This is a genomic window from Rhodopseudomonas palustris (assembly GCF_003591005.1).
GTDB lineage: Bacteria > Pseudomonadota > Alphaproteobacteria > Rhizobiales > Xanthobacteraceae > Rhodopseudomonas > Rhodopseudomonas palustris_K.
Genome location: NZ_QYYD01000009.1, coordinates 1 through 56,922, shown reverse-complemented (window position 1 = coordinate 56,922; position 56,922 = coordinate 1). Strand labels below are relative to the sequence as shown.

48 protein-coding genes, 1 other RNA gene and 1 riboswitch (1 of these 50 only partly in view) are annotated in these 56,922 nt (G+C 66.7%); of the genes, 31 read left to right on the top strand and 18 right to left on the bottom strand.

The features are described from left to right. The 7 genes from D4Q52_RS10370 to D4Q52_RS10340 form a co-directional block, all read right to left on the bottom strand. Positions 1–162, bottom strand: partial view of a thiazole synthase gene (locus D4Q52_RS10370; protein ID WP_119856483.1) — the start only. Its footprint begins 621 nt before the window's first position; the window shows 162 of its 783 coding nt (coding positions 1–162); its start codon is at positions 160–162; the stop codon falls past the left edge of the window. A 178-nt stretch (positions 163–340) separates the two neighbouring features. After that, entirely contained in the window at positions 341–538 is a 198-nt protein-coding gene (thiS, locus tag D4Q52_RS10365) for a sulfur carrier protein ThiS (RefSeq protein WP_119856482.1), read from the bottom strand. After that, the gene (locus D4Q52_RS10360) at positions 529–1,665 is read right to left on the bottom strand and encodes an FAD-dependent oxidoreductase (protein WP_119856481.1); all 1,137 of its coding nucleotides are present in this window, start codon (positions 1,663–1,665) and stop codon (positions 529–531) included. The genes thiS and D4Q52_RS10360 overlap by 10 nt, the downstream gene beginning before the upstream one ends. Continuing rightward, positions 1,654–1,800: riboswitch (TPP riboswitch) on the bottom strand. It overlaps the preceding gene by 12 nt. A 175-nt stretch (positions 1,801–1,975) precedes the next feature. Next, positions 1,976–2,911, bottom strand: a complete 936-nt coding sequence (locus D4Q52_RS10355; protein ID WP_182915282.1) for an ABC transporter substrate-binding protein — start codon at positions 2,909–2,911, stop codon at positions 1,976–1,978. Between the two features lie 17 nt (positions 2,912–2,928). After that, positions 2,929–3,684 (bottom strand): ABC transporter permease, encoded by a 756-nt coding sequence (locus D4Q52_RS10350; RefSeq protein ID WP_119856479.1) that lies wholly within the window; start codon positions 3,682–3,684, stop codon positions 2,929–2,931. Next, on the bottom strand, positions 3,681–4,457 hold the full coding sequence (locus D4Q52_RS10345; RefSeq protein ID WP_234831141.1) for an ABC transporter permease: 777 nt from the start codon (positions 4,455–4,457) through the stop codon (positions 3,681–3,683). Before D4Q52_RS10345 ends, D4Q52_RS10350 begins: the two co-directional genes overlap by 4 nt. Next, positions 4,454–5,290: an ABC transporter ATP-binding protein gene (locus tag D4Q52_RS10340; RefSeq protein WP_119856478.1), complete on the bottom strand. Its 837-nt coding sequence runs from the start codon at positions 5,288–5,290 to the stop codon at positions 4,454–4,456. The genes D4Q52_RS10345 and D4Q52_RS10340 overlap by 4 nt, the downstream gene beginning before the upstream one ends. Before the next feature lie 232 nt (positions 5,291–5,522). Here D4Q52_RS10340 and D4Q52_RS10335 point away from each other — a divergent pair, with 232 nt between their 5' ends. The 4 genes from D4Q52_RS10335 to D4Q52_RS10320 all read left to right on the top strand — a co-directional run bounded on the left by D4Q52_RS10335 (position 5,523) and on the right by D4Q52_RS10320 (position 9,788). Further along, on the top strand, positions 5,523–6,578 hold the full coding sequence (locus tag D4Q52_RS10335) for a carbon-nitrogen hydrolase family protein (protein WP_119856477.1): 1,056 nt from the start codon (positions 5,523–5,525) through the stop codon (positions 6,576–6,578). Positions 6,579–6,594: 16 nt separating this feature from the next. Next, complete coding sequence (locus tag D4Q52_RS10330) at positions 6,595–7,371, top strand: GntR family transcriptional regulator (protein WP_119856476.1); 777 nt, start codon at positions 6,595–6,597, stop codon at positions 7,369–7,371. 72 nt (positions 7,372–7,443) lie between these two features. Then, complete coding sequence (locus D4Q52_RS10325; protein WP_119856475.1) at positions 7,444–8,928, top strand: hypothetical protein; 1,485 nt, start codon at positions 7,444–7,446, stop codon at positions 8,926–8,928. Between the two features lie 296 nt (positions 8,929–9,224). Next, on the top strand, positions 9,225–9,788 hold the full coding sequence (locus D4Q52_RS10320) for a PRC-barrel domain-containing protein (protein WP_119856474.1): 564 nt from the start codon (positions 9,225–9,227) through the stop codon (positions 9,786–9,788). 133 nt (positions 9,789–9,921) lie between these two features. On the opposite strand, the gene D4Q52_RS26220 is transcribed toward D4Q52_RS10320, so the two are convergent. The 3 genes from D4Q52_RS26220 to D4Q52_RS10310 form a co-directional block, all read right to left on the bottom strand. Beyond that, positions 9,922–10,113 carry a hypothetical protein gene (locus tag D4Q52_RS26220; protein WP_147407780.1) on the bottom strand — a complete coding sequence of 64 codons (192 nt, stop codon included), beginning with the start codon at positions 10,111–10,113 and terminating at the stop codon, positions 9,922–9,924. A 166-nt stretch (positions 10,114–10,279) separates the two neighbouring features. Continuing rightward, the gene (locus tag D4Q52_RS10315; RefSeq protein ID WP_119856473.1) at positions 10,280–11,818 is read right to left on the bottom strand and encodes a DUF4403 family protein; all 1,539 of its coding nucleotides are present in this window, start codon (positions 11,816–11,818) and stop codon (positions 10,280–10,282) included. Positions 11,819–12,024: 206 nt separating this feature from the next. Continuing rightward, on the bottom strand, positions 12,025–12,741 hold the full coding sequence (locus tag D4Q52_RS10310; protein WP_119856472.1) for a L,D-transpeptidase: 717 nt from the start codon (positions 12,739–12,741) through the stop codon (positions 12,025–12,027). A gap of 273 nt (positions 12,742–13,014) precedes the next feature. Here D4Q52_RS10310 and D4Q52_RS10305 point away from each other — a divergent pair, with 273 nt between their 5' ends. Both D4Q52_RS10305 and D4Q52_RS10300 read left to right on the top strand, forming a co-directional pair. Next, entirely contained in the window at positions 13,015–14,463 is a 1,449-nt protein-coding gene (locus tag D4Q52_RS10305) for a tryptophanase (protein WP_119856471.1), read from the top strand. Between the two features lie 204 nt (positions 14,464–14,667). Beyond that, positions 14,668–14,871 (top strand): DUF3606 domain-containing protein, encoded by a 204-nt coding sequence (locus tag D4Q52_RS10300; protein ID WP_119856609.1) that lies wholly within the window; start codon positions 14,668–14,670, stop codon positions 14,869–14,871. Positions 14,872–14,895: 24 nt separating this feature from the next. Here D4Q52_RS10300 and D4Q52_RS10295 read toward each other — a convergent pair whose 3' ends face one another. Then, positions 14,896–15,528, bottom strand: a complete 633-nt coding sequence (locus D4Q52_RS10295; RefSeq protein WP_119856470.1) for an HAD-IA family hydrolase — start codon at positions 15,526–15,528, stop codon at positions 14,896–14,898. Positions 15,529–15,621: 93 nt separating this feature from the next. Then, entirely contained in the window at positions 15,622–15,858 is a 237-nt protein-coding gene (locus D4Q52_RS10290; protein WP_119856469.1) for a hypothetical protein, read from the bottom strand. 205 nt (positions 15,859–16,063) lie between these two features. Between D4Q52_RS10290 and D4Q52_RS10285 the strand changes: the two genes are divergently transcribed. Both D4Q52_RS10285 and D4Q52_RS10280 read left to right on the top strand, forming a co-directional pair. Beyond that, entirely contained in the window at positions 16,064–18,019 is a 1,956-nt protein-coding gene (locus D4Q52_RS10285; protein WP_119856468.1) for a methyl-accepting chemotaxis protein, read from the top strand. A 242-nt stretch (positions 18,020–18,261) separates the two neighbouring features. Next, positions 18,262–19,452: an extensin family protein gene (locus D4Q52_RS10280; RefSeq protein WP_119856467.1), complete on the top strand. Its 1,191-nt coding sequence runs from the start codon at positions 18,262–18,264 to the stop codon at positions 19,450–19,452. 268 nt (positions 19,453–19,720) lie between these two features. On the opposite strand, the gene D4Q52_RS10270 is transcribed toward D4Q52_RS10280, so the two are convergent. Continuing rightward, the gene (locus D4Q52_RS10270; protein WP_119856465.1) at positions 19,721–20,359 is read right to left on the bottom strand and encodes a TetR/AcrR family transcriptional regulator; all 639 of its coding nucleotides are present in this window, start codon (positions 20,357–20,359) and stop codon (positions 19,721–19,723) included. 184 nt (positions 20,360–20,543) lie between these two features. Here D4Q52_RS10270 and D4Q52_RS10265 point away from each other — a divergent pair, with 184 nt between their 5' ends. Next, complete coding sequence (locus D4Q52_RS10265) at positions 20,544–21,785, top strand: HlyD family secretion protein (RefSeq protein WP_119856464.1); 1,242 nt, start codon at positions 20,544–20,546, stop codon at positions 21,783–21,785. A gap of 164 nt (positions 21,786–21,949) precedes the next feature. Continuing rightward, positions 21,950–23,533 carry a DHA2 family efflux MFS transporter permease subunit gene (locus D4Q52_RS10260; RefSeq protein ID WP_119856463.1) on the top strand — a complete coding sequence of 528 codons (1,584 nt, stop codon included), beginning with the start codon at positions 21,950–21,952 and terminating at the stop codon, positions 23,531–23,533. A 459-nt stretch (positions 23,534–23,992) separates the two neighbouring features. Here D4Q52_RS10260 and rnpB read toward each other — a convergent pair. Both rnpB and D4Q52_RS10250 read right to left on the bottom strand, forming a co-directional pair. Continuing rightward, positions 23,993–24,479: RNase P RNA component class A (gene rnpB / locus D4Q52_RS10255), an RNA gene on the bottom strand. A gap of 56 nt (positions 24,480–24,535) precedes the next feature. Next, on the bottom strand, positions 24,536–25,399 hold the full coding sequence (locus D4Q52_RS10250; RefSeq protein WP_425328471.1) for an N-acetylmuramoyl-L-alanine amidase: 864 nt from the start codon (positions 25,397–25,399) through the stop codon (positions 24,536–24,538). 478 nt (positions 25,400–25,877) lie between these two features. On the opposite strand from D4Q52_RS10250, the gene rsmH reads away from it, so the two are divergent. The 11 genes from rsmH (at position 25,878) to murC (ending at position 39,838) form a co-directional block, all read left to right on the top strand. Continuing rightward, positions 25,878–26,885 (top strand): 16S rRNA (cytosine(1402)-N(4))-methyltransferase RsmH, encoded by a 1,008-nt coding sequence (gene rsmH / locus D4Q52_RS10245; protein WP_119856607.1) that lies wholly within the window; start codon positions 25,878–25,880, stop codon positions 26,883–26,885. Then, entirely contained in the window at positions 26,885–27,265 is a 381-nt protein-coding gene (ftsL, locus tag D4Q52_RS10240) for a cell division protein FtsL (RefSeq protein ID WP_182915285.1), read from the top strand. Before rsmH ends, ftsL begins: the two co-directional genes overlap by 1 nt. 50 nt (positions 27,266–27,315) lie before the next feature. Continuing rightward, positions 27,316–29,028, top strand: a complete 1,713-nt coding sequence (locus D4Q52_RS10235; RefSeq protein WP_234831146.1) for a peptidoglycan D,D-transpeptidase FtsI family protein — start codon at positions 27,316–27,318, stop codon at positions 29,026–29,028. A gap of 221 nt (positions 29,029–29,249) precedes the next feature. Beyond that, a complete protein-coding gene (locus D4Q52_RS10230) occupies positions 29,250–30,713 on the top strand; it encodes a UDP-N-acetylmuramoyl-L-alanyl-D-glutamate--2,6-diaminopimelate ligase (protein ID WP_119856606.1) in 1,464 nt (487 codons plus the stop codon). Beyond that, complete coding sequence (locus tag D4Q52_RS10225; protein WP_119856460.1) at positions 30,710–32,149, top strand: UDP-N-acetylmuramoylalanyl-D-glutamyl-2,6-diaminopimelate--D-alanyl-D-alanine ligase; 1,440 nt, start codon at positions 30,710–30,712, stop codon at positions 32,147–32,149. Before D4Q52_RS10230 ends, D4Q52_RS10225 begins: the two co-directional genes overlap by 4 nt. Positions 32,150–32,159: 10 nt before the next feature. After that, entirely contained in the window at positions 32,160–33,245 is a 1,086-nt protein-coding gene (gene mraY, locus D4Q52_RS10220; protein WP_119856459.1) for a phospho-N-acetylmuramoyl-pentapeptide-transferase, read from the top strand. A gap of 118 nt (positions 33,246–33,363) precedes the next feature. Continuing rightward, positions 33,364–34,770 (top strand): UDP-N-acetylmuramoyl-L-alanine--D-glutamate ligase, encoded by a 1,407-nt coding sequence (gene murD, locus D4Q52_RS10215; protein WP_119856458.1) that lies wholly within the window; start codon positions 33,364–33,366, stop codon positions 34,768–34,770. A gap of 8 nt (positions 34,771–34,778) precedes the next feature. Further along, complete coding sequence (locus D4Q52_RS10210) at positions 34,779–35,879, top strand: acyltransferase family protein (protein ID WP_119856457.1); 1,101 nt, start codon at positions 34,779–34,781, stop codon at positions 35,877–35,879. A 182-nt stretch (positions 35,880–36,061) separates the two neighbouring features. After that, positions 36,062–37,204: a putative lipid II flippase FtsW gene (gene ftsW / locus D4Q52_RS10205; RefSeq protein WP_119856456.1), complete on the top strand. Its 1,143-nt coding sequence runs from the start codon at positions 36,062–36,064 to the stop codon at positions 37,202–37,204. A 4-nt stretch (positions 37,205–37,208) separates the two neighbouring features. Beyond that, the gene (murG, locus tag D4Q52_RS10200; protein WP_119856455.1) at positions 37,209–38,309 is read left to right on the top strand and encodes an undecaprenyldiphospho-muramoylpentapeptide beta-N-acetylglucosaminyltransferase; all 1,101 of its coding nucleotides are present in this window, start codon (positions 37,209–37,211) and stop codon (positions 38,307–38,309) included. Positions 38,310–38,434: 125 nt separating this feature from the next. Further along, positions 38,435–39,838, top strand: coding sequence for a UDP-N-acetylmuramate--L-alanine ligase (gene murC, locus D4Q52_RS10195; RefSeq protein ID WP_119856454.1), 1,404 nt, complete (start codon positions 38,435–38,437; stop codon positions 39,836–39,838). 158 nt (positions 39,839–39,996) lie between these two features. Here the strand turns inward: murC and D4Q52_RS10190 are convergent, their stop codons facing one another. Beyond that, positions 39,997–40,332, bottom strand: a complete 336-nt coding sequence (locus D4Q52_RS10190) for a GIY-YIG nuclease family protein (RefSeq protein WP_119856453.1) — start codon at positions 40,330–40,332, stop codon at positions 39,997–39,999. A gap of 122 nt (positions 40,333–40,454) precedes the next feature. On the opposite strand from D4Q52_RS10190, the gene murB reads away from it, so the two are divergent. Continuing rightward, positions 40,455–41,381, top strand: a complete 927-nt coding sequence (gene murB / locus D4Q52_RS10185) for a UDP-N-acetylmuramate dehydrogenase (RefSeq protein WP_119856605.1) — start codon at positions 40,455–40,457, stop codon at positions 41,379–41,381. Between the two features lie 7 nt (positions 41,382–41,388). Here the strand turns inward: murB and D4Q52_RS10180 are convergent, their stop codons facing one another. After that, the gene (locus D4Q52_RS10180; RefSeq protein WP_119856452.1) at positions 41,389–42,222 is read right to left on the bottom strand and encodes a DUF4239 domain-containing protein; all 834 of its coding nucleotides are present in this window, start codon (positions 42,220–42,222) and stop codon (positions 41,389–41,391) included. A gap of 296 nt (positions 42,223–42,518) precedes the next feature. On the opposite strand from D4Q52_RS10180, the gene D4Q52_RS10175 reads away from it, so the two are divergent. The 8 genes from D4Q52_RS10175 (at position 42,519) to recN (ending at position 53,781) form a co-directional block, all read left to right on the top strand. Then, entirely contained in the window at positions 42,519–43,835 is a 1,317-nt protein-coding gene (locus D4Q52_RS10175) for a glycosyltransferase family 87 protein (protein ID WP_119856451.1), read from the top strand. A 138-nt stretch (positions 43,836–43,973) separates the two neighbouring features. Further along, complete coding sequence (locus tag D4Q52_RS10170; RefSeq protein ID WP_119856450.1) at positions 43,974–44,963, top strand: D-alanine--D-alanine ligase family protein; 990 nt, start codon at positions 43,974–43,976, stop codon at positions 44,961–44,963. 273 nt (positions 44,964–45,236) lie between these two features. After that, a complete protein-coding gene (locus D4Q52_RS10165; protein ID WP_119856449.1) occupies positions 45,237–46,238 on the top strand; it encodes a cell division protein FtsQ/DivIB in 1,002 nt (333 codons plus the stop codon). Further along, the gene (gene ftsA / locus D4Q52_RS10160; RefSeq protein WP_119856448.1) at positions 46,235–47,560 is read left to right on the top strand and encodes a cell division protein FtsA; all 1,326 of its coding nucleotides are present in this window, start codon (positions 46,235–46,237) and stop codon (positions 47,558–47,560) included. The genes D4Q52_RS10165 and ftsA overlap by 4 nt, the downstream gene beginning before the upstream one ends. 93 nt (positions 47,561–47,653) lie before the next feature. Further along, positions 47,654–49,426, top strand: coding sequence for a cell division protein FtsZ (ftsZ, locus tag D4Q52_RS10155; RefSeq protein ID WP_119856447.1), 1,773 nt, complete (start codon positions 47,654–47,656; stop codon positions 49,424–49,426). Between the two features lie 363 nt (positions 49,427–49,789). After that, complete coding sequence (gene lpxC, locus D4Q52_RS10150) at positions 49,790–50,752, top strand: UDP-3-O-acyl-N-acetylglucosamine deacetylase (RefSeq protein WP_119856446.1); 963 nt, start codon at positions 49,790–49,792, stop codon at positions 50,750–50,752. Positions 50,753–51,177: 425 nt separating this feature from the next. Further along, the gene (locus D4Q52_RS10145; RefSeq protein ID WP_119856604.1) at positions 51,178–52,083 is read left to right on the top strand and encodes an outer membrane protein assembly factor BamD; all 906 of its coding nucleotides are present in this window, start codon (positions 51,178–51,180) and stop codon (positions 52,081–52,083) included. A 12-nt stretch (positions 52,084–52,095) separates the two neighbouring features. After that, positions 52,096–53,781 carry a DNA repair protein RecN gene (recN, locus tag D4Q52_RS10140; protein ID WP_119856445.1) on the top strand — a complete coding sequence of 562 codons (1,686 nt, stop codon included), beginning with the start codon at positions 52,096–52,098 and terminating at the stop codon, positions 53,779–53,781. 264 nt (positions 53,782–54,045) lie between these two features. Here recN and D4Q52_RS10135 read toward each other — a convergent pair whose 3' ends face one another. Next, positions 54,046–54,333 (bottom strand): GIY-YIG nuclease family protein, encoded by a 288-nt coding sequence (locus tag D4Q52_RS10135; RefSeq protein ID WP_119856444.1) that lies wholly within the window; start codon positions 54,331–54,333, stop codon positions 54,046–54,048. Positions 54,334–54,531: 198 nt separating this feature from the next. On the opposite strand from D4Q52_RS10135, the gene ligA reads away from it, so the two are divergent. After that, a complete protein-coding gene (gene ligA, locus D4Q52_RS10130; protein WP_119856443.1) occupies positions 54,532–56,682 on the top strand; it encodes an NAD-dependent DNA ligase LigA in 2,151 nt (716 codons plus the stop codon). Positions 56,683–56,922: the final 240 nt, after the last annotated feature.

The window sequence follows — 56,922 nt, the reverse complement described above, 5'->3', positions numbered from 1 at the left end:
CTGATCGCCCGCCTTGCCGCCGGCGGCCTCACGGCGCAGCGACACGGTGACGATCTCCGCGCCGGACTCGCGAATGGCGTCCTGCATGATGGCGGGCGACGGATACAGGGCGCTGCCGATGAGGAGGCGCGAGGAGATCTCGCGATCGTAGAATTTCACCATGCGTGTTGCTCCGCATCTTGATTAGTCCGCTGCGCCTCGCTCCCTCTCCCGCTTGCGGAAGAGGGCTGGGGTGAGGGCGACGCGGGCGCTGTGCCTGGGGACCCCCACCCCCGACCCCTCCCCGCAAGGGGGAGGGGAGCAGGGGCGCTGCGGTGTGTGGCGGTCATAGGGGCCATCCTCATCCTCCCTGCCGCGGCGTCAGGATTTCGATTTCGTCGCCGGCGGCGAGCGTGGTTTCGTCCCATTTGCCGCGCGGCACGACGTCGTAGTTGATCGCGACCGCGTAGTGGCCGGCGGTGCAGTCCAGTTCCTGCATCAGCGCCGCGACGCTGGTGGACGAAACCTCGCGTTGTTCGCCGTTCACCGTCACAAGCATCGCATCACCTGGTTGTCGATCTCGCCGCGTTCGACGTAGTTGAGCATCTTCTCGGCCAGCGCCGGCGCCAGCAGGAAGCCGTGGCGGTAGAGGCCGTTGGTGGCGATGCGGCGGTTGCCGATGGCGATGCGCGGCAGATTGTCGGGGAAGGCGGGGCGCAGGCCGGCGCCGATCTCGACGATATGCGCTTCGCCGAACGCCGGATGCACCGCGTAGGCCGCGCTGAGCAGCTCCAGCGCCGAGCGCACCATCACCAGCTCGTCCTCGCTCTCGACCGTGGTGGCGCCGAGCATGAAGTGATTGTTTTCGCGCGGGATGACGTAGAGCGGCCAGCGCGGGTGCATCAGCCGCACCGGGCGCGACAGCGTCACCTCGGCGGTCTTGATCACCACCATCTCGCCCTTGACGCCGCGCAGCTCCGGCGCCTTGTCACGCGCCGCCATGCCGCGGCAGTCGATCACCAGGCCGTCCAGATCCTCGGGCGTCATCTCCGACTCGAAATGGATCGTGCCGCCGGCTTCGACCAGCCGCTTGTGCAGTTGCGCCAGCACCAGGCGCGGTTCGACATGGCCTTCGTCGGGGAAGTACAAGCCCTCGCGGAACCGGCCGGCGAGCGCCGGCTCGAGCTCGGCGACGCCGTCGGCGTCGAGCCGCCGGTGGCCGGTGGTCATCCTGGCGAAGCGCTCGAAATCGGCGCGGTCGCGCGGATGCGCCACCACCAGCGAACCGTTGAACGCGGTCTCGGGGAACTCCTTGCGCCACATCTCCAGCGAGCGCAGGCCCATCTCGCCGACCATCGGCTCGGCGCCCTCGGCCTCGCAATACGGCGCCAGCATGCCGCCGGCCCAATGGCTGGTGGCCTGCGTCATCGCACTGTCGCCGCGCTCGTACAGAGTGACCTTGCGGCCGGCGCGGGCCAGCAGCAGCGCCTGCCACGCGCCGGAGATGCCGGCGCCGATCACCGAGGCCGGCGCGTCCTTGCGCAGATCGGGCTTTTCGCTGCGCTGCGCCGCGGCAGCCGTCTCGGCGGCCGAGCGGGCCGGTGCGGGCGCGCTCGCCGGTGCAGATGCGTAGATGGGTGAATGAGCGGATTCGGCCCCGCGACGGCCTTCAAGTCTCTGATGCATCCCTGTCCCTTCGCCGGCATGACCCGGATCAGGTTCAAAGGGTCACTGCGGTCCCGCTCATTCAATCCGACAAAAGATCGAAACGGCGAGCTTGCAGTATCTCAGCTCCTCGTCGGAGCCCCCCTCGGAACGAATCCAATGTAGGCCGATGGCCCTTGGTGTCAACGTGGCATTCGGCGGGATCTTTTTCGCCGCGGTTGCAACCTTGCGGCTCGGCCCGCCTCGCGCGGGCGTCTGCCGCGCGGCAGCGTCCCGGCGCCTGCCGGAACCGCATCCGCGCGGCCGATCGCTGCGGCGATGAAGGACGCGGTTACTTGAACACGACGTCGGACGCCGTGATCTTGCTGGTGAGGACGTCCTGCTTCTGCAGCACGTTGAACCACCATTCGAGATTGCCCGGTTCGAGCTTGGTGGCCAGATTCGGCATTCCGACCAGGGCCAGCGCCGCGGCCGGCAGCTTGGTGTATTTCGCCAGCACGTCCATCGCTAGCTTGTTATCGCTCTTGGCCAGCGCCTCGCCGTCGGCCAGCGCCGCACGGAACGACGCCAATTCCTGCGGGTGCTTGTCGGCCCAGCTCCGCGTGGCGATGTAGAGGCCGAGCGTCACGCCGGCGGGCGCCTTGTCGTAGACCTTGCCGGCCGGATAGCCGATGCCCTGATTGACCGTGGTGGTGAAGAACGGGTCGGTCATCACCGCGGCGTCGAACTGCCCGGCTTTCATCAGATCCTGCTGCTGGGCGAACAACACTTCGACCCATTGGATTTTCTTATAGTCCACGCCGTTCTCGGCCAGCCAGTTTTGCGCGGCGAAATGCAGGATGTTGTTCAGCCCGGCGATCGCCACCTTCTTGCCGACCAGATCCGCCGGCTTGGCGATGTTGCTGCCGGTCCTGGCCACGATCCCGAGATTGCCGAAGGTCGGCAGCACCGATCCGTTGGCGATGCCGACCAGCGGCAATCCGGCGTCGGCGGATTGGATCAGGCCGGGACCTGAGGCGGCGAGCACGTCGAACGAGCCGGCGACCAGCGCCGCGATCTGGTTCGATCCCGCTGAACCGGCCATCGACACCGGGGTGACCTTAAGCCCGTGCTTCTCGAACAGGCCCTGATCGAGCGCCATGTAGGCGGCGAGAAAATCCGAGGTGACGCCGATGCCGAGCTTGAGGCTTTGCTGGGCCTGCGCGGGTGACATCGCGGTGATCGCGAGAATTGCGGCGAAGACGGCTGCGAACGCGTGACGAACCATGTCGTGTCCTTTGCTGGTTAAGTCTGTTTCCATCTCAGCATGTAGCGCTCCGCGCCGACGATCAGGTTGGTACTGATCAGGCCGAGCAGACCGAGCACGAAGATGCCGGCGAACAAATTGTCGGCGCGGAAGGTGCGGCCGGCGTTGAGGATCCATTGGCCGAGGCCGCCGACTCCGGCGATCATTTCGCAGACGATGGTCAGGATCAGCGCGATGGTGACGCTCACCCGCATCCCCGCCAGAATGTCGGGCAGCGCGCTCGGCAGCGCGATCTTGCGCACGATATCGAACCTCGACATGCCGAGCGCTGCGGCGACCTCGTAGTGTCGTTCATCGACGGACTCGAAGCCGTAGATCGTCGACAGCAGCGTCGGCCACACCGCGCCGAAGGCGATCACGCTGAGCACCAGGCCGTCATTGAGGCCGAGCGCGAGGGTGAAGATCGGAATCGTGGCGGACGCCGGCAGCGGCCGCATCAGTTCGAGCGAAGGTTGCAGATAGGCGCGGATCGTCGGCGACATGCCGATGATCGATCCGAGCGCGATCGCCGCACAGGACGCCGCGAACCAGCCCCAGAACATGTGGACCACGGTCTGCAGCGTGTAGTTGGTGAGCGCGCCGGTTTGGATGCCGCGTTGCAGAGCGCTCCACACCCGCTGCGGGCTCGGCACGAACACCGGCGAGACCAGGCCCGCCGCCGTCACGAGCTGCCAGCCATAGACGGCCGCCGCGACCACGCCGAGGCTCGCCAGCCACCAGCCGGCGCGTTTCATCGGCGCACCGCCGATCCAGCGCCCGGAAACGCCAGGCGTTCGAGCTCGACCAGCGCCCTGCTGAGCAGCCAGCCGATCAAGCCGATCCACACCAGCACGGCCAGCGTCAGCGCCGGATTCAGCGCATTCTGCGCCACCACCATGGCGTTGCCGAGACCGAGCGGGTTGGTGGTGATCTCAACCGTCACGGCGATGATCAGCGCGAAGCCGACGGCGAGCCGGAATGCCAGGAAGACGCGCGGCGCGATCGACGGCAGGACGAATTTCTGAATGCGGCGCGGCCATGAAAATCCCAGCGCCTGCGCGACCTCGAACAGCCGCGGCTCGACCCCGAGAATCGCCCCGCGCGAAATGATCAGCACCGGCCACATCGTGCCGAAGGCGACGATCACGATCTCGGTGACGTAGCCGAGGCCGGCGATGAGGATGACGAGGGGAATCAGCGCCACCGTCGGGATCGGTCGCAGCAGTTCGATCAGCACGGCGAGCAGGCGGTCGAGCGGCCGGCTCAGCCCCAGCGCGAGGCCGAGGATGAGACCGAGCGCGGTTCCGATCGTGACGCCGCTCAGCACGCTCCACAGCGTTTCGGCGGTCGCCTGCAGCAACGTGCCGTCGGCGAGCGCGGCGGCCAGCGCGACCACGATCTGCGACGGCAGAGCCAGCGTCAGGCTGTCGAGCGCCGCCAGCCGGCCGCCGAGTTCGGCGGCCACGATCAGCACGACGGGGACGACCAGCCCCCGCATTGTGCCAAACGGCTTCGAGGCTGCGGTCATTGTTCGGCGCTCTTGACGTAGTTGAAGAGCTGACGCCGCAGCTTCAGGAAGGTCGGGTGCTCGCGCGTCGAGATCTGGTCTCTGGGGTAGGGCAGGTCGACGTCGAAGATCTGTCCGATCCGACCCGGATTGGGCAGCAGCGCCACCACCCGGTCGGCCAGATAGATCGCCTCGTCGAGATCGTGGGTGACGAAGAATACGGTGGTGTTCATCGACTGGACGAGCTTCAGCACCTCGTCCTGCAGCGTCTGCCGGGTCATCGCGTCGAGCGCGCCGAACGGCTCGTCCATCAGGATCACCGCCGGCGTCTGTGCGAGACAGCGGGCGATCTGCAAGCGCTGCTGCATGCCGCCGGACATCTGGCCCGGATATTTGTCCGCGTGGGCCGCAAGCCCCATCAACGACAACAGGCGCTGAATCTCGGCGGCGCGGCCGGCGCGCGGCGTGTTGCCGGCCTCCATCGCCAGTTCGACGTTCCTGGCGGCATTGCGCCATGGCAGCAGCGCGCGGCCGTAATCCTGGAACACGATGGCGATGTCCTGGCGCGGCTTGCGGATGTCCTGGCCGTCGAACAGCACGCGTCCGCTGGTCGGCGGCGTGAAGCCGCTGAGTGTCCGCAACATCGTCGTCTTGCCGCTGCCCGACGGCCCGACCACGCAGACGATCTCGCCTTTGCCGATCGACAGGTCGACGTCGCGTAGAATCGGCTTGCCCTGAAGCTCGACGTCGACGCGCCAGAACTGCAGCAGGCTGGCATCGCCCGCCTGCGGCCGGCCATCCGCCCCGGGCGCATCCTGAACCGCTTGCGCCGATCGTATCGCCCGACTCGCCATTGGCCCGGCTCCATTATTGTATCCAATGCACTTCCTGATTTATACAAGACCGAGCTTCTCCCGTCGGCTCGAAAAATGAGCAGGACGCCTGCGTTCCTGTCGAAATAGCGCGCAACTGCGGTGATTTTTGCAGCAATGCCGGGGTCGGCGCAATCCGCGGCTTGATCTGGGACAGCGAGACGTGACTGAATGAGGCTTGGTCTAATGGATACAATCATCGTCTGGAGACGTCATGAGTAGCTACCCCGTGTTCAAGGCCGCCGCGGTTCAGGCCGGTCCGGTGTTCCTGGATTTGAGCGGATCGATCGACAAGGCCTGCGCGCTGATCCGCGAGGCGGGGGAAGCCGGCGCCCGTTTGATCGGCTTTCCGGAGTCGTATGTGCCGGGCTATCCGGCCTGGATCTTCAAGGCCGGGCCGATGGGACACAGCGCCACGCTGTATGGGCGGCTGTATCAGAACGCGGTCGAGATCCCCGGCGCAGCGGTGGCCCGCCTCAGCAAAGCGGCGCGGGACGCCAGGATCTATGTGTGTATCAGCGTCACCGAGCGCGAACGCGGCTCGCTGTATCTGTCACAGCTCTGGTTCGACCCGAACGGCGACCTGATCGCACGCCATCGCAAGCTCAAGCCGACGGGACCCGAGCGTTACATCTGGGGCGAGGGTGACGGCAGCATGCTGCCGGTGATCGCGTCTCCGATCGGCAATCTCGGCGGATTGCTGTGCTGGGAGCATCTCGTGCCGCTGACCTCGGCGGCGATGAGTTTCAAGAACGAGCAGGTGCATGTCGCGTCGTGGCCGGTCGGCGGCTACGTCCGCGGCGGTCCGTTCGAGGCGATGCTCGACATCCGCGACGCCCATATCGGGCCGATCAGCCCTGACCAGAATCCGCTCAGCCCGATCGAGGTGATCAGCCGTAACTACGCCATGGCGACGCAGACCTTCGTGTTGTTGTGCGCTCACGTGATGCTGCAGGATGCCGTCGATGCGCTCGCACCCGGCGCGCCGCCGGACACTTACCGGATCGGAGGCGGCGGATCCCGGATCATCGCGCCCGACGGCAGTTCGATCGGACGCAATCTTCCGGCAGGCGAGGAGGGGCTGGTGTATGCGGACATTCCGCTGGAGATGGTGATCTACGCGAAATATATGTGCGATCCCGGCGGCCACTACGCCGTCCCCCACGTTCTCAGCCTGAACATGAATACCAATCCGGCTCCGGCGGCCCAGATCGGTGCGGCGCAAGACCTCTTGCCGATGCGGTTCACGGACATTCAGGACAACGCCTGATGTCGGCGGATGCGACATGACCAAAGTCAACGCCCACGTCACGACCCGCGGCCAGGCGGTGCATGAAGCCTTGCGCGACCTGGTTCTGTCAGGGCAATTGGCTCCGGGAACGCGGCTGAACGAGATCGAGTTGTCCCAGCGTCTCGGCGTATCGCGGACGCCGGTCCGCGCCGCGCTGACGGCGCTCGCGACGCAGGATCTGATCGACTACACGCCCAACAGCGGCTATGCGATCCGCACCTACTCGGCGCGCGACCTCGAGAATGTTTTCGAAGTACGAGCCGTGCTCGAGGGACTGGCGAACCGCCAGGCAGCCGAAGCCGGCTTTTCACCTGAGGGCGAGGCCAGGGTCGGCGACATCCTCGATCGCACCGCCGCTTTGGTGAGCGGCGGCGAATGGTCTGCGCAGGTTTGCGATCGTTGGATCGAGCTCAACATCGCATTTCACCAGGCGATCAACCGGACCGCCGGCAATCAGCGGCTGCTGACGATCCTGGAACGCTCGCCGCTGCCGTTCATCTATGCGCTTCGCTATCATTGGTTCACCCTGGACATCGTCAGCAAGGCCCATGACGACCATGTCGAGATGGTCGCGGTCATCAAGAACCGTCAGATCGGACGTGCCGAGGCCATCGGGCGCGAACATATCTATCGCACCACCAAGCCGCTGATCGACAAATGGCGCGATCTGGAGCGGCTGCAGCAGCAGGACGGCCGCCAGATCGCCGACCTGCTGCAGCCGCTGTGCACCACCGACCAATCGAGTGATGCTGGCCGAGACTGCCTCGTTTAGGCCCCGGCCGGTTTACCGCAAATTATCCGGCGGCGTGTTTGATCCGGGAACCTGATCAACCGGACCGCGCCGATGACGATCCTCACTGCCGAGACGACGAGCCTGGCCGGCACGCGGCGCAGCCTGCTGCCGCTGTGGGTCGGGCTGGTGGTCTATGCGGTGCTGATCAGCGTCGGCGACCGGCTGCTTAACGATCCCGACACGCTGTGGCAGATCACGATCGGGCAGTGGATCATCGATCACCGCGCGGTGCCCCACGTCGATCTGTACTCGTTCACGATGGCGGGCCAGCCGTGGATCTCGACGCAGTGGCTGGCGCAGGTGCTGTTGGCGATCAGCTATACGCTGGGCGGCTGGGCCGGGCCGGTGGTGATCGCGGCCGGCTCGCTGGGGCTGACGCTGGCGCTGCTGGCGCGCGCGCTCGGCTGCACGCTGCGCGACAGCACCACGCTGGTGTTCGTGATCGCCGCATTGATCCTGATGGCGCCGCACATGGTGGCGCGGCCGCACGTGATGGCGATGCCGGTGATGGTCGCCTGGGTCGCGGCGCTGATGCAGGCAGCCGATCGGCGCGCGGCGCCGTCGCTATGGCTGCTGCCGCTGATGGCGCTGTGGGCCAATCTGCACGGCGGCTTCGTGCTCGGCCTCGCGCTGATCGCGCCGATCGGGCTGGATGCGGCGCTCGGCGCGCCGCAGCGGCGCTGGTCGCTGCTGCTGCGCTGGTCGGGCTTCGGCGTGCTGGCCCTGCTCGCGAGTTGTGCCAATCCGTACGGCTGGGACGCAATCCTGGCGTCGCGGCGCATCCTGGATCTCGGCGCGGCGCTGCGAACCATCGGGGAGTGGGCGCCGACCGATTTCTCGCGGATCGGCCCGCTTGAAATCACGCTGCTGGTCGGCCTCGGACTCGCGCTGTGGCGCGGCGTGACGCTGCCGCCGCTGCGCATCCTGATGCTGCTCGGCCTGCTGCACATGGCGCTGAGTGCCAACCGCAACCTCGAAGTGCTGGCGCTGCTGACGCCGCTGATCATCGCGGCGCCGCTGGCGCGGCAGATCGGCGGCGCCGAAACTGGCGAGGGTTCGGCAACGCAGCCGGCGGGCGGCGCCATCGCGGCGGCGCTCAGTCTGGCGATCGGCGGCACGCTGGCGTTCGTCACGCTTCACGCGTTCGCGCCGCCGCAGACGCATACGCCGGCCGCGGCGGTGGCGACGCTGAAGCGCCTCGGCGTGCAGCGCGTGTTCAACGATTATGATTTCGGCGGCTATCTGATCGCCTCCGGTGTCGCGCCGTTCATCGACGGCCGCACCGAACTCTATGGCGAGCGCTTCGTCGTCGAGCAGTACGCGGCGGTGCGGCTGCGGCCACCCGCCAAGCTGTTCGAGCTGCTCGACCGCTATCGTATCGACGCCACGCTGCTCGGCACCGCAGACCCCGCCACCAAGCTGCTCGATCAGGTCGACGGCTGGCAAAAGGTTTTCAGCGACGAGATCGCCACCATTCATCTGCGCAGGCCCGGCGCAGTTCACAGCATCGAGCCCAAGATCGATCCCACCCGCTGACAGATCGAGCCGTTCGAACTTTCGGAGTTCCGCGGGAACAACTATCAGATCTGTCCGTTCGTGGTTGGTGATGTATTAACCGACGAGTGACGCCGTTGGAACCAGGATCCCCGCCACGGTCATCGTGGTGGGGATTTTGTTATGCGGCGTGCGCGTCATAGCGGCCGATCGTTTGAGGTGACGCCGGTGTGACGATTTGGTGCTTAGTTCGACACAATAATGCGGTCCAATACCGGAACTGCTCGCCCCCTTGCCCGTTTGTTGGGGACCGTCACCAACATGGAGGGCACTACACAATGAAGAAGACCAACACCGTTATCGCTGGCCTGCTCGGCTCGACGCTGATCGCCACCGCCGCGTTCGCGCAGTCGCCGGCCACCACCGACAGCTCGATGTCGAAGACCACCGCGGCGCCTGCCGCCAGCAGCATGGCTTCCGGCGCGGAATGGCGCGCTTCGAAGATGGTCGGTCTGAACGTCTACAACCAGGCCAACGAGAAGCTCGGCGACATCTCCGAAGTGCTGCTCGACAAGTCCGGCAAGGTCCATGCGGTCGTGATCGGCGTGGGTGGCTTCCTGGGCGTCGGCCAGCGTGACGTCGCCGTTCCGTTCGACAAGATCAAGTTCGTCGACACCCCGGTTCAGTCGAACACCGCTTCGACGACCGCTCCGGCTGGCGGCACCGCCACCACCACTGCGCCGGCGACCGGCACGACCACGGGTGCGGCGACCACCACCACGACGACCACTTCGGCGAACACCAACAGCACCGCCGAGCGGATGTATCCGGACCACGCGGTGTTCAACGCCACCAAGGACGAACTGAAGTCGATGCCGGAATTCAAGTACGGCCGCTCGTAAGAGTGACTTTCTGATCGAACCCGGCCGGCGCTTGTCGCCAGCCGGATGATCGGAGCGAACCAGCCGGGTGGCGTCTGCCGCCCGGCTTTTTCGTGCGCCTGGCAGATTGAGACGTTTTATTACTTTGCCCGCTTCATGATGAAGCTTCGTCGATAATTTCTGCGTCAAACGCGGCCTTGAACGCCGTCATTGCGAGGAGCGAAGCGACGAAGCAATCCAGCAAAAGCCTCCTGGATTGCTTCGCTGCGCTCGCAATGACGCAGGCGCGCATGCCTTCCATCTGATGATCAACTCCGTCATGGCCGGGCTTGTCCCGGCCATCCACGCCTTTACTGCATCAGCTTCAGTAAGGCGTGGATGCCCGGCACAAGGCCGGGCATGACGCGTGGAGAGGATAGTACGTCTGATAGCGGACGGCAGATCCCCTGCTAGGCTCTCAGCCTAAGGACGCATGGCCTCGGGCGAGGTCGGCGCGCAACAAGCGCTTCCGGCTACGGAGCCTTCAGCTTGGTAATCGTCACTTCGAGGATGCCGTTGGCTTCCGCTGTGACCCGCAGCATCGACGAGTCGAAGGCGACATCGGTCAGCCGCAGGCTGGAGATCTCGGAGGATATTCGCAGTCCGTCTTCGTTGCGCTGATAGGCGGCGATCACGGCGCCGATGCGGCGCTGGACGTTGCTGGATTCCGGCTTGAGATCGAATACCGCGCGCTCGGTGATGGCCTTCTGGAGATAAGGCACGGCTGCGCGGGCGGCCTCGCCGAGCAGGCCGAACGCCGCTTCGGATTCGACCGCAAGCCGGACGTCGGCGAGCCGCAGCGTCTGGTCTTCCTGATTGAGCACCGGGCGGCCCCAGATGTGCAGCGTGGCTTCGCCGCCGAAACCGAACCAGCCCTTCGACCCCTTCGCATCGACCAGCATCGACACCAGCAGGCGATCGCCGCTGGCGGCGACGTTGACGCTCTTCACCGTAACGGCGGCGGCGCCGTTGCCGCTTTCCGGGAAGGTGCGGCCGACGAATTGCGGCTCGATCACCCGGCTGAGCTGTTGAAACGGAATGTCGATCGGCACTGCGACTTTCACGCCGGTGCTGTTCGGCGCCACCATCTCCAGCGCCGCCGGGAACGGGCACTCCGGCTTGGTCGGCGCGGTGGTGATGCGGCTGTCGGCGACGATGCCGAGCGTCAGCGCCACGGTGGCGGCGTCGATCTGCGGCTGGGCCGCGAGCGCGCGGGTCGGCCGCAGCTCGAGCCAGAAGCCGTTCGGCACGCCGGCGCCCTGCAGCGGGATCGAGCGGCAGATCCGCGCCCATTCTCGCCGGGCGCTGCGCTCCAGCGCGCCGTCGCTCCGGATCGTCTGCTGCAGCTGCGCGACCTGTTCGTTGACCGCCTTGTCGATCACCGGCTTGACCTGCGCCGGAATGTTGATGCGCGCGCCGGCGACGCCGATATTGGAATCGGCGAGCAGCACCTGGGCGCTCAGATTGGGATCGACATGCCAGTCGGGCAGCACCTTCGGGCGCGCCGTGATGGCGATCGTGCCCTTGATCTCGCCGCTGGCGCTGAGCGACTTGATGTTGACGCCGACCTGCTTGGCGACCTTGTCGCCGAAGATTCGCCCGAGCGTATCGCCGACCTTGCTCTGCGTGCTGGCCGACAGCGAGCCTTTCGCCGACAGCGTGCCGGTCAGCGGCGCCGTCACGGTCACCTGTTCGGGCGCCCCTTTGACCGCGACCGCGCCGCGCGCCACCGTCCAGTTGATATCGGCGTTCTGCACCAGCTGCGGCAGCGGGTTGTCGGCCTTACCGGCGAAGTTGCGCGGGGCAGTGCGGTCGACCAGATCGCGGATCGCCGTCAGCGGCACCGAAACCGGTACGACGACCGACGACTGACGGATCGGCGGCAGCGGCGGCAACGCCTGAAGGGTCGGCGGGACTACTCCCGGCGGCGATAGCCACTGGAAGCCCACCAGCGTGATACCGAATGACAGCGCGACAATCGCGAGCGCAATCAGGACAGTTTTGAAACTCATCAATTCCCCGGGCTGAAACGGCCCGGACCATACAGCCCTGCGCCGTTTGGCGCCAGCCGGGGCGCCCGCTCCGCGGTGGTCCACGGGTTAAATCGCCGCAATGTCGCACCGGCTGCGATGCCGATGTGTCGCAGCGGACACGTTGGGGCCGGCTCAACGCCAAGACGGCGCGGTCGCCCGCGCCGCCTGATCTTGCTGTAGGCAGGCTAACCGCGGCGACCGCTGGTGTTATCGGCGCGGCGGTTGTCGGGCAGCACAATGACCTTGGCGCCGACGCTGACCCGTGCATACAGATCGGTGACGTCGTCGTTGGTGAGCCGGATACACCCGGACGACACGTGGGTGCCGATGGTCGATGGCGCGTTCGTGCCGTGGATGCGGTAGATCGTTCCACCGAGATACATCGCGCGCGCCCCCAGAGGATTACCGGGCCCGCCCGCCATGTGCCGCGGCAGATACGGCTGCCGGGCGATCATCTCCGGCGGCGGCGTCCAGTCCGGCCACTCGGCCTTCTTGCTAATCGACTGCGTGCCCGACCAGGTGAAGCCGTCGCGGCCGACGCCGACGCCGTAGCGCACGGCGCGGCCGCCGCCGAGCACGTAGTACAGATAGGTGTTCGGCGTATCGATGATGATGGTGCCGGGCGCTTCGCGGGTCGCGTAGGTGACGATCTGGCGCTTCAGCCGTGCCGGCAACTCGGCGGAGCCGTCATCGTCCTGCGGCGCGGACTGGACCGCGGGGAAGCTCGGCTCGGTCGGCGCATAGGCCATCGGCTGCGTCTCGGCCGGCTGCGGCAGCAGCAGGAACGGGAAGGGCAGCGGCTGAGCGGCGCTGGCCGGGCTGGCCGCGAGCGCGACAATCGCAACGCCGGCCAGCGCGGCGGCGCCGCCGAGAAGCGCGAAATGGTTGATCTTACGAGACATGACTTGCTCCCTGCCGTGAACGCCTGTTTTGTCCGCCAGCGCCGTTTTCGGCGACTTGTTGGCGCTATCAGTAGCGCGGCGCCGGTTTCCGGAGGTTTTCGTCGACCTCCCAATTTGGTTTCGTCGCGGTAGGGATTTGTTTCGTCTGCGGTGGCCGAGCACCGGCCCCGCAGCGCGTGACGGCGGCCGTTTGATCGGGCGCATTTCGAACCGGCCGGCCTGCCGGTAAGCCCGGGGCCGCCGCGTGGTGCGGGTTGGCTGGGGGAGTTAGCAATGGCGACGGTGAAATTCTACGGCAACGAAACGGTGCCGCTCGAGATGCACAAGGTGCGGATCGTGCAGAAGCTGAGCCTGCCGCCGGTCGAGCGCCGGCTCGAGAAAATCACCGAGGCCGGCAACAACACCTTCCTGCTCAAGAACGACGACGTCTTTCTCGACATGCTGACCGACTCGGGCGTCAACGCCATGAGCGACCGCCAGCAGGCGGCGATGCTGGTCGCCGACGACAGCTACGCCGGCAGCGCCACCTACACCCGGCTCGAGACCAAGCTGCGCGAGATCTTCGGCATGAACTACTTCCTGCCGACGCATCAGGGCCGCGCCTGCGAGCACATCCTCGCCAAGGTGTTCGTGTCAACCGGCAAGGTGGTGCCAATGAACTATCACTTCACCACCACCAAGGCGCACATCACGCTGCTGGGCGGCACGGTGGAGGAACTGGTGACCGACGCCGGACTGGAAGTCGTCAGCGCCAACCCGTTCAAGGGCAACATGGACATCGCCAGGCTGCGCGCCGTGATCGCCCAGCACGGCGCCGACAACATCGGCTTCGTCCGCATGGAGAGCGGCACCAATCTGATCGGCGGCCAGCCGGTGTCGCTGCAGAACCTCGCCGACGTCAGCAACGTCTGCAAGGAGCACGGCATCCCGCTGGTGCTCGACGCCAGCCTGCTGGCCGACAATCTGTACTTCAACAAGACCCGCGAGGATCACTGCAAGGCGTTGTCGATCCGCGAGATCACCCGCCGCACCGCGGACCTCTGCGACATCATCTATTTCTCGGCGCGCAAGCTCGGCTGTGCGCGCGGCGGCGGCATCTGCATCCGCGACCGCGCGCTGTACGAGAAGATGCGGCCGCTGGTGCCGCTGTACGAGGGCTTCCTCACCTATGGCGGCATGTCGGTGCGCGAGATGGAAGCGCTCACGGTCGGCCTCGACGAGACCATGGACGAGGAGATGATCAACCAGGGGCCGATGTTCATCGGCTTCATGGTCGAGCAGCTGCAGGAACGCGGCGTGCCGGTGATCACGCCGGCTGGCGGGCTCGGCTGCCACATCGACGCCAAGCGCTTCGTCGACCACATCCCGCAGTCGCAATATCCGGCGGGCGCGCTGGCGAGCGCGCTGTACATCGCCTCCGGCATCCGCGGCATGGAGCGCGGCACGCTGTCGGAGCAGCGCGAGCCGGACGGCAGCGAGATCTTCGCCAATATGGAACTGGTCCGCCTCGCGATGCCGCGCCGCGTGTTCACGCTGTCGCAGGTCAAATACGCCGTCGACCGCATCGCCTGGCTGTACGCCAACCGCCAGCTGATCGGCGGCCTCACCTTCGTCGAGGAGCCGCAGGTGCTGCGGTTCTTCTACGGCCTGCTGAAGCCGGTGTCGGACTGGCAGAACCATCTGGTCGCCAAATTCCGCGAGGATTTTGGGGATAGTTTGTAGAGGTCATCGCATCCCCATGCGTCATTGCGAGCGAAGCGAAGCAATCCAGCGCCGAGCACGAAGCTGGATTGCTTCGTCGCTTCGCTCCTCGCAATGACGGATGGAAGCGCTGTGCTCGGCCCGCTTGCGCTCGAACTCCCAGCACACTTACGGAACCTGCGATTCCTCAAAGCGTTGCTCAATCTGCAACATCAGGAGGTCAGCATGGCTGCGAAGAAGACCACCAAGAAAACCACCACTGCACGCGGGCGCAAGCAGGATCGGGCCCGCGTCGCCGGCGGGCAGGACTACGAAGTCGCCTATGAGGCCAAGAAGACCGGCCGCTCGGCGCCCGCGGTGAAAAAGGCCGTCAAGAAGGTCGGCAACGTCCGCAAGACAGTCGAGAAGAAGTTGGCCAAGAAGGGCTGACCTGAGTTCAGCACAGCGCTCGCTCTAACGCAGCTTCAGCCCGGTCGCGGCTTCGAGGTCGGTCAGGGCCTGCTCGGCGGTGACCACCTTGATGGTGGTCATGCCCATGTCGCGCGCCGGCTTCAGGTTGACGCCGAGGTCGTCGAGATAGACGCAGTGCTTCGGATCGACGCCGAGCGTGTCGGTCATCATCCGGTAGATCTTCGGATCGGGCTTGCGCAGCCCGATCTTGGCGGACTCGATGACGTGATCGAACAGCGCCATCACCTCGGCGACGTATAGCGTGCGGCCGGAGGCCGAGCCGATCGCGTTGGCGGGCAGGTTGTTGGTGATGCAGCCGGTCTTGTGGTTCTGTTTGATGCGGCGCAGCGCCTCGACCATCTCGGGCCGCAGCTCGCCGGACAACAGCGGCAGCACCTCCCGGCCGCGGACTTCGGCGCCGAACGCACGCGACTCCGCGGCGAACAGCTCGTCGAAGGTGTCGAGATCGATCTCGGCGCGTTCGAACTTGGCCCAGGCGTTCTCGAAATGATTGGCCGCGTTGGTGTTGCGGATGATGTCCGCCGGCAGCCCGCGCGCGATTTCAAACCGCGCGAACGCCTCGAACGGCGAGGTCGTCAGCACCCCGCCGAAATCCCAGATCACCGCCTCGACCATCGCGTTCCGTCTCCCCGCTGTTGTTTGGCGGACCGCTAGCATGGGTCGGCGGCGAGGACCAGCCCGGAGCGTGGAGCTCGGAGCCGGGTGTCCTCAATGCATCGTCTTGCTGCTCTTGAGGAACGGCCGGCGGGCGGATTCGTGTTTTTCGTAGAGCTCGAGCCAGCGGCGGTCCTCGGGCCTGTACCATTCCTCCGCGTTCGAGGGTGGCGGCCCGCTCTTGCTGATGATCTCGTCCAGCCGGAAGAACTCGGCGGTCTCGTCTGCAGTGAGGCCGATCAGCACCCTGTTGCCGGAGGAGTCGAGTACGTAGTCGTCGTCCTTTATCATGCGGACAGATGATCACCCCGTCCGCCCCCGTCAACGCAATTGCCGCCTTAACCTAACTGATCAACCTTACCGCGGCGGGGTTGCATGACTAGCGCCGGTTCCCTCCGTTAAGACTCTGTTGTTCCCTCTGCCAATACACGTTTACCGCGAGTGGGCGAATGCTGGCGCGCATCGATCGATGCGTGGAAACATGGGGACTGGACGGATGCTGAAATCGATTTCGGCGCGCATGATCGTGGCGATCATGCTGGTGGCGATTGGATCCTGCGCCATGTTGGCGGGCTTCAGCTTCTGGCGCCAGCAGGCGACCATCGAGGTCGCGCTGCAACGCGAGCTGCGCTCCGACTACGCCAACCTGACCGGCGCGATCGAGGCGGAGTCTCGCACCGTGCTGACCGTCAGCGAAGCCTTGGCGGCGGTGCGTCCGGTGAAGGACGCGATCCGCGCCGGCAATCGCGACGCCGCGCTGACGCTGCTCAAGGAAGCGCACGGCAAGACTGCTGCGCGCGGACTCGACCTGATCACGATCCAGGTTCCGCCGTCCACCACCTTCCTGCGCATTCACAAGCCGGACACGTTCGGCGACGACGTCTCGGGCCGCCGCAGGATGGTGACCGACACGCTGTCGCTGTCCAAGTCCCATGGCGGCATCGAGCCGGGTCGCGACAATCTCACCGTGTTCGGGACTGCGCCGATTATCGACGACAAGGGTCTGATCGGATCGATGGATGTCGGCGCGCCGTTCGGCGAGTCGTTCGTGACGCGGATGAAATCGCGGTTCGGCGTCGACGTCGCGATCCTGCAGCCCTCCGCTGAAGGCGCCAAGATCATCGCGTCGTCGATCCCCGGGTTGAAGCCGGATGACGCGGCCGTGCGCCGTGCGATGGGCGGCGAGCTGGTGATCAGCCGAGGCGAACTCGACGGCAAGGCCGCCGGCATCAGCTTCGGCCAGATCAAGAACTTCTCCGGTGCCCCGGTGGCCGTGCTGCAGATCGTCCGCGATGCCAGTGCCTACCAGGCACTGACCACCAGTGCGATGCAGTGGCTGGCACTGGCGACGCTGGCGGCGGCGCTGGCCGCCGCGGCGGTCGCGGTCTGGCTCGGCCGCGGCATGGCCAGGCCGATCGTGGCGCTGGACGGCGCGATGCGCGAGATCAGCCAGGGCCGCCATGCCATCGAGGTGCCGGGCTGCGATCGGCGCGACGAAGTCGGCTCGATGGCGCGTACCGTCGAACTGTTCAAGGAGAGCCTGATCGAGACCGAGCGGCTGCGCGCCGCGCAGGACGAGCAGCGCGTCGCCCACGAGAACGAGCGCCGCGCCACCATGCTCGAACTGGCGGCCCGGTTCGAGTCGAGCGTCGGCAGCGTGGTCGATCTGGTCGGCTCGGCTGCCACCGAACTGCGCGGGACCGCGGATTCGATGGCCGGCACCGCGACCGAATCCGAGCGGCGCATCAGCGCCGCCACCACGGCCTCGGCCGAAGCGACGTCGAACGCGCAGGCGGTCGCGGCCGCGGTCGAAGAGCTCGATGCCTCGATCGCCGAAATCGGAAAGCATGTCGATCAGTCCGCGCAGGTCGCCGGGCAAGCGGCCGGGCAGGCCAGCCGCACCAACGACGAGGTCAAGGGGCTGGCGGACGCCGCGCAGAAGATCGGCGAAGTGGTGACGCTGATCAGCGATATCGCGTCACAGACCAATCTGCTGGCGCTCAACGCCACGATCGAGGCGGCGCGCGCCGGCGAGGCTGGCCGCGGCTTCGCGGTGGTGGCGGCCGAGGTCAAGGCGCTGGCCGAGCAGACCTCGAAGGCGACCGAGGAAATCTCCTCGCAGGTCGGCGCGATCCAGCTGGCGACGCAGAGCTCGGTGACGGCGATCGAAGGCATCACCATGATCATCGGCCGCGTCAATGAAATCGCCACGGCGATTGCCAGCGCGGTGCGCGAGCAGGGCACCGCGACGCGCGAGATCGCCCACAACGTCGCCGAGGCGGCGCGGTCGACCGGCGAGGTGTCCAGCAACATCGTGCACGTCAGCGACGCCGCGCGCGAGACCGGTGTCGCCGCCAGCCAGGTGGTCGACGCCGCGACCGAGCTGTCGCACACCGGCGAGGCGCTGAAGGCTCAGGTGCAGGCGTTCCTGCGCGAGGTGCGGTCGGCGTAGGACACCTAGCGTTCGAGCAATACACACAGCACTCGTCATGCCCGGGCTTGTCCCGGGCATCCACGCCTTCGGGCCGAAGTTTTAGACACAGGCGTGGATGGCCGGGACAAGCCCGGCCATGACGCCGAAATTGAGCGCGAACGTCGGCCAACTAACAAGTTCCGCCGCACCGACTTATAGTTAACACCGACTAACGCGATACCATTCAATTCTCATTAATCAGATTGAGCGAATGTGCGCGCATGACGCGCGGAGTTCGTTTGTATCTCGTCGGCTCCTTCGTCCTCGTCTCGCTTGCTGGCTGCGGGCGCGGTCTGTTTCAGACCGCCGAACGCGAACCGTGGCGCACCGAGGCCGAAGTCGCATGTCTCAAATCGGGCGCCGTCAAGGAGACGCCCGAACTGGTCCGGATCGATCCGATCTCAGGACCGGGCGTGTGTGGCGCCGAATTTCCCCTCAAGGTCGCGGCGCTCGGAGAGAGCAGCGCGCTCGGCTTTGCCAACGACCTCCGGCCGCCGGCCGCGATCGGCGGCGCAAGCCAGCCGCGTTGGCCGGGCGCGCAGCAGACTTACGCGCAGCCGCGCAGCTATCCGCCGCAACAGCCGTCCTACGGCGCCGCGCCGACCGGCTATGGCGCGAATGCCGCCTATGACAATGGCCGCGGCGGACCGGTGTCGCTGAACGCGCCCGGCACCGTGCCGGCCACGGAGGACATCGAGTTGCCGCCGGAGGCCGCGGAGCGTCCGCCGGCCGAGAGCGTCACTGGCTATTCGCGCGCTCCGAACGTCCAGCCGCGCTATCCCGAAGAGCAGCAGCCGCTGCCGCGGCTTGGCCCGTCGCAGGGCAACGTCACCGGCTCGGTCGGCCCGGTCGCCGTCAAGCCGGCCGCGACGCTGGCGTGTCCGATCGTGTCGGCGCTCGATCGCTGGCTGGCGGAATCGGTGCAGCCCTCGGCGATGCGCTGGTTCGGCGTCCGCGTGGTCGAGATCAAGCAGATCTCGGCATATTCCTGCCGCGGCATGAACGGCAATCCGAATGCGCATATTTCGGAGCATGCGTTCGGCAATGCGCTGGACATCGCCGCCTTCGTGCTCGCGGACGGCCGGCGCATCACCGTCAAGGGCGGTTGGAAGGGGCTGCCGGAGGAGCAGGCGTTCCTGCACGACGTGCAGAACTCGGCCTGCGGCATGTTCACCACGGTGCTGGCGCCGGGATCGAACATTTATCACTACGACCACATCCACGTCGACCTGATGCGCCGCAAGAGCGCGCGCAGCATCTGCAAGCCGGCCGCTATCCCGGGCGAAGTCGTCGCGGCGCGGCTGCAGCAGCGTAACGGCTACGCGTCGGGCGGCTTCAACGGCCCGACCGGCTCGATCGGCCGCCCCTCGGCCCGCAAGGTCGTCAGTCGCGACGAGGCGGAAGACGATTAGCCTGAGGGCTGAGCCGAACTCTAGCCGAGATTTCAACCGCGCTTGAGCTCGGTTCAATCGCTCACTAACTCCGTCATGGCCGGGCTTGTCCCGCCTGCGCGGCCGAAGCCGCTTCGGCGCGGCGAAGGCCCGGGCATCCACGCCTTTCCTGCATCTCCGGCCGCAAGGCGTGGATGCCCGGCACAAGAGCCTGTGCTCGGGCCGGCGAAGCCGGACCCGAGTGCCGGGCATGACGTGTGGTTAGGATTGTACCTGAGATCTTACGTAATCAGTTGACGCCCGGCTTCGCCCGATAGGTCGCCAAAAACATCCGGGTCGCGCTGTCGACTACTTCGGCGATGCGTTCGGGGGAGGGGGCGTCGCTCATCTGGAAGATGAAGGGCAGAAACAGCGTCGCCTGGCACAGCTTGGTGAATTGCGCCGCGGCGAGATGGCAGTCGTCGATCTGCAGCGTGCCGGCCTGCACCTGCTGTTCGAGATAGCGCGTGAACTTGCCGAGCGAATTGGCGATCACCCGCTCGTAGTAACGCTGGCCGACCTCCGGCATCCGTTCGGCGATCGCCATCACGGTGCGGATCGCCGAGGCGCCGCGCGGGTCGCAGAGCAGCTTGATGTAGGCGGCACCGAATACTTTCAGCGAGGTCTCGACGTCGCGGGTCGGCACGAACTCGAACGCCGACATGCCCTGCGCCAGGCTCTCCTGCTCCATGATCGCGCAAAACAGCGAGGTCTTGTCGGCGAAATAGACGTACAGGGTGCCCTTCGACACGCCGGCTGCACGCGCGATCTCGCCCATGCTGGCGCCGTCGAAGCCGTGCTCGAGAAACACGGTACGGGCGCCCTTGACGATCTGGCGCCGCTTGGCGCTGTCGTCGTCGGAGCCGGGGAGGGTGGCAGGCGCAACCATAGGTTCAGCTTGTCCGAAAAAGTGATCAGCGCTACGGCCTGTGAGCACAAAGCTTGGGCAGCGCTGCTAGGGTTTGCACAGTAGGCTACCTTGACCGAACCGTTCGGTCAATTTAAATGAGAGTAGCTGTCGGGGCGAAATCCCGCCAGGTGCTCAGGTGTGAGCCAGTCAGGGAGACGCATTCATGTCCGGTCGCGACCAAGCTGCTGCCCGCGTGATCAGGCCAGAGCCTCAACCGGATGCAGTCGTTCCCCCGTCCGAACGCGACGCGGCGGCTCTCGAGCCTCGCAAGCTGCCGCATGAAGAGTCTTCGTTGAAGCTCGCCGGGCTGCCGCAGGATGATGCCGACGAGCCGATCGCCGCAGCCGCGCCGGCGGCGGCGGTGAAGAAGCCGAAGCGCAAGCGGATGGTGCTGCTCGGCGTCGCGCTCGCGGTGCTGGCCGCGGCCGCTTACTTCGGCACGCAATACATGCTGGTCGGCCGCTTCATGGTGTCGACCGACGACGCTTACGTCCGTGCCAATAACACCACGCTCGGCGCCCGCGTCGCCGGCCATATCGCCGCGATCCTGCCGGGCGACAACACGCTGGTGAAGGCCGGCGACGTCGTGTTCAAGATCGACGACGGCGACTACAAGATTGCGGTCGACAGCGCGCGCGCCAAGATCGCCACCCAGCAGGCGACCATCGAGCGCATCGGCCGCCAGGTGATCGCGCAGCAAAGCGCCGTCGAGCAGGCCGAAGCGCAACGCAACTCCGCCGAAGCCGCCGCCAAGCGCGCGACGCTCGATTTCGACCGGCAGCAGGCGCTGAGCACCAAGGGCTTCGCCTCGCGCGCCGTGTTCGAGACCTCGCAGGCCAGCCGCGACCAGGGCGTCGCCTCGGTCGCCGCCGCCAAGGCGGCCTACGACGCCGCGCGCGACAATGTCGAAGTCACCAAGGCGCAGCAGAACGAGGCCCGCGCCCAGCTCGCCGAGCTGCAGAGCGCGCTGGCCAAGGCCGAGCGCGACCTCGAATTCACCAATGTGCGCGCCCCCGTCACCGGCACGTTCTCCAACCGCATGGTCAACACCGGCGACTACATCAATGCCGGCCAGCGGCTCGCCAACATCGTCCCGCTCGACGGTGTCTATGTCGACGCCAACTTCAAGGAAACCCAGCTTGCGCGGCTGAAGCCCGGCCAGACCGTCGACGTCTCGGTCGACGCTTACTCCGGCCGCAAGATCGAGGGCACGGTGGAAAGCCTGGCGCCGGCCGCCGGGCAGGTGTTCACGCTGCTGCCGCCCGACAACGCCACCGGCAACTTCACCAAGATCGTGCAGCGCGTCCCGGTCCGCATCCGCGTCCCCGCCGACGTCGCCCGCGAAGGCCTGCTGCGCGCCGGCATGTCGGTGTATGTCAAGGTCGATACGCGGACCGGGAAGTAGGCGCCGGCTGGCATTAGCCACCGACTAGCACGAAGCATACACCACGCGTCATTGCGAGGAGCGAAGCGACGAAGCAATCCAGTCTCTGCACTGCGGCTCTGGATTGCTTCGCTTCGCTCGCAATGACGGATAGGGCTTTCCAGGTCGCTTTTTAAGGACGTCCGATGTCGGCATCGACCACCGCAACTGCCGGAGCTGTGCCGCAGGCGCCGTCGGAGCATGTGCCGGCGAGCCGGCTGATCGCCTTCATGATCATGGTGTTCGGCATGTTCATGTCGATCCTGGACATCCAGATCGTCTCGGCATCGCTGTCCGAAATCCAGGCCGGCCTGTCGGCGTCGTCGTCCGAAGTCTCCTGGGTCCAGACCTCGTATCTGATCGCAGAAGTGATCGCGATCCCGCTGTCCGGCTTCCTGTCGCGCGCCCTCGGCACGCGCAACCTGTTCGCGATCTCCGCCGCCGGCTTCACCTTCGCCAGCCTGATGTGCGGCTTCACCTCGTCGATCGCCGAGATGATCGTGTGGCGCGCGATCCAGGGCTTCCTCGGCGCCGGCATGATCCCGACCGTGTTCGCTTCGGCCTACACGGTGTTTCCGCGCTCTAAGTTCAACCTGGTCGGGCCGATCATCGGCCTTGTCGCGACGCTGGCGCCGACCATTGGTCCGACGGTCGGCGGCTACATCACCGATCTGATGTCGTGGCACTGGCTGTTCTTCATCAACGTCGTACCCGGCATCGGCATCACGCTCGGCGTGCTGGCGCTGGTCGATTTCGACGAGCCGCATTACGAATTGCTCGATCATTTCGACTGGTGGGGGCTCGGCTTCATGGCCGGCTTCCTCGGCTCGCTCGAATACGTGCTGGAAGAGGGCCCGCGCAACGACTGGTTCGGCGACGAGTCGATCTTCATCTTCGCCATCGTCTGCGTGGTCTGCGGCGTCGGGTTTTTTGCGCGGGTGTTGACCGCGCGCGAGCCGATCGTCGACATCCGCGCCTTCACCAACCGCAATTTCGCGTTCGGCTGCCTGTTCTCGTTCTGCGTCGGCATCGGCCTGTACGGCCTGACCTACATCTATCCGCGCTACCTCGCCGAAGTGCGCGGCTACAGCGCGCTGATGATCGGCGAGACGATGTTCGTCTCCGGCATCGCGATGTTCCTGTCGGCGCCGCTGGTCGGCCGGCTGATGACGCTGATCGACATGCGCATCCTGATCGCGGTCGGCCTCCTGCTGTTCGCCGGCGGCACCTGGCAGATGACATGGATCACGCGCGACTTCGATTTCTACGAATTGTTGTGGCCGCAGATCTTCCGCGGCGTCGGCATGATGATGGCGATGGTGCCGGTCAACAACATCGCGCTCGGCACGCTACCGCCGGACCGCGTCAAGAACGCCTCCGGCCTGTTCAACCTGACCCGCAACCTCGGCGGCGCGCTCGGCCTCGCCCTGATCAACACCATCCTCGACGGCCGCACCGACTTCCACATCTCGCGGCTGCACGACAAGGTGAATTGGGGCAACGCGCAGGCGGTCGACTTCCTTAACACGCTGACCCAGCGCTTCCAGGGCATGGGCGACGCCTCGATGATGGCGCTGAAGCAATTCAACCAGATCGTCCACCGCCAGGCCGTGACGATGAGCTTCGGCGACGCGTTCTTCCTGCTGACGTTCTTTTATATCGGGCTGAGCACGCTGGTGGTGTTGGTGGCCAAGCCGGGAAACCCAGCGGCGGCGGGGGGCGGGCATTGAGCCGTTTCAGGTTAGCCCCCCCCTCGGGCCTTGCTAATTTGCGGCGGGGGCACACCGTTCGTCATTGCGAGGAGCGAAGCGACGAAGCAATCCATGCTACCTGCGCTGCGCTGGATTGCTTCGCTTCGCTCGCAATGACGGCGGCCCAAATTCAGAGCCGATTATCAACCACTTCGATATGGCTTAGTTAACTCTGAGATCCGTCATGGCCGGGCTTGTCCCGGCCATCCACGCCTTTTCGGCGTTTCCGTCAGCAAGGCGTGGATGCCCGGCACAAGGCCGGGCATGACTCGTGGAAACGAAATTGCCTGGATCTCGAGGCCACATTTCCGGTCAGGCATTCAGGATAACGCCGGTCGTCGGAGTGGCTGCACTGACTCCGTGTAGGTGAGAGTCGTATCAGCTCTCGCGCAGCGAATAGGCGAAGGGCCCGGCGTCTCCGCCGAGCCCTTCATGATGAGTATCAGCCGGCCTGTAAGCCGGGTTCTGGAGGGCAGCGCTCGCGGTGAAGCGGGGCGCTGCGCGACGGCCATTCCTCTGGGACGCTGTTTGCACAGCGCCTCGAGCAACCTACCCGGACGGCGGGTTTGACATCACCCTGCGGAGTTATTGCTGCGAGCAGCAAACTATCCGCGATGCCGTCCCTATTCGGTTTTGCTCCCGGTGGGGTTTACCATGCCGTCTCCGTTGCCGGCGACGCGGTGCGCTCTTACCGCACCTTTTCACCCTTACCCGCCGTCGCAGCTTGCGCTGCTATGGCGCGGCAGGCTCGTGAGCTTGTCGCGCCGAAGCCCCGAAGGGGCGTAGGCGGGCGGTTCGTTCTCTGTGGCACTTTCCCTGGGGTCGCCCCCGCCGGACGTTATCCGGCACCGTATGTCGATGGAGCCCGGACTTTCCTCCCCGGCGGCCTTTCGGCGCTTGCCGGAGCGGCCGTCCGGCCGACTGACGCGGCAAGCCATGCGGGCTGCGCGTGTCGCCGTCAAGGGCGATGGTGGCGCTAGGTCAGCCCAGCGCAGCGGCGGTGCGGACATCTTCCGGCAGTGCGGCCCGCAGCGCCTGTAGCGTCGCCAGCGTCGAGGCGTCGGCAATGCCGTCGACTTTGGCGGGGCGGAAGTGGCGCTGGAAGGCGGTGACCACTTCGGCGGTGGCGTTGTCGTATTTGCCGTTGACGGCAATGCCGTAGCCATAGCCGGCCAGCGCCTGCTGCAGCGCGCGGACGTCGTCGCCGTTGGATCCTGGCCGCAGGGCTTCGCCGGGTTCGATCGGTGCCGGTTCGACGTAATGGCCGACGCCGGAGGCGGCGAGCGAGCGCCACGGAAATTTCTCGCCGGGATCCTTCTTGCGTGCCGGGGCGACGTCGGAATGGCCGAGCACGCGGTGCGGGGCGATGCCGCGGCGGATGATGATGCCGCGGCACAGCGCGATCACCGCGGCGATCTGGCGAAGCGGGAAGTCCGGGTAGCCCCAATCATGACCGCGATTGATAATCTCGATGCCGATCGAGCAGGAATTGATATCCTCTTCGCCGGCCCATTTGGCGATGCCGGCGTGCCAGGCGCGCTTGGATTCCGGCACGCATTGCAGGATGCGGCCGTCCTCGAGCACGACGTAGTGCGCCGACACTTCAGTGCCGGGCTTGCACAGCCGGGTCAGCGCGCCTTCGACATCCGGCATGCCGGTGTAGTGCAGCACGATCATGTCGGGCTGCCGGCCCTTGTTGCGCTCGCCGAAATTCGGCGACGGGATGATGTCGGAGACCACCGACGAATCGGGCAGGAAGCTCTGCATGGCCACGATGCCCTTGGGCAGTGGGATGGCACGTCGTTGTTTCGACTCTGGACCGGCAGACGCGGACGAAGCTGGCATCACACTATCCAAACGGCAAGAGAGCGGCGAGGGCGCCGGCGCGAACACGGCGCAGCGCCGCATTCACTATCCCGGCCATAATCCCGGGCCGCAACGCGTCGCTGTCACGATTTCGACGTTTTCTGTGGAGTGTTGAGGATCAGCATCAGCTAGTTACCGGCGGGGCAAGCGGTTGAAATAGCCCGGCAGACCTGACCATGAGGCGTCGGCGTCAACGGTTTCTTAAGCCTAAGAGACGTTACTGAGGGGTGAAGAGCCACGTCGCCGGGAACGGCCGAGCCCCCTCTGGACAGCCCATAAGCCGATGGCAATCCATCAGATTTCCGCCGGAGCCGCGGGCCAGCCAAGGTCGATGGCCGGACGTCTGGCGCAAATCCGCGTCGAACCGGGAGTTTCGAACCACGATGCACCGGTCGCTTCCGATGTCGCTGCCTTGTTGTACGGCCGCCGCCTGCCGGCGCTGCGAGGCCGGGCGCGCATGACCGGGCAGCGGCCGCATATTCCGGTGCTCGGACCAGAAGCCGTGGACCTGCTGGCGCCGCGGGACGGCGGCGTCTATGTCGACGGTACCTTCGGCGCCGGTGGTTACACGCGGCTGATTCTCGATGCGGCCGACACCAGGGTCATCGCGATCGACCGAGACCGCACGGCGATCGCCGGCGGCTTCGATCTGGTGCAGAGCGCCGGCGGCCGGCTGACGCTGGTCGAAGACCGCTTTTCCAATCTGGCCGAGGTCTGCGCCGCTCAGGGACATGAAACGGTCGACGGCGTGGTGATGGATATCGGCGTGTCGTCGATGCAGGTCGACCAGGCCGAGCGCGGCTTCTCGTTCCGGCTCGACGGGCCGCTCGACATGCGGATGGGCGGCAGCGGACCGAGCGCGGCCGACGTGGTGGCGCGGGCGTCGGAAACCGATCTCGCCAACATCATCTACATCTTTGGCGAGGAGCGCTATTCGCGTCACGTCGCCAAGGCGATCGTCGCGGCCCGCGCCGAGGCGCCGATCACCACCACAAGGGCGCTCGCCGACATCGTCGGGAAGGTGGTGCGCAGCAAGCCCGGCGAGATCCATCCGGCGACGCGGACGTTTCAGGCGCTGCGGATCTTCGTCAACGAAGAGCTCGACGAATTGTATCAGGCGCTGGCCGCGGCCGAGCGCGTGCTGAGGCCCGGCGGCCGGCTTGCCGTGGTGTCGTTCCATTCGCTGGAAGACCGCATCGTCAAGACGTTCTTCGCCGAGCGCGGCCGGGTCGGCGGCGGCTCGCGGCATCTCCCGGAGATGGCGCTGGCGAAGCCGAGCTTCACGGTGCTGACCAAGCGCCCGATCGTCGCCAGCGATGCCGAGATCGCCGCCAATCCGCGCGCGCGCTCCGCCAAGCTGCGCGGCGGCGAACGCACCGCTGCGCCGGCGCATGCGCCGGACGATCTGCCGGGCTGGCCGACGCTGGCGCGTGTCTTGGCGCCGGGCGCGAGGGCCGGCCGATGATGCGCATCATTCATGTGGCGGTGATCTGCATGCTGGTATTCGCAGCCGCCTATGTCTACCGCATCAAGATGGAGTCGACGGTGCGCACCGAGAAGGTGCTGCAGCTGCATTCCGAAGTTCGCAAGGAGCGCGAGGCGATCGCGCAACTGCGCGCCGAATGGGCCAGGCTCGACGCACCCGGGCGGCTGCAGGGCCTCGCCGAGCGCCACCTCAAGCTGAAGCCGATCAACGCCCGGCAGTTCGACCAGCTCAAGAACCTGCCGGAGCGGCCGCCGAGCATCGTCAATCCGGGCGACCCCGATCCGATCGCCTCGATGATCGAGAAGATCGATCCCGACATCATCACCGGATCGTTGCCGGTGCCGGAGCCAGCGCATTGACCGAACCCTCGCTCCCTCTTGTCGGCCATCACGTCAACTGGCGCCGGCGCATGATCCGCAGCCTGATCTACGGCCGCGATGTCGATCGCGACGCCAAGGCGCGCGCGCGCGTCGGGCTGGCGATGATCGCCTTCGCCGGCGTCTACGGCATCATCATGTTCAAGCTGACGATGATCGCCGCGTTCGGCGACAGCCACGGCGCGCGGCGCAGCGGCGGCTCCGACGCGATCGCCACCGCGCGGCCGGACATCGTCGATCGCAACGGCACCATCCTGGCCACCGACGTCAAATCGCCGTCGCTGTTCGGCGAACCGCGCCGCATCATCGATCAGGACGAAGCGGTCGAATTGCTGACGGCGACGCTGCCCGATCTCGAAACGCCGGAAGTGCGCGAGCGGCTGGCGTCGAAGAAGGGCTTCGTCTGGCTGAAGCGCGATATCACGCCGCGGCAGCAGGCCGATATCAAGAAGCTCGGCATTCCGGGCATCGGCTTCTTGCGCGAGAACAAGCGCGTCTATCCGACCGGCCCCGAGGTCTCGCATCTGATCGGCCTCGTCAACATCGACAACCAGGGCATCGCCGGCATCGAGAAATGGCTCGACAATAACGGCCTCGCCGATCTGCATCGCGCCGGCTTCGCCTCGGACCGGCTGCAGAAGCCGGTCGAGCTCGCGGTCGATATCCGTGTCGAGCACGCGCTGCGCGACGAACTGCTCAAGGCCAAGGAGAAGTTCAGCGCCAAGGCGGCGTCGGGTCTGGTCTCCAACGTCAGGACCGGCGAGATCGTCGCGATGGTGTCGCTGCCGGACTTCGATCCGAACAATCCGAAAGAGGCCAACGATCCCGATCGCATCAACCGGCTCACCACCGGCGTGTACGAGATGGGCTCGACCTTCAAGACACTGACGCTGGCGATGGCGCTCGATGCCGGCAAGGCGACGCTGAACTCGATGTACGACGCGCGCGGCCCGCTGCACTACGGCCGGTTCAAGATCCACGACACCCACAATATGGGCCGCGCGATCTCGCTGTCGGAAGTCTTCACCTATTCGTCGAATGTCGGCGCGGCGCGGGTCGCGCTGTCGATGGGCGTCGACGCGCATAAGGCGTTCTTGAAAAAGGTCGGCCAGCTCGACCGGCTGCGCACCGAGCTGCCGGAGAGCGCGTCGCCGATCGTGCCGAAGCGCTGGGGCGAACTCAACACCATCACCATCTCGTTCGGCCACGGCGTCGCGGTGGCGCCGCTGCAGGCGGTGATGGGTATCAACGCCATGGTCAATGGCGGCTATCTGATCCCGCCGACCTTCCTGCGCCGCACCGAAGAAGACGCGCTGAAGATGGCCAAGCGCGTCGTCAAGAAAGAGACCAGCGACAAGATCCGCTATCTGATGCGGCTGAACGCGGAGACCGGTACCGCCAAGACCGCCGACCAGATCGCCAAGGGCTATTATCTCGGCGGCAAGACCGGCACCTCCGAAAAGGTCATCAACGGCCGTTATGCCAAGAAGCAGGTGCTGAACTCGTTCACCGCGGTCTTGCCGATGGACAATCCGCAATATCAGGTGCTGGTGATGCTGGACGAGCCGAAGGCGCTGCCGGAAACCCACGGCTTCATCACCTCGGGCTGGAACGCTGTGCCGACGGGGGGCAACGTCATCGCCCGAATCGCGCCGCTGCTCGGGATCGAGCCACGTTTCGACCTGCCGCCGCCGGACCGCCTCATTCTTGCGGCATCGCGGACGGCCCAGGCGGAACCGCGCTGATTGTTGCGTGGGACGGCGGATACGCCTAAAGGCGCGGTCTGCGCCGTACGTTTTTGCATCGCCGGCTGTCACCGGCGTCCCGAGGGAATTGATGACTCGCCCCGTCATTGCGAGCGAAGCGAAGCAATCCAGGAGCGCCGTGCACGGAAGTGGATTGCTTCGCTGCGCTCGCAATGACGGATGGGGCGAATGGCTACGCGATCCATCAGGCTCCGAGGATGATGAAGCTCAGTAACCTCTTCAGCGATGCGGACGTCGCCGCGATGCCGGCGGAGGCCGCCGGCATCGACATCGGCGGGCTTGCGGTCGACAGCCGCGCGGTGAAGCCGGGCGATCTGTTCTTTGCGCTGGCCGGGGCCAAGACTGACGGTGCGCGGTTCATCGCGGCGGCGCTTGCGGCCGGCGCGGTGGCGGTGGCTGGCGAGCATGCGCCCGCTGATGATCTCGCCGTGCCGTTCGTGACGCTTCACAATGCGCGCCGCGCGTTGGCGCTGGAGGCGGCACGCTTTTATCCAGGACAGCCGCAGGTGATCGCGGCCGTCACTGGCACCAGCGGCAAGACCTCGGTGGCGGCGTTCACGCGGCAGATCTGGCAGCGGCTCGGCTACGCCTCCGCGAGCATCGGCACCATTGGCCTCGTGACGCCGACGCGCAGCGTCTACGGCTCGCTGACCACGCCCGATCCGATCGCGCTGCATCGCTCGATCGACGAGATCGCCGGCGAGGGCATCACGCATCTGGCGCTCGAAGCCTCGTCGCACGGACTCGATCAGTTCCGGCTCGACGGCGTCCGCGTCGCCGCCGGCGGCTTCACCAATCTGTCGCGCGATCACATGGACTATCACCCGACGGTCGCGCACTATCTGGGCGCCAAGCTGCGACTGTTCCGCGATCTGGTGCAGGACGGCGGCGCCGCGGTGATCTCGGCCGATCATGACTGTTCGGCCGAAGTCATCGAAGCCGCACGCAACCGCGGGCTGCGGCTGATCACGATCGGCCGCAACGGCGATCCGGGCGATGGCATCAAGCTGATCGACGCGGCGATCGACGGGGTCGGCCAGAAGCTTCTGATCGAGCATGCCGGCCGCCGCGTCGCGCTCAAGCTGCCGCTGGTCGGCGAATTCCAGATCGAGAACGCGCTGGTGTCGGCCGGTCTGGTGATCGGCACCGGCGGCGATGCGGCGGCGACGTTCGCGGCGCTCGAACATCTCGAAGGCGCGCCGGGGCGGCTCGACCTTGTCGGTGCGCATAATGGCGCGCCGGTGTTCGTCGACTACGCGCACAAGCCGGATGCGCTCGCCAAGGCGCTGCAGGCGCTGCGGCCTTATGCCAAGCGCAAGCTGGTCGTGGTGTTCGGCGCCGGCGGCGATCGCGACGCCGGCAAGCGGCCGCTGATGGGCGCGATCGCCGCCGAGCACGCCGACAGCGTGATCGTCACCGACGACAATCCGCGCAGCGAAGATCCCGCCACGATCCGCGCCGCCATTCTGGCCGCTGCGCCGGGCGCGCGCGAGATCGGCGACCGCGCCGAAGCGATCCGCATTGCGATCGGCGAATTGCAGCAGGGTGACGCGCTGCTGATCGCCGGCAAGGGCCACGAAACCGGGCAGATCGTGCAGGGCACGGTGCTGCATTTCAGCGATCACGAAGCCGCCGCGGCGGCGTTGTCAGCGAGTGCAGCATGAGCAAACAGCCGCTATGGACTTCGGACGCGATGGCGAGCGCGATGCACGCCGCAACCAGCGGCACGCTGCCGCGCGACGTGTTCGGCATCTCGATCGACAGCCGCACGCTGGCGCCGGGCGACGCGTACTTCGCCATCAAGGGCGACGTGCATGACGGCCACGCCTTCGTCGAGGCCGCGCTCAAAGCCGGCGCCGCGCTCGCGGTGGTCGAAGCCGCGCAGCGCGACACCTTCGCCGCCGATGCCCCGCTGCTGATCGTCGACGACGTGCTCGACGGGCTGCGCGGGCTCGGGCGGGCGGCGCGGGCGCGGCTGAGCGGCCAAGTGATCGCCGTCACCGGCTCGGTCGGCAAGACCTCGACCAAGGAGGCGCTGCGCGGCGTGCTCGGCCCGCAGGGCGAGACCCATGCGTCGGTGGCCTCGTTCAACAATCATTGGGGCGTGCCGCTGACGCTGGCGCGCTGCCCGGCAAGCGCGCGCTACGCGGTGTTCGAGGTCGGCATGAACCACGCCGGCGAAATCGAGCCGCTGGTGAAGATGGTGCGGCCGCATGTGGCGATCATCACCACGGTGGAGCCGGTGCATCTCGAATTCTTCTCCGGCATCGAAGGCATCGCCGACGCCAAGGCGGAGATCTTTGCCGGCCTCGAGCCGGGCGGGGCGGCGGTGCTGAACCGCGACAATGCGATGTTCGCGCGATTGAGCGACAACGCCGCCAAGGCCGGCGTGAAGCGCATCGTCTCGTTCGGTGTTGATCCGAAGGCCGAGGCGCGACTGCTCGACGTCGCGCTGCACGCCGATTGCTCGGCGGTGCATGCCAACATTTTGGGCCACGACGTCACCTACAAGCTCGGCATTCCGGGTCGCCACATCGCCATGAATTCGCTGGCCGTGCTGGCGGCGGCCGAACTGGTCGGCGCCGATCTGGCGCTGGCGGCGCTGGCGCTGTCGCAGGTGCAGCCCGCGGCCGGTCGCGGCGTCCGCCGCCCACTCGAGCTTCGTCATGGCCAAGCGACGCTGATCGACGAAAGCTACAACGCCAATCCGGCGTCGATGGCGGCGGCGATCGGCGTGCTCGGCAGCGCGGAGATTTCCGGACAGGGCCGGCGCATCGCCGTGCTCGGCGACATGCTCGAACTCGGGCCGACCGGTCCGGAACTGCATCGCGGCCTCGCCGAGGCGGTGAAAACCCAGGGAATCGACCTGGTGTTCTGCTGCGGGCCGCTGATGCGGCAGCTGTGGGACGCCCTTTCCTCCGGGAGGCGGGGCGGCTATGCAGAGACCGCGGCCGAGCTCGAATCTCAGGTCGTCGCGGCAGTGCGGCCCGGCGACGTGCTGATGATCAAGGGTTCGCTCGGCTCGCGCATGAAAACGATTGTCACCGCGCTCGAGAAGCGCTTTTCCGACAAGGCCGCGCGCGACGATGCTGCGGTGTAAGGCGGCTTGAATGCTCTATTGGTTGGTCGACCTCTCCAGCTCCTTTCCGGCCTTGAACGTGTTCCGCTACATCACCTTCCGCACCGGCGGCGCGGTGGTGACCGGTGCGCTGTTCGTGTTCCTGTGCGGTCCCTGGATCATCGACAATCTGCGGTTGCGGCAGGGCAAGGGCCAGCCGATTCGTTCCGACGGTCCGCAGTCGCATCTCGTCAGCAAGCGCGGCACGCCGACGATGGGCGGGCTGATGATCCTGTCGGGGCTGACGGTCGGCACCATCTTGTGGGCCAACCCGCTCAATCCCTATGTGTGGATCGTGCTGGCGGTGACGCTCGGCTTCGGCTTCGTCGGCTTCTACGACGACTACATGAAGGTCACCAAGCAGACTCACGCGGGCATCTCCGGCCGCACCAGGCTGGCGATCGAATTCGCCATCGCGGGCGCGGCGTGTTTCGCGCTGGTGTGGCTGGGGCGCGGCACGCTGTCGAGCTCGCTGGTGATCCCGTTCTTCAAGGAGGTCGTGCTCAATCTCGGCTGGTACTTCATCATCTTCGGCGCCTTCGTGATCGTCGGCGCCGGCAATGCGGTGAACCTCACCGACGGCCTCGATGGCCTGGCCATCGTGCCGGTGATGATCGCAGCAGCAAGCTTCGGCATGATCGCATATCTCGCCGGCAACGCGGTGTTCGCCGAATATCTGCAGATCAACTACGTCGCCGGCACCGGCGAACTCGCAGTGCTGTGCGGCGCGTTGCTCGGCGCCGGTCTCGGCTTTTTGTGGTTCAACGCGCCGCCGGCCTCGATCTTCATGGGCGACACCGGCTCGCTGGCGCTCGGCGGCATGCTCGGCTCGATCGCGGTGGCGGTGAAGCACGAGATCGTGCTGGCGGTGATCGGCGGGCTGTTCGTGCTCGAGGCGGTGTCGGTGATCGTGCAGGTGGCGTCGTTCAAGCTCACCGGCAAGCGCGTGTTCCGCATGGCGCCGATCCATCATCACTTCGAGCAGAAGGGCTGGACCGAGCCGCAGATCGTGATCCGGTTCTGGATCATCGCGGTGGTGCTGGCGCTCGCCGGCCTGTCGACGCTGAAGCTGCGGTGAGGGAGATGGGGAGGACTTCAATTTCGTCATTGCGAGCGAAGCGAAGCAATCCAGCGCAGTGTACGGAGCTGGATTGCTTCGTCGCTGCGCTCCTCGCAATGACGGGGAGAGGCTTGCGATGATCCCCATCACGTCTCTGGCCGGCCAGTCGGTTGCGGTGTTCGGCCTCGGCGGGTCGGGGCTGGCGTCTTGCCATGCGCTGCGTGCCGGCGGGGCGGAGGTGATTGCCTGCGACGACAATCTCGACCGCATGGTCGAGGCCGCGCAGGCCAACTTCATTACCGCGGACCTGCGCAATCTGCCGTGGACCAATTTTGCCGCTTTGGTGCTGACGCCCGGCGTGCCACTGACGCATCCGGCGCCGCATTGGACGGTGCTGAAAGCGCAGGCCGCCGGCGTCGAAGTGATCGGCGATGTCGAATTGTTTTGCCGCGAGCGCAAGCTGCATGCGCCGGATGCGCCGTTCGTCGCCATCACCGGCACCAACGGCAAGTCGACCACCACCGCGCTGATCGCGCATCTGATGCGCGAGGCCGGTTACGACACCCAGATGGGCGGCAATATCGGCACCGCGATCCTGTCGCTGGAGCCGCCGCAAGCCGGCCGCGTCCACGTCATCGAGATGTCGTCGTACCAGATCGATCTTACGCCTTCGCTCGATCCGACCGTCGGCATCCTGCTCAACGTCACCGAGGATCACATCGACCGCCACGGCACCATCGAGCACTACGCGGCGGTGAAGGAGCGGCTGGTCGCTGGCGTGCAGGACGGCGGCACCGCGCTCGTCGGCGTCGACGACGGCTTCGGCCGCGACATCGCCGACCGCCTGGAGCGCGCCGGCCAGCGCGTGGTGCGGATTTCAGTGAAGCAGCCGCTGGCCGACGGCATCGTCGCCGATCGCGATGTGATTTCGCGTGTCACCGGCGGCGCCGCGCAGGAGATCGCCCGGCTCGGCGGCATCGGCTCGCTGCGCGGCCTGCACAACGCCCAGAACGCTGCCGCAGCAGCCGGCGCCGCGCTGGCGCTCGGCGTCGCGCCGGACGTATTGCAGCAGGGCCTGCGCAGCTTCCCCGGCCTGGCGCACCGCATGGAGCAGGTCGGCCGCAAGGACACAACGCTGTTCGTCAACGACTCCAAGGGCACCAATGCGGACGCCACCGCCAAGGCGCTGTCCTCGTTCGGCGACATCTTCTGGATTGCCGGCGGCAAGCCGAAGACCGGCGGCATCGAGAGCCTCGCCGAGTACTTCCCGCGTATCCGCAAGGCCTATCTGATCGGCGAGGCGGCGGCGGAGTTCTCCAGGACGCTGGACGGCCGCGTGCCCTACGAGATCAGCCGGACGCTCGACAACGCTGTGCCGGCTGCGGCGCGCGATGCGGCGGCGTCGGGCTTGCCTGAGCCGGTGGTGCTGCTATCGCCGGCCTGCGCGTCATTCGATCAGTTCCGCAACTTCGAAATCCGCGGCACCAAGTTCCGCGATCTCGTGCTGGCGCTGCCCGGCGTCGCGTCCGTCACGCCGGGCTGAGGCCTACGATGCGGATCCCCTCCGTCGATGGATTGCGCGGGATCGCCATCCTCGGCGTGGTTTGGCATCACATGATTGCCGACACCTGGCAGACGCCGATCACGCTGGCCGGTGTGACGCTCGCCAACAACCCATTCGCCGCCAATGGCTGGATGGGCGTCAATCTGTTCTTCTTCCTGTCAGGGCTGGTGCTGTATCTGCCCTACGCGGCGGGGCAGCGCCGGATGGCGACGCGCGCCGACGCCGTCGCCTTTTTGCGCCATCGCGCCGTGCGGCTGCTGCCGCTGTTCTATCTGTCGCTGATCATCGGCTTCATCTTCCTCGGCAAGCTCGACCAGCCGCAAAGCTGGATCAATTTCGCCGCCAGCCTGACGCTGGTGTTTCCGTTCTACAGCCCGGCGTTCTTGCCGCCGGGCAACAGCGTGTTGTGGTCGCTCGGGACTGAAATCTATTTCGCGCTGGCGATGCCGCTGCTGCTGGATGTGATCGCGCGCGCCGGGCTGGCGCGCGTCGCCGTCGCCGCGGTGGTGATCGGCTTTGCGATTCGCGTAATGGCCTTCGCGCTGGTGCCGGCGGACGAGTCCAACGTCAATTCGCTGACCGACACGATCTTCGGACGGATCGACGACTTCGTGCTGGGGATGGTGGCGGCCGCACTGCTGGTGCGGCGGGTCCGTCTGCCGCTGCTGTGCGTCCCGGTCGGCCTCATCATGCTGATCGCTGCGCCGCTGCTGTCGGATGCCTGGCACGCCGGCCAAGTGCCGGCCTGGAGCCAGGCAATCACTTATTCGCTGATCAATGTCGGTCTGCTGCTGACCACCAACGCGCTGCTGCTACGCGACAACGGTGCGGCGCGGGCGTTGTCGATCGACGTGCTGCGGATTCCCGGCATCATGTGCTTCTCGATCTACGCCTGGCACGCGATCGTGCTGCGGCTGTACCAGATGGACGCCCCGAGCGGCGACCCGCTGCTGCGCGTCGCGATCTGCCTGCCGGTGATCGCGCTGCTGGCACTGGCGAGCTTCACCTTGATCGAGTTCCCCGGCCGGCCGCTGCGGCGATTGCTGTGGGCGGACGAGGCAAAACCGAGCACGGCGGCGGCGGCGTAGGTTGGAGACCGGGCTCCGATTGATCGCGTGTGTGTTGCTTTGGACCCCCCGCATGCGCGGGGGATGACGAGAGTAGGGCGGGGCGGCGCCGTCCGATCACAACTCAAATGCCGCGCATCCCGTTAACCGCTTGGCAACCACACGGGCGCACCAATGGGGCGACCCTTGGCCCAGGATTGCCGATGATTTCCCGTGAACAACGCACGCCGTTCAGTGAATGGTGGTGGACCGTCGATCGCGTGCTGCTGGCGGCGCTGATCGCGCTGATGCTGGCCGGGGTGATCCTGTCGCTGGCGGCATCGCCGCCGGTCGCGACGCGGATCGGACTCGATCCGTTTCACTTCTTCAATCGCCATGTGTTGTTCCTGGCGCCGTCGCTGATCGTGCTGATCGGCGTGTCGTTCCTGTCGCCGCGGCAGATCCGGCGCAGCGCGCTGATCGTGTTCGTGCTGGCGATCGTGCTGATCGTCGCGACGCTGATGTTCGGCCCGGAAGTGAAGGGCTCGCGGCGCTGGATCACGCTGCTGGGCATCAACATCCAGGCTTCGGAAATCGCCAAGCCGTCGTTCGTGGTGCTCGCCGCCTGGCTGTTCTCGGAAGCGGCGCGGCGGCCGGAAATGCCGGCGACCTCGATGTCGCTGGTGCTGGTGCTGACGCTGGTGTCGCTGCTGGTGATGATGCCCGACTTCGGCCAGACCATGCTGGTGACGATGGTGTGGGGCGCGCTGTTCTTCATCGCCGGCATGCGGGTGATCTGGGTCTTTGGTCTGGCCGGTCTCGCCGCCGGTGGCCTGTTCGCCGCCTATCTGTTCGTCCCGCACGTCGCCGGCCGCATCAAGCGCTTCATGAATCCCGCCTCCGGCGACACCTTCCAGGTCGATATGGCGAGCGAAGCCTTCAGCAACGGCAGCTGGTTCGGGCTCGGGCCGGGCGAGGGCATCGCCAAGCGCAGCCTGCCGGACAGCCACACCGATTTCGTGTTCGCGGTGGCGGCCGAGGAATTCGGCATCGTGCTGTGCCTGGCGCTGCTGGCGTTGTTCAGCTTCATCGTGCTGCGCACGCTGTCGCGCGCCTACAGATCCGACGATCTGTTCACGCGCTTCGCCGCCTCCGGACTGGCGATTTTGTTCGGCATCCAGGCCGCTATCAACATGTCGGTGAACCTGCAGCTGATCCCCGCCAAGGGCATGACGCTGCCGTTCATCTCCTATGGCGGCTCGTCGATGGTGTCGCTGGCCTACGGCGTCGGCATGATGCTGGCGCTGACCCGGCAGCGCCCGCAGACGGAAATTCACGCCATCGAAGCCGCCGGCAGCTACGCGTGAGGCCATGAGCGACGCGCCCCTGATCCTCCTCGCCGCAGGCGGCACCGGCGGCCATCTGTTTCCCGCCGAGGCGCTTGGCGTCGTGCTGATGAAGCGCGGGCTGCGCGTTCGGCTGGTCACCGACAGCCGCGCGATGCGCTACAGCGGGCTATTCTCCGCCGACATGATCGACGTGGTGCCGAGCGAGACGGTGCGGGGCAAGACGCCGTGGGCGCTGGCCCGCACCGGGCTGATGCTCGGCGCCGGCACCGCCAAGGCGATGGCGCTGATGCTGCAGCGAAAGCCGGCCGCGGTGATCGGCTTCGGCGGCTATCCGACGCTGCCGCCGCTGTTCGCGGCGCGCGCGCTCAAAATCCCGACGCTGATCCACGACGCCAATGCGGTGATGGGCCGCGCCAACCGGTTGCTGTCGAAGCGCGTCAGCGCGATCGCCACCTCGCTGCCCGGCGTGCTCGACCGCGATCCGGCGCTCGCCGGCAAGACGACCACCACCGGCACGCCAATGCGCCCGGCGATCCTCGCCGCCGCCGCGGTGCCGTTCGCGCCGCTCGATCCGGCCGGGCCGCTGCGGCTGCTCGTGGTCGGCGGCAGCCAGGGCGCCCGGGTGATGGCTGATATCGTCCCCGGCGCGCTCGAGCGGCTCGACCCCGAGCTGCAGGCCCGGCTGGTGCTGACCCAGCAGGTCCGCGAGGAAGACATGGCGCGGGTGAGGGCGGTCTATGACCGGCTGAAGCTGACCTGCGAGCTGGCGCCGTTCTTCACCGACCTGCCGGCGCGGCTGGCCGCCAGCCAGCTGGTGGTGTCCCGTTCCGGCGCCGGCACCGTCGCCGAACTCGGCGCGGTCGGCCGCCCCTCCATCCTGGTACCGCTTCCCGGAGCGCTCGATCAGGACCAGTTCGCCAATGCCGGCGTGCTGGCCGATGCCGGCGCTGCAATCCGCATCGTGCAAGCTGATTTCACCCCCGAACGCCTCGCCGCCGAGATCACCGCGTTGGCCGCCGACCCCGCCAAACTGCCCGCCATGGCCACCGCCGCCCGCACGGTCGGCCGGCTCGACGCCGCCGACCGGCTCGCCGATCTGGTCATGCGGGTGGCGCGGGTCTGAGCGGAGCGCGGTCCCGCGCTTTTGTCCCGGCCGGGCTTGTCGCGGCCATCCTCGTCTTGCATGAAGTGCCCTGAATCGTCGCGGCCCGGCCCGGGCCTGCTGACCGACCCTGAGAGACTTGCCCCATGAGACTGCCGCGCGAGATCGGACCCATTCACTTCGTCGGGATCGGCGGCATCGGCATGAGCGGCATCGCCGAGGTGCTGTGCAACCTCGGCTACACCGTGCAGGGCTCGGACGCCTCCGACAGCGCCAACGTCAACCGGCTGCGCGAAAAGGGCATCCAGATCCATGTCGGCCACCAGGCCGACAACATTACCGGCGCCGACGTGCTGGTGGTTTCGACTGCGATCAAGCGCGACAATCCGGAACTGTTGGCGGCGCGGGCGCAGCGCATTCCGGTAGTGCGGCGCGCCGAGATGCTGGCCGAGCTGATGCGGCTGAAGAGCTGCGTCGCGATCGCCGGCACCCACGGCAAGACCACCACGACCTCGATGGTCGCGGCGCTGCTCGACGCCGGCGAGCTCGACCCGACCGTGATCAACGGCGGCATCATCAACGCCTACGGCACCAATGCGCGGCTCGGCGCCGGAGACTGGATGGTGGTCGAGGCCGACGAAAGCGACGGCACTTTCCTCAAGCTGCCGGCCGATGTCGCCATCGTCACCAATGTCGATCCCGAACATCTCGATCACTTCAAGACCTTCGACGCTGTCCAGGATGCTTTTCGCGCCTTCGTCGAGAATGTGCCGTTCTACGGCTTCGCGGTGATGTGCATCGATCATCCGGTGGTGCAGGCGCTGGTCGGCAAGATCGAGGATCGCCGCATCATCACTTACGGCGAAAACCCGCAGGCCGATGCGCGGCTGCTCGACCTCGAGCCGTCGGGCGCCGGCTCGACCTTCAAGGTCGCATTCCGCGACCGCAAGGCCGGCACCGCGCATGAAATCGGCGATCTCCGCGTGCCGATGCCGGGGCGCCACAATGCGCTCAACGCGACAGCGGCAATCGCCGTGGCGCACGAGCTCGGCCTGTCCGACGACACCATCCGCAAGGCGCTGGCCGGCTTCGGCGGCGTGCGCCGGCGCTTCACCAAGACCGGCGATTGGAACGGAGTCACCATCATCGACGACTATGGTCACCACCCGGTCGAGATCGCCGCGGTGCTGAAGGCGGCGCGGCAGTCGACCTCCGGCAAGGTGATCGCCGTGGTGCAGCCGCATCGCTTCACCCGCCTGCAGTCGCTTTTCGAAGAATTCTGCACCTGCTTCAACGACGCCGACACCGTGATCGTCGCCGACGTCTATCCGGCCGGCGAGGCGCCGATCGAGGGCATCGACCGCGATCACTTCGTGCTCGGCCTGCGCGCCCACGGCCACCGCGAAGTCATCCCGCTGCAGGATTCCGCCTCGCTCGCCGGCGTCGTCGCCGGTGTGGCCAAGGATGGCGACTACGTCGTCTGCCTCGGCGCCGGCAACATCACCCAATGGGCCTACGCGCTCCCCGGCGAACTCAAGGCGCTCGGCTGATGGCCGCGACGCTGCAAGGCGTGGATGGCCGGGACGAGCCCGGCCATGACGAACGTTTTTGGGTTCTCTCCGGAGCTGACCGCAGGGTCTGGGAAGCCGTGTCGAAAGTACCACCTCTCAGCCCGTCATGGCCGGGCTTGTCCCGGCCATCCACGCCTTCAACGAGCTATCACCGGATACAAGTCGTCCCAGTCAGGATTGTCGGCCTCGATCTTGCGGACCTTCCATTCACGCGGCCAATGCTTGATGGTATGTTCGCGCTGGATGGCAGTGCGGATGTCGTCGAAACGCTCGAAGTACACCAGGCGCTTCAAGCCGTAACGCTTCGTGAAACCGTCGACGAAGCCGGCACGGTGCTCGTACACGCGCTTCACAAGGTCGCTGGTCACACCGACATACAAGACGCCGTTGGGGCGGTTGGTGAGGATGTAAACACAGCCGCCGGCCATGCCGAAGCTCCGCAAGGCGTGGATGGCCGGGACAAGCCCGGCCATGACGAGTTGAGAGGTTGTTTTAAGAGTGGTTGGGTGAGTGTTCGGGGTGATGATAGCAGATTTAACTTAGCTCCGTCATGGCCGGGCTTGTCCCGGCCATCCACGCCTTTGGCTGCAACGTCATGAGCTTTCCGGACATCACTCCTGATCTGAAAGCCGCGATGCCGGAACTACGTGGGCGGTTGCTGGCTAACGAGCCGCTGGCGCCGCTGACGTGGTTTCGGGTCGGCGGGCCGGCGCAGGTGTTGTTCACGCCAGCGGATGTGGAGGACCTTGGTTACTTCCTGTCGCGCTTGCCCGCCGACGTGCCGGCGCTGTGCATCGGCGTCGGCTCCAATCTGATCGTGCGCGACGGCGGCCTGCCGGGCGTGGTGATCCGGCTGGCGCCGCGCGGCTTCGGCGACGTCCGCGCCGACGGCGAGGTGGTGCACGCCGGCTCTGCGACGCTGGACAAGCGTGTCGCCGAGACGGCGGCTGCGGCCGGTCTCGGCGGGCTCGAATTCTACTACGGAATTCCCGGTACGATCGGCGGCGCGCTCCGCATGAACGCCGGCGCCAATGGCCGCGAAACGCGCGAGGTGCTGATCGATGCCACCGCGGTCGATCGCAGCGGCCGCGTTCATGTCCTCGACAATGCGGCGATGCAGTTCTCGTACCGGCACAGCGGCGCGGATGCCGGACTGATCTTCACATCCGCGCGGTTTCGCGGGACGCCGGCGTCATCCGACGCGATCCGCGCCAAGATGAACGAGGTGCAGGCGCATCGCGAAATGGCGCAGCCGATCCGCGAGAAGACCGGCGGCTCCACTTTCAAGAATCCGCCGGGTCACAGCGCCTGGAAGCTGATCGACGCCGCCGGTTGCCGCGGGCTCAGGATCGGCGGCGCACAGGTCTCCGAAATGCACTGCAACTTCCTGATCAACACCGGCGAGGCCACCGCCGCCGATATCGAGACGCTGGGCGAGACCGTGCGCGAGCGCGTCAAGGCGCAGTCCGGCGTCGAGCTGCAGTGGGAGATCAAGCGCATCGGCGTCGCCGCCGCGCGCTGACTAGCGATTACTTCGCGGCCGGTGGCGGTGATGGCTTCACCGGTGGCTGTGCCGACGGCGGCAAGGTCGGCGTGTCCGGCAGCGTGATGACGTGTTCGAGCGGCGCCGATGAGACCCGGAACACGCCGCTGAACGGATCCTCCTGCAGGGCGATGAGTCCGAGCGCCACGACGGCTCCGGTCGCGAAGACCGTTAGCGCGGCGGCCATCGCCCGCGGCTTCTCCAGATGCACCAGCGTCAGCGCAACCTGGGTGATGATGCCGAGCAGCAGCACCGAAATCCATTTCAGCTCGCTGGTGCGGTCCGTCGACAGGCTGAGCCGCGAGTTGCGCGCAGTCCCGACCCGGACCGCCGCGCTCAGCATCGCGACGTGAACCGCCGCGCTCGCATCACGGCTGATGCCGGGGTCGCTGAGCTGCGTCAGAAGTTCGTCGTAAGCCTCGGTCGTGGCCGGAGCGCTGTCGCCGCGCGAGGCCGGCCACTCCTCTCGCACCACCGATCTGGCGTAATCTTTCAGTGCGATCCGGATGTTGTGCATGTCGGTAACCGACGCGACGCTCAGCGTGTAGAGGTTCTGCAGTTCGCCGGCCTCGCTCTGCACCGCGCTGGTGGCCCGGCGGTTGCGTTCGGTCACTTCGTAGCCGAGGAAGCCGGTGAGCAGGCTGAACAGCACGGCAACCGACGAAAAGAACGGGGCAACGACGCCGTTGAGCTTGGAGATCGGGCCACGCGCCGGCGAGACGAAAGTCACAAGGACGAGTGCGAAAGCGACGCCGTAATACAGCAGCGCCAGCGTCACGAAGGTGCCGGTGGTGGAGAGGTCGAGCCAAGCCCTGATCATCGTGGTTCCCGTCAATTCGTCGTTCGGACTGCTGCTCAGAATTCGTGCAGCGAATCGAGCGGTGCGTCTCGCTCTTGACGCGGCGGACATTGGCCCGATTGATCGCACTCGTCCACCTCGGCTGCTGCACAGAACAGCGACGTGGAAAGCCACAACAAAGCAGCCCTCCGCTGCTTAAATGCAGGGGTGGTCCAGATTGTGGAGCGCCGCGACCTTCACGTAAGTTGACGCATCGACGCCATGGTTCTGCCGGGCCGGCGTGGCATCCCCCGGGCCGACGGACTGGAGCGCTCCTGTTGCAACGACAATTCGCGCCGCGCCTGCGACATCTGCACTGGTACGAGATCGCCATGATCGCCGGCGTGGTGCTGGCGCTGTGCATCTATCTGCCGATCGTGGTGAAGCGTTCGGCCGTGCACGGCTTCGGCGACGTTCAGGTGTTCTTCCGCGCCGGATGGGCGGTATGGACCGGCTATCCGCTCTACGAGGTCGCCGATCATCACGGCTGGACCTATCACTACCCGCCCTTGTTCGCGCTGCTGATGGGGCCGTTCGGCCACCCGCTCGACGGCTATCCGCGGCCGGCCTGGGCGATGCCGCTGCCGATGTCGGTCGCGGTCTGGTACGCGTTCAGCGTCGCGGCGCTGCTGTTGGCGGTCGATTGGTGGGCGAGGGCGCTCGAGCGCGGCGTGCCGGCGCTTACGCAGACTGCGTGGAGCGGCTGGTGGATGCTGCGGCTCGGCCCGATCGCGGCGCTGATGCCGTTCATCGGCGACGGGTTCGGCCGCGGTCAGCCCAGTGCGCTCATCCTGCTCACGATGGTGGCGTTTCTCATCTTGTATGTGCGCGGCCGGATTTACAGCGCCGCGCTGGCGCTGGCGCTGGGCTTCACCATCAAACTGTTTCCGCTGGTGCTGCTGCTGTTTCCGGTGCTGCGTCGGGACGTGAAGACTCTGCTCGCGACGGCGGGCTTCAGTGCAGTGTTTCTGTTCGTGGTGCCGGTGCTGTGCCTCGGCCCGGCCGAAGTGGTGAAGCTCTACACGGCAATGTGGACACAGCATCTCAGCGGCATCTTCACCGGCACGCCGAACGACAAGATCGCCGCCGAGATCACCTTCACTTCGTACGATATGCTGAGCATCGGCGCGATGCTGGCGCGGATCGGCGCCTGGGGCCTGCCGGTCGACGACAAGCTGCCGGCGTTCGCGACGGTCGGTCAGCTGGCGTTCGATGCGGTGTTCATCGGCGCCTTGTTGTGGATCGGGCATGGCCGGTTCTGGCGGCTGCGGGGTCCGCAGCCGGCGGTCTCCGATGCGCTGCTGATCGGCGGCGCGATCGTCTGCGCGGCGTTGCCGGTGCTGCTGTCGGTGTCGCAGCCGAACTACGTCGCCTTCGTGGCGCCGCTGGTCGCCGTGGTGCAACTCGACGCATGGCGGCGCAGCGGCAAGGTCACGGCCGTGCCGACACTGATCGCCTGGGCCGGCGTGATGTGGCTCGGCATGGTCGCGACCGAGGGCGGGGTGTGGCACCCGCTGCGAGTGGTGGGGCTGGCGACGCCGGCGATCGTGGTGCTGCTCGGCTGGGGATTTGTCTGCCTGCGCCGCGCGCGCTGACGGATGCCGCGACGTCACTGGTTCTTAAGCGCCCTTCGGCGGCTTCTCCGAATCAGCCAAATCGGAGAGATTGCGTCCGCGCCGGCCCGCGCTGCACGGACCAGATCGACTCAACACGGACGCCCGGCGGACCCATCGATGCGACAGACGATACTTTTCGGTGGCACCAGCAAGGAGCGGCTGGTGTCGGTCGCGTCCGCGCAGGCGCTGCACACCGCGCTGCCGGACGCCGATCTTTGGTTCTGGGATGCCGACGACCGCGTCTACGCGGTGACGCCGCAGGCGCTGCTGGCTCACACCAGGCCGTTCGAAGAGGCTTTCCAGCCGACAGCGCCGGCGCTCGGCACGCTGGTCGAAGCGCTCGACCGGGCCGCTGCCGAACAACGGCTGCTGGTGCTCGGCTTGCACGGCGGCGTCGCCGAGAACGGCGAATTGCAGGCGATGTGCGAGATGCGTGCGGTGCCGTTCACCGGCTCCGGCGCCGCGGCCTCGCATCTGGCGTTCGACAAGGTCGCGGCCAAGCGCTTCGCCGCGATCGCCGGCGTGCGCGCGCCCTCCAGTGTCACGCTGGCCGAAGCCGAAACCGCGCTCGAGGCACACGGCCGGCTGATCGCCAAGCCGACGCGCGACGGCTCAAGTTACGGGCTGTTCTTCATCAACGCCAGGCAGGATCTGGTCGCGGTGCGCGATGCCGCCAGGACCGAAGACTATCTGATCGAGCCGTTCGTCTCGGGCATCGAGGCGACCTGCGGCGTGCTGGAGCAGGCGGATGGCGCGCTGCTGGCGCTGCCTCCCATCGAGATCGTGCCAGCCGACGGCGGCTTCGACTACACGGCGAAATATCTCGCCAAATCCACCCAGGAGATCTGTCCGGGCAGGTTCGCCCCGGAGGTCTCGGCGGTGATCATGGATTACGCCGTCAAGGCGCATCGGGTGATGGGCTGCCGCGGCTATTCGCGCTCCGATTTCATCGTCGCCGCCGATGGGCCGATCTTTCTCGAAACCAACACGCTGCCGGGGCTGACCAAGGCGTCCCTCTATCCCAAGGCGCTCGCGGCGCAGGGGATCGCCTTCACAGACTTCATGCACGGGCAGATCGCTTTGGCGGAGCGTGCCGTGCGGCGTTAACGACCGCGCCGCGAGAGCGCCGCGGATCCGCTGCAGAATTGCCGCTGCAGCCGCCAAATCCCTCATCAAACGCAACAAATCCCGCCATGAGTCGGCGGTCTTTACTTTTTGTTTACCAGTAGGGCCGAAGGTTAACGCTGGCCGCGCATATTGGCGCTCGGCTGCCGAGGCGCGACCGGGCGGACATTCCGTCCCGCGATCGATTCCCGCGCACCGAGACGTCCTGCGCCTGAGCCCGGTTGGTTGCGGGCCTAACGTGTATGAGCTTGTGCAATGGATGGTGGAGGGCGCCTCGCCCGGTCGTCGCGACTGTCGGGGTTTCAGTCTGATCTGAAAGCGGTCGCGGCGGCGATCGTCGCACTGCTGCGCCATCGCTGGGCGCGCCGCAAACGGGCGCAAGCACAGCCGGCGCGTCCGGCCCGCCTGGTTCGTCCCGAGCCTGCAGACGGTTTCATCGCCACGCTGGAGCGGTATACGCCGCGGCGGATCGGCGTGGTCGCGACGCTGTTCATCCTGCTCGGCAGCGCCGGCCTCGGCATCGTCAAGGGCGGCCATGTCGACGAGTTCGTGCAGGGCCTCGACGACGCCCGCAATGCCGTCGCCAACATTGCCGGCTTCCGCATCCATCAGGTCGCGATCGCCGGGCGCAAGCAGCTGACGCAGGACGAAGTGCTGGCGATCGGCGGCGTCACCGGCCGCTCTTCGCTGCTGTTTCTCGACGCCGCGGCGGTGCGCGACCGGTTGAAGGCCAATCCGTGGATTGCCGACGCCACGGTGCTGAAATTCTATCCGGGTGAGTTGCAGATCGACATCGTCGAGCGCACCGCGTTTGCACGCTGGCAGCTCGACGGACGCACCGTGGTGATCGCCGACGACGGCGCCGTGCTCGAGCCGTATGTGGCGAAGCGCTTCATGTCGCTGCCTCTGGTTGTCGGCAAGGGCGCCGAGGCCCGTGCCAAGGACTTCCTTGCGCTGCTCGATCGCTATCCGCAGGTGAAGCCGCAGATCCGCGCAATCGCGCTGGTCGGCGAGCGGCGCTGGAATATCTGGCTGAGCACCGGCCTGGTCATCCGCCTGCCGGAGCACGAGGTCGGCAATTCGCTGGCGACGCTGACCAGGCTCGATCAGGAGGACAAGCTGTTCTCGCGCGACATCACCACGATCGACATGCGGTTGCCCGACCGGCTCACGGTGCGGCTGTCCGACGCCGCCGCCAAGGCGCGCGAAGAGCTGTTCAAGGACAAGAAGTCCAAAAAGAAGGCTGGTGACGCGTGACCGGCTTCGATCGCACCCAGACCCCGAAGACCCGCCCGATGCCGCCGCATCGAACCGCCATGGTGGCGTCGCTGGACATCGGCACCAGCAAGATCGCCTGCATGATCGCACGGCTCAAGCCGTCGCCGCCGAAGGACGCGCTGCGCGGCCGCAGCCACGCCATCGAACTGGTCGGCTACAGCCAGATCCAGTCGCGCGGCGTCAAGGCCGGTGCCGTGGTCGACATGGTCGAATGCGAGAAGGCGATCCGCCATGCCGTCGCGCTCGCCGAGCGCATGGCCAAGGTGCGGGTCGAATCCGTTCTGCTCTCGGTGTCCGCGGGCCGGCTGCAGGGCCAGCTGATCGAAGCCGCGGCCGATATCAAGGGCGGCGCGGTCAACGCCGACGATGTCAGCCGCGTGACGTCGACCGGCATGCATCACGCGACCGCGCCCGGCCGCGCCGTGCTGCACGCGCTGCCGGTCGGCTACACGCTCGACGGCGTCAAGGGCATCCGCGATCCGAAGGGCATGGTGGCGCGGCAGTTCGGCGTCGACATGAACGTCGTCACCTCCGACGCCACCGTCGCCAAGAACATCATGCTGGCGGTCGAGCGCTGCCATCTCAACGTCGAGGCGATGGCGGCGAGTCCTTACGTCGCAGGTCTCTCGGTGCTGACCGACGACGAAGCCGATCTCGGCGCCGCGTTGATCGAGATGGGGGCGGGCACCACCACGATGGCGATCTATTCGGGCGGCCGCTTCGTGCATGCCAGCGGCTTCGCGCTCGGCGGTCACCACATCACGATGGATCTCGCCCGCGGCCTCAGCGCCTGCATTGCGGATGCCGAGCGAATCAAGACGTTATATGGCACGGTACTAACCGGCGGTTCTGATGCGCGCGAACTGATGACGATCCCGGCCGCCGGAGACAATGAGCGGGACACACCCCAGCTCATCTCCCGCGCCACGATTGCGAACATCATTCGGCATCGGGCCGAGGAGATTTTTGAGATGGTCAGGGACCGGCTGGCGGATTCGCCGTTTGCTGCTGAGCCGCGCGCCCGCGTGGTTCTGAGCGGCGGCGCGTCGCAGCTCACCGGCATTCCCGAACTCGCCACTCGCATTCTCGGCCGCCCAGTGCGGGTCGGCCGTCCGCTCGGCTTCGGCCGGCTTCCGACCGAAGCCAAGAGCGCATCCTTCGCGGTTCCCACCGGCCTATTGGTGTATCCGCAATACGCCCATCTGGAGCACATCGAGCCACGGCATGCCCGTCCCATTCGCGGTGCCGATCAGGCCGGTTACTTCGGCAAAGTCGGCCGCTGGCTGCGTGAGGGCTTCTGATGACTCTTTTCCGCCCCCTTCCGCCATCACAGATTGTCCAGGCCGTTTGCCGGGGACTCAACGAACCAACGCGCGCGTAATCGAGAGGCAACCATGACCATCAATCTCAACGTTCCTGACATTCGCGAGCTGCGGCCCCGCATCACCGTGTTCGGCGTCGGCGGCGCCGGCGGCAATGCGGTCAACAACATGATCACCGCCGGCCTCGACGGCGTTGATTTCGTGGTCGCCAACACCGACGCGCAAGCGCTGACGATGTCGAAGGCGCAGCGGCTGATCCAGATGGGCACCCAGGTGACCCAGGGCCTCGGCGCCGGCTCGCAGCCCGACGTCGGCTCCGCTGCAGCGCAGGAAGTCATTGATGAGATTCGCGATCACCTCACCGGCGCCAACATGGTGTTCGTCACCGCCGGCATGGGCGGCGGCACCGGCACCGGCGCCGCGCCGGTGATCGCCAAGGCCGCACGCGAGATGGGCATCCTGACCGTCGGCGTGGTGACCAAGCCGTTCCACTTCGAAGGCGCACGCCGGATGCGGACCGCGGAGTCCGGCATCACCGAGTTGCACAAAGTCGTCGACACGCTGCTGATCATCCCGAATCAGAATCTGTTCCGGGTCGCCAATGAGAAGACCACCTTCGCCGACGCCTTCGCGATGGCCGACCAGGTGCTGTATTCCGGCGTCGCCTGCATCACCGACCTGATGGTCAAGGAAGGCCTGATCAACCTCGACTTCGCCGACGTCCGCGCCGTGATGCGCGAGATGGGCAAGGCGATGATGGGTACCGGCGAAGCCTCCGGCGAGAAGCGCGCGCTGACCGCCGCCGAAGCCGCGATCGCCAACCCGCTGATCGACGACTCCTCGATGAAGGGTGCCCGCGGCCTGCTGATCTCGATCACCGGCGGCAAGGACCTGACGCTGTTCGAAGTCGACGAAGCCGCCACCCGCATCCGCGAGGAAGTCGACCAGGACGCCAACATCATCGTCGGCGCCACCTTCGACGAGAGCCTCGATGGCATCATCCGCGTGTCGGTCGTGGCGACCGGCATTGAGAAGGATCAGTTGTCGCGGAACGCAGCCGCGGCCGGCGCGGCTGCCCAGGCTGCTGCGCCGGCGGACAGCCGTCTGGCTGAACTGACTGCCAAGCTTCGCGCCGACAACCAGCGCATCGCCGAAGCCGCCGCCGCCCGCGCGGCGCAGGCTCCGGTCGCGCCGGCTCCGGTGGCCCGCAACCCGAACGTCGAGCGCGCCGCGCTGGCGGCGATCGCCGCCGCGGTCAGCACCGAGCAGATGCCGGCCCCGCAGGTCGCGCAGGCCCCGGTGCAGCCGGCCGCCTATGGCGACGTCACGGTTCGCCCGATCCCGCAGAAGCCGTCGCTGTTCCCCGACATGGAGCAGACTCGCGCGGTGTCGGAAGAGCCGGAGACCCCGGATTCGTTCATTCCGCAGCAGCCCGACCGCGCCGCTCTGCGCGCGCCGCGGATGCCGCGGTTCGACGAACTGCCGGTGCCGGCCCAGAACGAGATCCGTCAGGCCGCCCGCGGCGAGACCGACGACGAGCCGCAGAAGACCCGGCTGTCGCTGCTGCAGCGGCTGGCCAACGGCCTCAGCCGCCGCGACGACGAAGCCGAGCCGGCCGCGCCGGTGCGGGTCGCCGCTGCGCCGGCGGTGCCGCAGATGCCGCCGCTGCCGGAGCGTCGGCCGCAGCGCAGCGTCGCCGAGCAGATGGGCCATGATCCGGTGTCGGAATATGCCAAGCGCCCGCAGGGCCTCGATATCCACGGCCGTCCAGCGCCTGTTGCGCAAGCGCCACAGGGTGACGACCATCTCGATATCCCGGCGTTCCTGCGCCGCCAGGCGACGTGATCGCCTGCCACATTTCGGACTGTTACAGGGCCCCGGAGGAACACCTCCGGGGCCATTTTGTTGTGCGCTGCAAACCCGTCGGACGTTTTTAGGTAATTGATTTTAAAGGGTATTTCGAGATCGTAGCAGGCCGGTAGGGATCACCTTCTGCCATCATTGCGTCTGAGTTCTGGACCGCGGCGGCGGTAATACGGCGGAGTTGGGGTAACAATCCGTAAAAAAGCGTGAGTTGGCGCTCTTTGGGGCAGTGCTATGGTTTTCGGGACTTGGGGACACATCGAGTCGCCCGGACAAGATCTTGAAACAAGATCAGAAAGCCGTCCGGTGCTGACTGACAGGTGGTCATTGGTGGGCAGTTCACGCATGAAATTCAGCCGGCAGACGACGCTGCGTTCGCAAGCCACGGTGACGGGCGTAGGCGTCCATTCTGGCCTTCCGGTCAACCTTACCATTGGGCCCGCATCCATCGATGCGGGTTATATTTTTGTCCGCACCGGCCTCGACGGCGCCGACCGCGAGATCAAGGCGAATGCCAAATCGGTGGTGGCCACCGAGCTTGCCACCGTGCTGGGCGACAGCAACGGCCCGCTGGTCTCCACCGCCGAACACGTTCTGGCTGCATTGCGCGGCATGGGTGTCGACAACGCGACCATCGAAGTCGACGGCGCCGAAGTGCCGATCATGGACGGCAGCGCCGCCCCGTTCGTCGCCGCCATCGACCAGGCCGGTATCCGCGAACAGTCCGCGCCGCGCCGCTATATTCAGGTTCTCAAGCCGGTGCGCGTTGCGCACGGCCAATCGGTTGGCGAGCTGCGGCCGCATGCCGCCGGTTTCCGCGTCGAGGTCGAGATCGACTTCGCCAATCCGGTGATCGGTCAGCAGAGCTACACGCTCGGCGTCGAGCCGGAAGCGTTCCGCCGCGAAGTCGCCCGCGCCCGCACCTTCGGCTGCATGAGCGATGTCGCCCGGCTGTGGGAGATGGGCTACGCCCGCGGCGCCTCGTTCGAGAATTCGGTGGTGTTCGACGACGAGCGCCTGCTGAATGCCGAAGGCCTGCGCTATGCCGACGAATGCGCCCGCCATAAGCTGCTCGACGCGATCGGCGATCTGGCGCTGGCCGGCCTGCCGATCATGGGCGCCTATCGCTCGGTCCGCGGTGGCCACAAGCTGAACCATGCAGTGCTGACCGCGCTGCTGGCCGATCGCACCAACTTCCGGGTGATCGAAGCCGAGCCGGCCCGCCGCGCCGTCCGTGGCGCAGCCGAAGCCGTCACCGGTCTGGTCGGCGGCATGATCGCGCCGGCCTACGGGCCGGACATGTCCTGATCCACGGAACGCGCCCCGCTCGAGTTAGATTGAGGGCACTCCCGTCGCCACACGTCACGGCCGGGCTCGTCCCGGCCATCCACGCCTTTCCTGCATTGCCGTCAGCAAGGCGTGGATGCCCGGCACAAGGCCGGGCATGACGCGCGGATGGGAAAGTGTTTGATTTCAAAGGGCGCGTTTTGATTGCCCTGGATGGGGGCCGTTATAGACGTCACACTGCGCCTCTCATTCGCCGTCCTTTGGACGCCGCCGCGCGGTCGCCTTATTCCCGGCGGAATGGCTGCTTACCCGGTTGGTCCGACGACCGTTTTCGGCTAAACAGCCGGGCGGCCAGATCGATGCTTCGGGGGCAGGCCGGTAGCGAGCCAGCACGGCTCGACCGAGCGCCGGAGCGCAGTGTTCTCCAGTTTGTCAGGTTGGAATTGATGTCGGCACAGCGGCTCGGACTGCGAAACAGGTCGGACTCGCGCGGAAGCGATCGGTTTTGGCGCAGCCTTCCGCTGTTGCTCAGCCTGACGATGCTGGCGCTGCCGCTCGGCGGCTGCGGCACCGGCGCGATCTGGGACAAGTTCACCGCCAAGGACGACGACAAGTTCAACGACGAGCCGGCCGACAAGCTCTACAATGAGGGCTTGTACCTGATGAACAAGGACAAGGACCTCAAGGCCGCGTCCAAGAAGTTCGAGGAAGTCGACCGCCAGCATCCGTATTCGGACTGGGCCCGCAAATCGCTGCTGATGTCGGCCTATTCGTATTATCAGGCCGGCGACTATGACAGCTGCATCGGCTCGGCGACCCGCTACGTCACGCTGCATCCCGGCAGCCCGGACGCCGCCTATGCGCAGTATCTGATCGCGGCCTCGCATTACGACCAGATCCCGGACATCTCCCGCGACCAGGGCCGCACAGAGAAGGCGATCGCCTCGCTCGAAGAGGTGATCCGCAAATATCCGACCTCCGAATACGCCAACCAGGCCAAGCAGAAGCTGGAAGGCGCGCGCGACCAGCTCGCCGGCAAGGAGATGGATGTCGGCCGCTACTACATGAGCAAGCGCGATTACGCCGCCGCGATCAACCGCTTCAAGACCGTGGTGACGCGCTATCAGACCACCCGCCACGTCGAGGAAGCGCTGGCCCGCCTGACCGAGGCCTATATGTCGATCGGCATCGTCGGCGAGGCGCAGACCGCCGCCGCCGTGCTTGGCCACAACTTTCCTGACAGCAAGTGGTACAAAGACGCTTATACTCTTGTAAAGTCGGGTGGACTCGAACCCACCGAGAACAAGGGCTCCTGGATCAGCAAGTCCTTTAAAAAGCTCGGTCTCGGATAGGACTGACCTCACATGCTCGCCCGCCTGTCGATCCGCGATATCGTGTTGATCGAGCGGCTCGACATCGAATTTTCCCGCGGCCTTGCGGTGCTGACCGGCGAGACCGGCGCGGGCAAGTCGATTTTGCTCGATGCGTTTGCGCTGGCGCTCGGCGGCCGCGGCGATGCCGCGCTGGTCCGCCATGGCGCCGAGCACGGCCAGGTCACCGCCACCTTCGATCTCGCCAAGGGCCACCCGGCCTTTGCGATCCTGGCCGCCAACGGTCTCGATGATCGCGACGAGGAAGACGCCGGCGAGATGATCCTGCGCCGCGTCCAACTCGCCGACGGCCGCACCCGCGCCTTCATCAACGACCAGTCGGTCAGCGTGCAGACCCTGAAGACGATCGGCGCGGCGCTGGTCGAGATCCACGGCCAGCACGACGAACGCGCTCTGGTCGACGCCGCCACCCATCGGCGGCTGCTCGACGCCTTCGCCGGACTGGAGAAGGACGTCGCGGCGCTGGAAGCGCTGTGGGAAGGCCGCCGTAGTGCACGCGCCGCGCTCGACGAGCACCGCGCCGGCATGGCGCGCGCGGCGCGCGAGGCCGACTATCTGCGCCACGCCTCCGACGAACTGAAGCAGCTCGCGCCCAAGGATGGCGAGGAGACCTCGCTGGCCGAGCGCCGCAGCACGATGATGCAGGGCGAGAAGATCGCCGCGGACCTGCGCGAGGCGCAGGAGGTGGTCGGCGGCCGGCATTCGCCCGTCGCCGCGTTGGCCTCCGCGGTGCGCCGGCTGGAACGCCGCGCCGGCGCCGCGCCGCAGCTGATCGAGCCGGCCGTGCGGGCGATCGACACCGCGCTCAACGCACTGGAAGAGGCCGATCAGCACCTCAACGCCGCGCTCGCCGCCGCCGATTTCGACCCGCTCGAACTGGAGCGGATCGAGGAGCGGCTGTTCGCGCTGCGCGCCGCGGCGCGCAAATATTCGACGCCGGTCGACGGGCTCGCGGCGCTGGCGGCGCAATACGCCGCCGATGTCGCGCTGATCGACGCCGGCGCTGACCGGCTGGTCGTGCTGGAGAAAGCCGCCGGCGAAGCGGACGGCCGCTACAGCGCCGCCGCCGCCAAGCTCTCCGCTGCCCGCAGCAAAGCCGCCGAGAAGCTCAACAAGGCGGTCAATGGCGAGCTGGCGCCGCTGAAGCTGGAGCGCGCCAAGTTCATGACCCAGGTCGAGGCCGATGCGGCTGCGGCGGGGCCGCAGGGCATCGACCGCGTCGAGTTCTGGGTGCAGACCAATCCGGGCACCAGGCCGGGCCCGATGATGAAAGTCGCCTCCGGCGGCGAGCTGTCGCGCTTCCTGCTGGCGCTCAAGGTGGTGCTGTCAGACAAGGGCTCGGCGCCGACCCTGGTGTTCGACGAAATCGACACCGGCGTCGGCGGTGCCGTCGCGGATGCGATCGGCGGTCGCCTGGCGCGGCTGGCGTCGAAGGTGCAGGTGATGGCCGTCACCCACGCGCCACAAGTCGCCGCCCGCGCCGACCAACACTTGCTGATCTCCAAAGCCGCCCTCGACAAAGGCAAACGCGTCGCCACCCGCGTCGCCGCGCTGGAACAGGACCACCGCCGCGAGGAAATCGCGCGGATGCTGGCCGGCGCGGAAATCACGGCCGAAGCGCGAGCCGCGGCGGACCGGCTGATCAAGGCGGCGGGGTAGGGGCGGCCTCACCCCAGGCACGTCATTCCGGGACGCTCGCGCAGCGAGCCGCTTTGGCCGAGATTCCGGGTTCGCCCGCCGCTGCGCGGCGGCCGCCCCGGAATGACTCGGGGAGGGGGGAGCGGCTGAACGCTCGCGTCTTTATGCGACGCCCGAGAGCGCGCCGCGCGCAACTTAAGCCCCAATTACCGTCATTCCGGGGCGCTTGCCGCGCAGCGGCGAGCGAACCCGGAATCCCGATGTTCAGGGCACCCGGCGCCCACCCTATCGCGCAATCGTCTCGTACAAGTCGGCCCAGTCCGGATTGTCCCGCTCGATCAATGCCACCTTCCAGGCGCGGCGCCATTTCTTGAGCTCCTTCTCCCGCGTGATCGCGGCGATCGGGTCGTCGTGGAGCTCGAACCACACCAGCCTGGTGATGTTGTATCGCGAGGTGAAACCCGGCACGGCTTTGCTGCGATGTTCATAGACCCGGCGGACGAGATCGTTGGTCACGCCGACATACAGCGGGCCGTGTTTGCGGCTGGCGAGCAGATAGACATAATAGGCCATCGGCGCCTCGCGCGCGGCGAGATTCCGGGTTCGCCCGCCGCTTCGCGGCGTTCGCCCCGGAATGACTCGGGGAAAGGTGGTTCTGCCAAGAGCACCGTCATTCCGGGGCGCTCGCGTTTGCGAGCGAACCCGGAATCTCGCTGTTCGGGGCACTCTCGCGAGCGTCAGCTCGCGAACACGGAAACTCAAGCTAGACAAATGATGGCCAAGAAACCGATCGCCCCCGCCGACATCGCCAAGCTCACCAAGCCGAAGGCCAAAATCGAGCTGACGCGGCTGCGGCTCGAGATCGAGGGGCACAACGCGGCTTACTATCAGAAGGACGCGCCGAAGATTTCGGACGCTGAGTACGACGCGTTGCGGCGGCGGCTGGAAGAGATCGAGCAAAAGTTTCCGGATCTCGTCAGCGCGTCGTCGCCGACCCAGACCGTCGGCGCGGCGCCGGCGCGCGGCTTTGCCAAGGTGCAGCACGCGGTGCCGATGCTGTCGCTGGGCAACGCCTTCGCGGACGAGGACGTCACCGAGTTCGTGGAGCGCGTGCAGCGCTTCCTCAAACTCGACGCGGTGCCGGCGATCGTGGCCGAACCGAAGATCGACGGGCTGTCACTGTCGCTGCGCTACGAGCACGGCGAACTGGTGCGTGCCGCCACCCGCGGCGACGGCTTCACTGGCGAGGACGTCACCGCCAATGTCCGCACCATCAAGGACATCCCGAACACGCTGAAGGGCAAGGCGATCCCCGCCGCCTGCGAGCTGCGCGGCGAGGTCTACATGCTGAAGCAGGATTTTCTCGCGCTCAACAGGCGCCAGGAGGAAGCCGGCGACACCGTGTTCGCCAATCCGCGAAATTCTGCCGCGGGCTCCTTGCGGCAGAAGGACGTGGCGATCACCGCGTCGCGGCCGCTGAGATTCTTCGCCTATGCGTGGGGCGAGATGAGCGACTACCCGATGAAAGAACCGACCCAGCACAAGATGCTGCAGTGGCTGGGTCACGCCGGCTTCGTGGTCAATCCCGAGATCACGCAGTGCCATAGCGTCGAGGACGCGCTCGCCTTCTATCGCCGCATCGGCGAGCAGCGCGCGTCGCTGCCCTACGACATCGACGGCGTCGTCTACAAAGTCGACCGGCTCGACTATCAGGAGCGGCTCGGCTTCGTGTCGCGCTCGCCGCGCTGGGCAATCGCGCATAAATTCGCCGCCGAGCAGGCGACGACCGTGCTGGAGAAGATCGACATCCAGGTCGGCCGCACCGGCGCGATGACGCCGGTGGCGCGTCTGCAGCCGGTGACGGTCGGCGGCGTGGTGGTGCAGAACGCCACGCTGCACAACGAGGACTACATCAAGGGCCTCGGCAATGACGGCGCGCCGCTGCGCGACGGCGTAGACATCCGCGAAGGCGACACCGTCGTGGTGCAGCGCGCCGGCGACGTCATTCCGCAGATCGTCAGCGTGGTGATGGAGAAGCGGCCGGCGTCGGCCAAGCCGTATCACTTCCCGCACAAATGCCCGGTGTGCGGCAGCCATGCCGTGCGTGAGGAAGGCGAGGCGGTGTGGCGCTGCACCGGCGCGCTGATCTGCCCGGCGCAGGCGGTAGAGCGGCTGAAGCATTTCGTCTCGCGGCTGGCGTTCGATATCGACGGCCTCGGCGAGAAGCAGATCGAGCTGTTCCACGAGCGCGGCTGGGTGCAGGAGCCGGCGGACATCTTCACGCTGAAGGCGCGCAATGCCGAGCTGAAGATCGAGCAACTCGAAGGCTATGGCGAGACCTCGGTGCGCAATCTGTTCGCCGCGATCGATGCGCGCCGGACCATCGAACTGCACCGGCTGATTTTTGCGCTCGGCATCCGCCATGTCGGCGAAGGCAACGCCAAGCTGCTGGCGCGGCACTACGGCACGCTCGACGCCTTCCTCGACGCGATGCGCGCCGCTGCCGACGCGCAGACCGAGGAGGGCAATACGTCCGAGGCCTATCAGGATCTCGACAACATCGGCGGCATCGGCGACGTCGTCGCCGAGGCGGTGGTCGAGTTCTTCGCCGAGACCCGCAATCGCGCTGCGCTCGATGCGCTGCTTGCCGAACTGACCGAGGTGCTGCCCGCCGAGAAGGTCAAGCGCGACACCGCCGTCGCCGGCAAGACCGTGGTGTTCACCGGCTCGCTGTCGAAATTCACCCGCGACGAAGCCAAGGCCGCCGCGGAGCGTCTCGGCGCCAAGGTGGCCGGCTCGGTGTCGAAGAAGACCGACTACGTCGTCGCCGGCGAGGACGCCGGCTCGAAACTCACCAAAGCGAAAGACCTCGGCGTCGCCGTGCTGACCGAGGATGAGTGGCTGGCGCTGATCGGCGGATAGCCTCTCGTTGATCCACTGTCCCCTCCGCGAGTCATTCCGGGGCGCGCAGCGAAGCTGCGCGAACCCGGAATCTCGATGGTGTTCGGCACGGTGCTTCACCGCGCGAGATTCCGGGTTCGCCCGCCGCTGCGCGGCGGCCGCCCCGGAATGACTCGGGAAGGGGTGAGCCGCCCCACCCGCCGGCATACGGGGGGCATTGCCGGGGGGCGGGGGGGGAGCCCGCATACCGCGGGTGCTGGG

What these genes read in the sequence shown, in the direction of transcription:
- D4Q52_RS10190 (WP_119856453.1), bottom strand. Translation starts at nt 40,332, where the DNA reads ATGGCCGGGCTTGTCCCGGCCATCCACGCCTTGCGGAGCTTCGGCATG.
- D4Q52_RS10330 (WP_119856476.1), top strand. Translation starts at nt 6,595, where the DNA reads ATGACCAAAGTCAACGCCCACGTCACGACCCGCGGCCAGGCGGTGCAT.
- D4Q52_RS10135 (WP_119856444.1), bottom strand. Translation starts at nt 54,333, where the DNA reads ATGGCCTATTATGTCTATCTGCTCGCCAGCCGCAAACACGGCCCGCTG.
- murG (WP_119856455.1), top strand. Translation starts at nt 37,209, where the DNA reads ATGAGCGACGCGCCCCTGATCCTCCTCGCCGCAGGCGGCACCGGCGGC.
- D4Q52_RS10145 (WP_119856604.1), top strand. Translation starts at nt 51,178, where the DNA reads ATGTCGGCACAGCGGCTCGGACTGCGAAACAGGTCGGACTCGCGCGGA.
- D4Q52_RS10310 (WP_119856472.1), bottom strand. Translation starts at nt 12,741, where the DNA reads ATGTCTCGTAAGATCAACCATTTCGCGCTTCTCGGCGGCGCCGCCGCG.
- murC (WP_119856454.1), top strand. Translation starts at nt 38,435, where the DNA reads ATGAGACTGCCGCGCGAGATCGGACCCATTCACTTCGTCGGGATCGGC.
- D4Q52_RS10225 (WP_119856460.1), top strand. Translation starts at nt 30,710, where the DNA reads ATGAGCAAACAGCCGCTATGGACTTCGGACGCGATGGCGAGCGCGATG.
- D4Q52_RS10325 (WP_119856475.1), top strand. Translation starts at nt 7,444, where the DNA reads ATGACGATCCTCACTGCCGAGACGACGAGCCTGGCCGGCACGCGGCGC.
- D4Q52_RS10315 (WP_119856473.1), bottom strand. Translation starts at nt 11,818, where the DNA reads ATGAGTTTCAAAACTGTCCTGATTGCGCTCGCGATTGTCGCGCTGTCA.
- murB (WP_119856605.1), top strand. Translation starts at nt 40,455, where the DNA reads ATGAGCTTTCCGGACATCACTCCTGATCTGAAAGCCGCGATGCCGGAA.
- D4Q52_RS10280 (WP_119856467.1), top strand. Translation starts at nt 18,262, where the DNA reads ATGACGCGCGGAGTTCGTTTGTATCTCGTCGGCTCCTTCGTCCTCGTC.
- D4Q52_RS10295 (WP_119856470.1), bottom strand. Translation starts at nt 15,528, where the DNA reads ATGGTCGAGGCGGTGATCTGGGATTTCGGCGGGGTGCTGACGACCTCG.
- D4Q52_RS10305 (WP_119856471.1), top strand. Translation starts at nt 13,015, where the DNA reads ATGGCGACGGTGAAATTCTACGGCAACGAAACGGTGCCGCTCGAGATG.
- D4Q52_RS10170 (WP_119856450.1), top strand. Translation starts at nt 43,974, where the DNA reads ATGCGACAGACGATACTTTTCGGTGGCACCAGCAAGGAGCGGCTGGTG.
- ftsW (WP_119856456.1), top strand. Translation starts at nt 36,062, where the DNA reads ATGATTTCCCGTGAACAACGCACGCCGTTCAGTGAATGGTGGTGGACC.
- rsmH (WP_119856607.1), top strand. Translation starts at nt 25,878, where the DNA reads ATGACCGGGCAGCGGCCGCATATTCCGGTGCTCGGACCAGAAGCCGTG.
- D4Q52_RS10350 (WP_119856479.1), bottom strand. Translation starts at nt 3,684, where the DNA reads ATGAAACGCGCCGGCTGGTGGCTGGCGAGCCTCGGCGTGGTCGCGGCG.
- murD (WP_119856458.1), top strand. Translation starts at nt 33,364, where the DNA reads ATGATCCCCATCACGTCTCTGGCCGGCCAGTCGGTTGCGGTGTTCGGC.
- mraY (WP_119856459.1), top strand. Translation starts at nt 32,160, where the DNA reads ATGCTCTATTGGTTGGTCGACCTCTCCAGCTCCTTTCCGGCCTTGAAC.
- D4Q52_RS10210 (WP_119856457.1), top strand. Translation starts at nt 34,779, where the DNA reads ATGCGGATCCCCTCCGTCGATGGATTGCGCGGGATCGCCATCCTCGGC.
- D4Q52_RS10250 (WP_425328471.1), bottom strand. Translation starts at nt 25,399, where the DNA reads ATGCCAGCTTCGTCCGCGTCTGCCGGTCCAGAGTCGAAACAACGACGT.
- D4Q52_RS10270 (WP_119856465.1), bottom strand. Translation starts at nt 20,359, where the DNA reads ATGGTTGCGCCTGCCACCCTCCCCGGCTCCGACGACGACAGCGCCAAG.
- D4Q52_RS10300 (WP_119856609.1), top strand. Translation starts at nt 14,668, where the DNA reads ATGGCTGCGAAGAAGACCACCAAGAAAACCACCACTGCACGCGGGCGC.
- ftsZ (WP_119856447.1), top strand. Translation starts at nt 47,654, where the DNA reads ATGACCATCAATCTCAACGTTCCTGACATTCGCGAGCTGCGGCCCCGC.
- D4Q52_RS10320 (WP_119856474.1), top strand. Translation starts at nt 9,225, where the DNA reads ATGAAGAAGACCAACACCGTTATCGCTGGCCTGCTCGGCTCGACGCTG.
- lpxC (WP_119856446.1), top strand. Translation starts at nt 49,790, where the DNA reads ATGAAATTCAGCCGGCAGACGACGCTGCGTTCGCAAGCCACGGTGACG.
- ligA (WP_119856443.1), top strand. Translation starts at nt 54,532, where the DNA reads ATGATGGCCAAGAAACCGATCGCCCCCGCCGACATCGCCAAGCTCACC.
- D4Q52_RS10290 (WP_119856469.1), bottom strand. Translation starts at nt 15,858, where the DNA reads ATGATAAAGGACGACGACTACGTACTCGACTCCTCCGGCAACAGGGTG.
- D4Q52_RS10235 (WP_234831146.1), top strand. Translation starts at nt 27,316, where the DNA reads ATGATCCGCAGCCTGATCTACGGCCGCGATGTCGATCGCGACGCCAAG.
- thiS (WP_119856482.1), bottom strand. Translation starts at nt 538, where the DNA reads ATGCTTGTGACGGTGAACGGCGAACAACGCGAGGTTTCGTCCACCAGC.
- D4Q52_RS10260 (WP_119856463.1), top strand. Translation starts at nt 21,950, where the DNA reads ATGTCGGCATCGACCACCGCAACTGCCGGAGCTGTGCCGCAGGCGCCG.
- D4Q52_RS10165 (WP_119856449.1), top strand. Translation starts at nt 45,237, where the DNA reads ATGGATGGTGGAGGGCGCCTCGCCCGGTCGTCGCGACTGTCGGGGTTT.
- D4Q52_RS10340 (WP_119856478.1), bottom strand. Translation starts at nt 5,290, where the DNA reads ATGGCGAGTCGGGCGATACGATCGGCGCAAGCGGTTCAGGATGCGCCC.
- D4Q52_RS10355 (WP_182915282.1), bottom strand. Translation starts at nt 2,911, where the DNA reads ATGGTTCGTCACGCGTTCGCAGCCGTCTTCGCCGCAATTCTCGCGATC.
- D4Q52_RS10180 (WP_119856452.1), bottom strand. Translation starts at nt 42,222, where the DNA reads ATGATCAGGGCTTGGCTCGACCTCTCCACCACCGGCACCTTCGTGACG.
- D4Q52_RS10285 (WP_119856468.1), top strand. Translation starts at nt 16,064, where the DNA reads ATGCTGAAATCGATTTCGGCGCGCATGATCGTGGCGATCATGCTGGTG.
- D4Q52_RS10360 (WP_119856481.1), bottom strand. Translation starts at nt 1,665, where the DNA reads ATGCATCAGAGACTTGAAGGCCGTCGCGGGGCCGAATCCGCTCATTCA.
- D4Q52_RS10230 (WP_119856606.1), top strand. Translation starts at nt 29,250, where the DNA reads ATGAAGCTCAGTAACCTCTTCAGCGATGCGGACGTCGCCGCGATGCCG.
- D4Q52_RS10265 (WP_119856464.1), top strand. Translation starts at nt 20,544, where the DNA reads ATGTCCGGTCGCGACCAAGCTGCTGCCCGCGTGATCAGGCCAGAGCCT.
- D4Q52_RS10345 (WP_234831141.1), bottom strand. Translation starts at nt 4,457, where the DNA reads ATGACCGCAGCCTCGAAGCCGTTTGGCACAATGCGGGGGCTGGTCGTC.
- recN (WP_119856445.1), top strand. Translation starts at nt 52,096, where the DNA reads ATGCTCGCCCGCCTGTCGATCCGCGATATCGTGTTGATCGAGCGGCTC.
- D4Q52_RS10335 (WP_119856477.1), top strand. Translation starts at nt 5,523, where the DNA reads ATGAGTAGCTACCCCGTGTTCAAGGCCGCCGCGGTTCAGGCCGGTCCG.
- ftsL (WP_182915285.1), top strand. Translation starts at nt 26,885, where the DNA reads ATGCGCATCATTCATGTGGCGGTGATCTGCATGCTGGTATTCGCAGCC.